The following is a 50,270-nucleotide window of genomic DNA, read 5'->3' on the forward strand; positions in this document are numbered from 1 at the left end:
ATAAAACCAAATCCCAACAAGGTCATTTCATCAATCAGTTTGGCATCTTTATCAAACCCAGCAGCAAGTCCAACCGGGTTTTTGAATTTCAACCCGAAAACTTCTTTCTCCAAGAGAGGTTCATCGAAATCATAAATCCCTTTAACTAGATTTTTGATCAAAGGAAGGTTGAAGGTTCTTTTGATCCAATTGAAAGTAAAGTGGTGGGCATCTTCAGGATTTTTTTGAAAAAGGAGCGGCTTGAGAATGGATTTGTACACTGAGCTTTTGATTAGTCAGTGCAAAAATAGAAGATGCAAGCGAATAGTATAAATTAAAGTACTATTTAAGCAGAATTATTTATGATAGTCAATTAATTCTCGTTGGAAGACTGATAAGAAATTGCTTGGTAAGTCCATTTGTCTCCTTTGTAATTTGGAGCGTAAAGCAACAAAGGAAGGGAGGTCCCCATAATGATAAATCCTGCAGCGGAGACTTGATAGTCCTGCAATTCTTCGACACTGCTATCAAACATTCCTGATGAAACGGCTTTTTCAACTTCAATAACAGTCTGTCCAGCTACAAGTAAAATAGCACCTGCTATTTTTGTACCAATGTAATTTCTACGAACTTGGGTAAGCTCATCAACCCTGAATCTTCTTCCATGTACGGTTACTTCCTCCTTTGAAATTACTTCGAGCTTTCCACTTGATTTGAAGCCTCTATAATTTGTCAAAGTGACTCTCTTGTTTTCTGGAATGAACTTGGTTTTCCCTGTTTGTTGATTGAACATAATTAAACCAGATGACTCAGCTTCCTGAGCAATTGCTGACTGGATAGAAAATAAAAACAATCCAAGAAATAAAAATCCTAATGTTTTCATATCGAAGAAGATTAGATATATAAAACTAAATTTATTCTTCAATAAAAACAATTTTCAAATTCAATTTTTATAAGGTGTTTTAAGGACTAATTGTTAGTGGCCTTCCATACACAAAGATCCATCTTCACTTTGCTATTTGGAAGGGAGTATGGGGAAAAAGAGAAGCTACTCACTTCCTTGGGTGGAATTCATTTAATACCTGTCTCAGGTAGTCCCTGTCCAAATGGGTATATATCTCTGTGGTGGTAATGCTTTCATGGCCTAGCATTTCCTGTACAGCCCTCAGGTCTGCTCCGCCTTCTATCATATGGGTGGCAAAGCTATGCCTGAAAGTGTGAGGGCTTACATTTTTCTTTAAACCAATGGCTTCAACCTGTTTTTTGATGATTAAAAAAATCATCACACGGCTCAGTTTTTTTCCTCTGCGATTCAGAAACACATACTCTTCGTGTCCTTTGACTGCTTTTACATGGGTACGGATTTCTTCCGTGTAATATTTCAGGTATTTCAGTGCATCCCTGCCAATTGGCACCAATCTTTCCTTATTTCCTTTTCCAATCACCCTCAAAAAACCCACATCTGCATAAACATTGGAGATTTTCAACTCAATCAATTCAGTGACGCGTAGCCCAGAGGAATAAAGAATTTCAAGCATGGCCCTGTTTCGGTGACCTTCCGGTTCTCCCAAAGGAATACTTTCCAAAATAGAGGTAATCTCATGAAAACTTAATGTATCTGGGAGCTTTCTGCCCAGCTTGGGAGATTCCAAAAGCTGGGAAGGATCTTCATTGATCAAATCCTCATACATCATAAATCTAAAGAATGCCTTGATACCGGAAATGATCCTTACCTGAGTGTATTCGGAGATTTCCAATTCGGCAAGACCATTGATGAAATAACGCAGATGATCAAGTTTGACTTCCAAAGGACTGGTATTGGGGTGGTTTTTTCCCATATACCTGCTGAGCTTTTCCATGTCCTGTAGGTATGCAGTAATGGAATTTTTACTCAGCGACCTTTCGATTTTGAGGTAGTGTTGGAATTGCCGGACAAGTTGTTCCCAAGATTTTGCCACCGTTTTCAGTCTTTGTAAGGGCTTTGGAATTTTCTTTTAAAAGGATTGACTCTATACATCCCACACATAATTGCCAGATATATTATCCAAAACAAAAAAAAGTATATTGCCGTTTTGCCTAAAGTTGGTTCATTGTCCAACCAAAAATATTGCAGTAGTGCAACAAAAACACCTGCAATTAAGGTCTGGATAAAAAGTGTCCTGAAGGTAATTTGTTTCGGTTTGTTCATTTGAAATAGCCAGATTTATTCTTCTCTTCAATATTCACCATAATTTATGGAATAAAAAAAATGCTTGTTGCAATGTTTTTGGGCAATGTGGCAAATAACTGATACTTTTGAGGCCTCAAACCACTAAACTATTATGCTTTGAAAATCATCATCATCAACGGCCCGAATCTTAATCTCCTTGGAAAGAGAGAGCCTGAAATTTATGGCAGTACTTCTTTCGAAGATTACTTTGCTTTACTCAAAGAGAAATTCCCTGATTTAGACCTTCACTATTTTCAATCCAATGTGGAGGGAGAAATCATCGATAAGATCCATGAGACGGGTTTTGAATTTGATGCCATAATTCTCAATGCCGGCGGCTATACCCATACTTCAGTGGCCATTTCCGATGCGATTGCAGGAGTCAAAACTCCTGTTATGGAAGTGCATATTTCCAATATTTATAAGCGGGAAGAATTCAGGCACAAGAGCATTATCAGCAAAGAGTGTATTGGAATGATATCTGGCCTGGGACTCAAAGGCTATGAATTGGCAGTTGCTTATTTTCTAAATCCAAAAATATGAAATTGACTTTTGCACCCGGACCTTCCAAGGTTTACGATAAACTGCCCGAATATATGCAGGATGCATACCGTGAGGGAATTCTTAGCGCCAATCATCGTTCTGCAGTATTTATGGATCTGTATCAGGAAACAGAAACCCTCTTTAGGGAAAAGTTGCATTTGCCTGAGGACTATAAATTGCTATTCACTTCTTCTGCCACGGAAAATTGGGAAATCATTGCACAGTCTGTAGTGGAGTCAGCTGCTTACCATATTTTTTCCGGTTCATTTGGAAAAAAATGGTATGATTATGCCAAGCATATTGAACCCAAAACCCATGCACATAGAATTGCTCCAGATGAAACCATAGATGTGGCCAGTTTGGAAATAGGACCTGAATTTGATCTGATTTCCATTACTCAAAATGAAACTTCAAACGCAACTCAGGTAAGGGGTAATATCATCGCTGAGATTGCCAACAAATATCCTGATAAAATCATTGCAGTGGATACCACTTCCTCTATGGGGGGGATAGAATTAAATTTTCAAAAGGCAGATATTTGGTATGCGTCTGTTCAGAAATGTTTTGGACTTCCAGCAGGTTTGGGAGTTCTCTTGGTTTCTCCCAGGGCAATAGCTAAAGCTGAGGCTAAGGGTGAAAAAGGGAGGTATAACAGCCTGAACTTTATGTTGGAGAACGCGGTCCAATACCAAACCCATTACACTCCGAATGTTTTTGGGATTTATTTGCTCAAAAGAGTTCTAAAAGACTTAAAGGAGATCCAACACGTAGAAAGCAGGTTGGTGACTAGAATGCGGAAATTGGAAGATGCGATTGCAAAAACCACTAAATTTAGGATGTTGGTACAAAATGCTGAAGCTAGAAGTACCACTGTTTTGGCCGTAGAGGGAAGGGGAGAATTTATTTCCCAAATCAAAAAGGCAGCAGAAAAAGAAGGAATGCAACTAGGAGGTGGGTATGGGCCATTGAAACCTACGAGTTTTAGAATAGCAAACTTTCCGGCCATCACTGATGCTGAAATGGATAATTTGATTCAATTCCTGAAACAGTATTGATATGTTTGATTTGAAGGAGATATTCTCTGTCACGTTGATCTTGTTTTCAGTGATTGACATTTTGGGTTCTATTCCTATTATCATCAACCTGAGAAAAAAAGTAGGTCATATACAGTCTGGGAAAGCTACTATTGCAGCAGGATTCTTGATGATTTTATTTTTGATAATTGGGAAGTCCATACTTGGGTTATTTGGGATTGGGGTAGAGGACTTTGCTATAGCAGGTGCGTTGATCATTTTTGCCCTTGGAGCAGAAATGATTTTAGGCATAGAGCTTTTCAAACCTGACCCTGAAGCTTCCACCACAAGTGCATCTATAGTTCCAATTGCATTTCCTTTGATTGCAGGAGCAGGCACACTTACTACCATACTTACCCTGAAATCCGAATATACCCAGATGAATATAGGGGTTGGTATTGTGATCAATCTCGGGATAGTTTATCTGGTTTTGAAAAGTACCAATTGGCTGGAAACAAAACTTGGTAAAACTGGACTTGATGTTCTCAGGAGGATTTTTGGTATTATCCTACTATCGATAGCTATCAAAATTTTCAAGACAGCACTTACCACTGATGCCTCTTTGTTTTAAAAAGAAAAAAAGCGACACATGATTACTATTTATACCGATGGAGCAGCCAAAGGAAATCCAGGCCCGGGAGGATATGGTGTGGTGATGAAATTCAGGCAGCATAGAAAAGAGCTTTCGGAAGGTTTCAGGCTTACAACCAATAACCGAATGGAGCTTTTGGCAGTAATCAAGGCGCTGGAAGAAATCAAAGTGAATGGTATTCCAGTGTCAATTTATTCTGATAGTAAATATGTGGTTGATGCCATTGAAAAAGGCTGGCTTTGGGGCTGGCAGAAAAAAGGCTTCAAGGATAAAAAAAATCCTGATTTGTGGAGAAGGTATATTCCGCTACACGTAAAATACAAACCAAAGCTACATTGGGTGAAAGGGCATGCGGGCAATCCCGAGAATGAGCGTTGCGATCAGTTGGCAGTAGAAGCTGCGGAAGGAGGTAATTTACCTCCTGACAGTGCTTATGAAAGCTCGATTTCTTAACAAAAATTCAGCTCATCATGTCTAAGCCTCTTTTCCGGTTCAAGCAATTCCAAGTCCATCATGATAAGTGTGCCATGAAAGTAGGGACTGATGCGGTGCTTTTGGGCGCTTTGGCGGGGAATAAAGACGAATATTCTGATATTCTAGAAATTGGTTTAGGCAGTGGGGTGGTTTCATTGATGCTAGCTCAACGGTTTGAAAATGCAAAAATTGAGGGAGTTGAAATTGATCAAGATGCTTTTGATCAGGCAAGTCAAAACGCAATGGATTCACCTTGGGCTCAAAGGTTGAACTTTAAGCTTTCAGATTTCAGGATGTACTACAAAAGTGAAAACAGGAAGTTTGATCTTATAGTAAGTAATCCCCCGTATTTTTCTGACCATCTTAAATCTTCAAATGCAAAAAAGAATACCGCTTTACATACAGATAGTTTGCCATTTCATGATTTACTTGAGGGGGTAGACAAACTACTCAGTAGTGAAGGGGAGTTTTGGCTGATACTCCCTAAATATGAGGCAGATATATTCAGGGGGATTGCCATCAAGAAAGATTTTTTTAATCATAAGTTGATAGAAATAAAAGACAATAAGGATAAAAATGTTTTAAGGAACATTTTAAGTTTTTCAAAATATAAAAAAGAAATTTTATGTAATCAGGTATTGATAAAAGATTTAAGAGGTGATTACACAAATGAGTACAAAAATATTTTAAGAGACTTTTTAATCATTTTTTAATGTTTTGATTAAAAATTTAATGTGATTAGAAGAATAGTTTTTTAAAATTGAATATTACCGTATTTTTAGCATCTTCTTAAAAACAGTTAATTGATGATTCGTAGAGTATTTAGTCCCTTGGCATCTTTGGTGTTAATCTTTTCATTTTTTGCATGTGAAGAACAATTAGATTTAACGCCTTCAATAATTACTGAAAATGCGCTCTTGGTAAGTGGGGAAAGAATGAGGCTTTCGGGAAGAGTAATTACCACCCAGAACATCGCTGCATCCGACCATGGTTTTTACATTTCTGATAATGAGGGCTTTTCTCAGCCTATCATCATTTCTTTGGGAGTAAGAGAAAGTCCGGGAAGATTTATTGGCGAAACTACCGGTCTGGAAATTGAGAAAACTTATTTTGTTAAATCTTTTGCCGAGTTACCTGAAGGGATAGTTTTTGGAAATGTAGTTAATATCGAAACCCTAAGTCCTCGGTTGATTGATTTCTCTCCATCAAATGGACAATCGGGCATTACAGTTACCATCAATGGAGTGAATATAACAGAAGATGTAAGGGTTTTTTTTGGGGATAATGAGGCTGAAGTACTTGGGGTTGATTTTGAATCAATTCTTAGGGTAAGGGTTCCTCCGATCGGAAATAGAAGTACGGTACCTGTAAAGGTTTTCATTCAAAATAAGGAATTGAATTTTACTTCAGATTTTGATTACAGTACAGGTATTTATACTAAAATATTTGAATTTCCTGGAAGTTTGAAATTTGCAGAGTCCATTAGTCTTCAAGAAGGAGGAGTTTTTTATGCTGGAATGGGAACTGATCAAAGTTCAATGTTAAATAACACTTTTTGGAAGTACACTCATGGTCAAAGTGAATGGACACAAGTACCTTTGCCTTCAAGAACATTACGAAGGGCATTTTCATCAAAGAGTTATTATGGAGGTGGTTCAGCTTTGTTTTTTCCATTTGTTCAGGCTGGAGATTTTGTAAGGTTGCAAAATGGAAGCTTTGAAGTATTGCCTGAACTCCCATTTAATTTCATTAATGGAAAGGGTTTTGAACTGAACAGTAAACTATTTCTTGTTGGAGGGGACGAAGGAAGTGGAAGAGATGTATATATGTATGATCCTGAATCTGCAGAGTGGATGGAATTAGGAAATGCACCATATAGGATTTTGAACAGTCATTTTTCTTTTGAATATGAAGGGAGCCAGTATTTCATCAATCCTGAAACCAGAGATGTTACGAGATTCAATCCCGAGGGTCCATCTTGGAGCATTATTTCAAATTACCCAGGTGAGTTGGGGAATAATGGGACAGGATTTGCCGTCTCAATAGGTGATAAAGCATATTTAGGTATAGGAAATAGGTCAAGCCAAGTTTGGGAGTTTAATATGAACAATTTGGAATGGATTCGAAAAAATGATTTTACAGGATCCAGTCTTGCAAGAGTTGTTGGAACGTACGTGTTTAATGAGGATATCTATATTTTGAGAAGTCCAGAATCTCAAGTTGGAGGATCTATTGAATTCTGGAAATTTGAACCGAACTCTTTCTAAAGAACAGAATATGAAAAAACTTTTACCAATAATATTATTCTTTTGTCTTTTATTTTCAGGGAACTTACAGGCGCAGGATAAGCGGACTGTAGTGGGAAGGGATATAGGATCGCTTAAAAATCTGAATATATCAGGAAGAATTATAGATGAAATTACGGGAGATGCCCTTGTGGGAGCTACTGTAACTGTTCGTGAGTTGAATAAGACGGAAGTAACCAACACCAATGGTTCATTTTCTTTTGTATTGGACAGAGCAGAATACATTTTAGAGTTTAGGTATGTGGGCTATGAAACCGTAATTTATCCTATCGTAGCTGTTGGTGATGGCAGGATTAATATCACCATGATACAAGAGGATTTCACACTTGATGATGTTGTGATTTTTGGTAGGGATCCCGAAAAGAATATAAGAAGTACTGAAATGGGGGCAATCAGTATCAGTATGAATCAACTGAAAGAACTACCTCCATTTCTTGGAGAAGTAGATATAATCAGGTCTGTAGCTACATTGCCAGGTGTAAGTCAGGTAGGAGAAGCCTCTTCAGGACTCAATGTGAGAGGTGGAGGTGCTGATCAAAATCTGATCACTTTTGCAGGAGCGCCAGTGTACAATCCATCCCACCTGTTTGGTTTATTTACTGCCTTCAACCCTGATGTCGTGAATGACTTTACACTGTATAAAGCCCAAATACCAACAAAATTTGGAGGTAGAGGATCGTCAATTTTAGACATCACCCCCAAATCAGGAAGTCTTACCAATTGGGGAGGAGATATGATGGTGGGTACGGTGTCCGGTAAGGCCTCTGTAAATGGTCCGATTGTAAAAGATGTTGTCTCGGCTCAATTGAGTTTTAGGGGTTCTTACATCAATTGGCTGTTAAACTCACTCAATAATCCGGAATTGAGAACCAGTCAGGCAAATTTTAATGATATAAACGGGATTCTTTACGGAGAGATCAATGACAATCATAACCTGACTTATAGCTTTTATAGAAGTTATGATGATTTTGCTCTTGCCTCTGATACGACGATATCCTGGACCAATCAAAGTCAGTCCTTGAGGTATTTAGGGCAGTTTGGTGAAAAATTCAGCGTTGATCTTATTGGTTTCCATACCTTATATGATTTCTCAATATTTAATCAATCAGGGATAAATGATTTTGATTTGAAATCCGGAATAATCGATACCGGAGGTAGGTTAAGTTTGACCTATCAGTTAGGGGAAAATAATAGGATAAATTTTGGAGCAGACACGAAAATGATTACCATTCAACCAGGAGAGCTTATTCCTTCAGGGAATGGTGAATCAGGTGTATTACCACAAAAAGTACAAAATGAATACGCCATGGAGTCTGGGCTTTTCTTTCAACATGAGTTTGAATTGGGAGAAAAATTAGGCTTTTCTTACGGAATTAGGTATGATACTTATACTTACTTCGGGCCTAGGACTGTGAGGGAGTATGCTGAAAACTTACCATTGAATGCAGCCAACGTAATCGGAGAGCGGACCTATACAGACAGGGAGACCATTCAGACATACGACGGCTGGGGACCCAGGGCTTCAATTAGGTATTCAATTGACAGTAAGACTTCTATCAAGGCAGGATATAATAAAATGTATCAGTTCATCCACTTGATTTCAAATACAGCCACTATTGCTCCGACTGATGTTTGGAAATTGAGTGATCAATTTTTGAGACCTCAGATAGTAGATCAGTATTCTTTGGGTATTTATAAAAACTTCAAAGGAAACATATTTGAAAGTTCAGTTGAAGTTTACTATAAGGATATACAAAATGTAGTAGAATATAAGGATGGTGCGAGGTTATTGCTTCAAAATAATCTGGAAACAGAAATCATCCCAGGAGAAGGACAGGCTTACGGTGTAGAAGTCTATGTCAAGAAGAATCTAGGAAGAGCCACTGGATGGGCTTCTTACACTTATTCAAGAGCTCTTAGAAGGGTTATTACACCTTTTGAAGAGGAGATTATCAATGATGGGAATTGGTTTCCTGCTAACTTCGATAAACCACATGACCTCACCTTGATTGGGAATTATAAAATCAGCTCATTTACTTCTTTGTCTGCTACATTCTCTTACAGTACTGGTAGACCGGTAACTTTCCCAGAAGCCAAGTTTGACTTTGCAGGCAATTCTCTGGCATTCTTTAGGAACAGGAATCTTCAAAGAATACCAGACTTTCATAGGTTGGATTTGTCTTTGAATTTCAAATTTCAAGGGGAAGGAAAATTTTATGATGGTGATTGGACATTTGCAGTGATGAATGCTTATGGAAGAAAAAATCCCTTTTCTATTTTCTTTGCCGACCAACCTGGCTCACCTCCACAGGCGTTTAGACTTGCTATTTTGGGTGTTCCATTACCAACTTTAAGTTATTCTCTTAAATTTTGATTGAAATGATTAAAAGATTGCTTTATGTATTGTTATTGATTCCTCTTTCCTGTGTAGATCCTTATAATCTACAGTTGGAAGAGGGAGAGCAGCTGCTTACCATTGACGGTTTCATTACGACTGAGCCTGGACCACATCAAATTAGGCTTTCAAGAACTGATACCTATGGTTCTGTTTTTGAGGGTTTGATTCGCCCAGTAAGGCAGGCAAATGTCAATGTAAGGGACAGTGAAGGTTTAGTTACTTTTTTAACTGAAATAGAACCGGGACTATATGAGACACCTGAAGGGTTTCAGGCCAAGCTTGGACTTTCATATACTCTTCAATTAAGGTTGTCAAATGGTAGAGAGTATACCTCTTTTCCGGAAAAAGTAAATCAAGTCGCACCTATCGATGATATTTCCTTTCGAACAGTTCAAATCGACACGGAAGATAGACTGGAAGTAAGATTGGGACTTCAAATATTGGCTCATTTTAAAGATCCAGGTGATCAGGTGAATAATTATTATTGGAGGACGGCACCAGGAGCTTTCGTTTTGATTACCAACCCAGAGCTTTTTACTAATCCTCCCACACACCCCACTGATCCCAGAGGACCAGCTCCAAAAGAATGCTGTGCAGTTTGCTATTTAGTAGAATCAAGGCGTTCCCAGAATTTCGTTATTGCTTCAGATGAAAGCTTCAATGGTCTTGAAACAAGGTTGCCGGTGGCCTTTATTGAAGATAATGGATTAAGATTTAGAGATACGTATAGGGCTGAAATTCAGCAAATGGGCATAAGTCAGGAAGCTTTCAGGTTTTTGAGACTTATAGAGCAACAGCTGAGTATTACAGGGAGTGTGTTTGATCAGCCTCCGGCAAATATCAGGGGAAATATGATCAGCCTCGATGATCCTGATGAGACAGTTTTGGGATATTTTATTGCCGCTGATGTGCAAACGAAAGTGGTATATATCACTAGCAGTGATTTGGATAGAAGAGTAACTCCTGCAATTATCCCAGATGATTGTAGGACTGTTCCAGGAGCTACTTTATCACCACCAAGCAATTGGACTAGAGATTAATCAGACTTAAAGGCTTTCCTTTTCTGTGAATTTAATCCCCTGTTTTTGAAGTTCTGAGAGCAGGGGATTATATATTTCAGGATAAGTTGGCAGTAGCAGACCAGTCTTGTTTATAACTCCTTTCAGAAAAAGATCTACGGCAATTGCCAAAGGCAGTCCAACAGTTTTTGCCATAGCGGTACGGTTTTGGTCTTCCCCGATACAGACTAAGCTCGAAGTCAATCTTTTTTTGATGCCTTTGGATTCAATCTCAAATTGGTGTTGCATGACGATCATATCTTTATCGTCTTTATCCAAACCCCATTTTTTCTCCAAAATCTTTTGCAAAATTGAAGCTGGACTACCCTTGAATTTTGGTAGGGCTATGTTTTCTAATATCCCTAACCACCGAATTTTTTCTAAAATCTCATCATTTATCCAGGGTAAAAGCTCTTTCATCTTTATCTCCACAGTCTTATCGGGGTGATAAGGCAAAAATGAATTGATGAACATCCTGTTTGTGAATTCATTTGGTAAATTCATTTCAAAAGAATCATCTGTCAGTCCCAACTGCACAAATACATCCCAGCTTTGGCAAAATCCAGTTCTCCTCAAAGTCCCTCTAAGGATAGTGGGGATATTATCAAGGCCATACACAGACCTGTAACTCAATGAATCCCTATTTGGATAAGCTTCAAATTCTCCAATCTCATCAAAGTTTATTTTTTCCAATCTTCGGAAGAGCATGTGGTAAGGGATATACTTGTACTTTCCATTTCTAATAAATCTTGAAACACCCTGGCCGGCAAGCACAACATTTCTAGGATTCCAAGTAAATTTATACTTCCAAGGATTATCTTCTGATTCGGGAGCTAGAAGACCTCCTGTAAATGATTTGAAAGAAATGATTTCGTTTCCAAGACCTTTTTCCCGGTTTATAATCTGCATGGCTGACATGTGGTCAATCCCTGGGTCAAGTCCACATTCGTTGAGAAATAGCAAGTTCTTCTTTTCAATTTCGAATTTCATTTCCCTCATTTCATCTGATTCATAAGATGCTGAGAAAAAATGCTTTCCAAAATTCAGACAGTCTTTTGCGATTAAAGGGTGCAGAAAGGCTGGAAGCATAGAAACCACTATGTCTGCTTTTTGGATCAATTCCTCCCTGCTATTTTGTTCACTTGTATCAAAAGAGACAGCCTCGGTATTGGGTAGACCCCGTGTACGCTTGATCGCTTCTTCTTTGGATAAATCAGCTACGATTATCAATCTTTTATTGTTTTGGGAAGTCTTGGCTAAATATTCTATCAAAAATGTGGAGGATTTTCCTGCTCCCAGTATCAAAATTTTCTTCATCAGTTATTTTTGGGTTTAAGTATGGAAATAGTATCCGACTGCTAAAAGTAAAAATACAAACCTTAATTTGAGGCAAAAGAACAATTGCCAATTTAATTTCGTTAATTGTGTTCCTTTTAATTTTTGAAAATGAGTAGAAAAATAAAACTTACTGTATCTCTGGATGTTTTGCCAAAAGAAGAATGGACCAAAGATGAGGATGAGCTAGTAAGGCAAGCAAAAATAGCAGTTGAAAAAGCCTATGCACCTTATTCTAATTTTATGGTTGGGGCTGCTGTGATGTTAGAAAATGGTGAGATTTTTTCAGGCAACAACCAAGAGAATGTATCTTTCCCAGTTGGAATCTGTGCTGAAAGGTCTGTGCTGAGCTTTGCAATGGCAAATTTTCCTGATGTAAGGCCTATAAAAATAGTGATAGTAGCAAAAAGGAGAAATGATAATATTTGGGCGACTGTGACTCCCTGTGGCTTATGTCGTCAGACCATCAATGAGTATGAAATTAAATTCGGTCACGCAATCGAAATCATGATGCTTAGCCCTGAGGAACAGTTATTGAAAGCAAGTGGAATAGATCAGTTGTTACCGTTTAGGTTTAATGATTTGAATGGATAATGAAAAACTCCATTAAATTTAATTTTAAGGCGCACTACAGGACTTCTCACGTTGTCCACAGAGAAGAAACGGAATTGGTTTTCGCGCTTCATGGCTACGGCCAATTAGCAGAGTTTTTTCTTCGAAAATTAAGTCCGTTGTTTAATAAGGAAAGATTAATAGTAGTGCCTGAAGCCACCAATTACTTCTATCAGGAAGGGTTTTCTGGTAGGGTAGGAGCAAATTGGATGACGCGACATGAGAGAGAAACTGCTATCGCGAATAACCATACTTATTTGAATGAGCTGATGTCATCTTTTTTAATGAAATATAAAACAACACCTAAAGTCAAGGTGTTGGGTTTCAGTCAAGGAGCTGCAACAGCTGCCCGCTGGGTAAGTCAGTTAGAGCAAAAAGTAGATACCTTGATTCTTTGGGGAGGAGGTTTTGCGCACGATATGATGATTGACAAGACCAAATCAGCACTTGAACATGCAAATACTTATGTGGTGCTTGGAAGACAGGATGAATTCGTGACACCAGAATCAATGAAAAGACAGGAAGATATTATTTCAACACTTAAATTAAATGTAGAAAAGCGCTTTTATGATGGTGGGCATGATTTAAATTTGCCTTTGCTAATGGAACTTTTGGAAACATGATCGCAATAGGTGATATCCAAATCAAAAAGTTTGATATTTACACAGAGTTAATTAATTTTCTTAAAACTATAGCTTTTAAATAATGCTTACCCTATCTGAAAAAGAAGTAGAAAAAATTGCAGCCTTGCTGCTTAAAGGGATGATTTGTTTTTATCAAATTGACACAAAAAAAATCTATCACATGCCGGACGATGAAGATTACTTTAATTACGATCTTACTCCCGAAGAAGAGGATGTCTTGGATAAAATAGATGACAATCCTGATAATTTTGCTGAGTTCACCAAAATGGAGCCTTATCAAGAACATCAGATCATGGAGATTTTTGCGGAGAGGCAAGTGAAGGAAAGAAGTTTTCAGGACGAATTGTTCAATGCGCTAAGTAAGCCTAAAGCAGCAACAGGCTTTAAGTTTTTAATAGATAATTCTGGGACTTATAATGAAAAATGGAAAGAATATAGGCTTAGTAAGTACCAAGACTGGGTAAAGGAACAGGTAGATAGTTTTAATTATGCAGAAGAATAAAAAACAAAGCGCTTATATTTTTGATTTACCCACTTTTAACCCATTTCCAAAGTGTTTTGTAATTGATTTTAGTCCCATGAACAAGTATGCCTATTCGATAGATTTTTCCTGCTACCCATGTGCTAAATAGAAAACCTATTATAAGCAGAGACATGGAGAGCGCCAAATCAAATAATGGAATACCATAGCTTGCTCTGCCCATCATAGCTATTGGTGAGGTGAATGGGACTATTGATAGCCAAAAAGATACATTGCTGTTTGGGTCATTTAAGACAAAAACAAATAAGCCCATATAGGCGATCAATAATGGAATGGTAATAGGAAGCATGAACTGCTGTGCTTCTGAAGGAGCATCTACCGCAGCACCAATAGCAGCAAAAAATGCTCCGTACAATAAATATCCCCCGAGGAAATAGAAAATAAAGGTTAGTGCTAATTTGACAAAATTTATTTCCTTTATCACTTCCAGTATGCCAGCAATTTCGGGTGTTTCGGTATTAATAGAGGAGGTTAGTTGAGGGTTTGCCATTTCCATAACTTGTTGTTGTGGCATTTGCATACCGAAATAACCTATCACGAAAAAGGATACAGAAGATATCAACACCATCCAAATTAAAAATTGAGTAAGTCCCACTGCACCGATTCCGATGATTTTCCCCATCATCAATTGAAATGGCTTAAGGGAGGATACCAAAATTTCAACAATTCGGCTGGATTTTTCCTCAATAACCCCATGCATAATTTGATTGCCATAGACGAAGATGAAAATATAAATCAAAATACCTGTGGAAAAGCCAATAGCATAATTGACTGTGGCATCTGTAAATTTTTCTTCCCCACTATTGTCAAGTGTGATTGAACGGATATTTACTTTGGTTCTGTATGCAGAGATTACTTCTGGATCTATTCCTGACTCATACAGTCTTTGTTCTTCTATTCGTCTTTTGAGACTTGATTCAAGGTAACTAATGAAATTCATGCTGGGGTTGCTGTCACCATAAAACACAATTCCAGAAGGATTATTCAGGTCTATTTTTGGGATGTAAAGAAAACCGAATCGATCTCCGGACTTTACTAGGTTTTTTCCGTATTCAGTATCGCCATTAGCATATGAAAAAGCATATTGATCTGAGCTTTCGATAAAAAACATGTTGTTTTCATCTACGACTTCTATAATCCTGAGTGCAGAATTATCTGATTCATCCATGGCTATCCATAGGAAAACGCCCATTATCGCAGGGAATATCAATGGTGTAAGCAATGTGGCCAATAAGAATGATTTCTTTTGTACCCTGGAAAGGTATTCTCTTTTAATAACAAGCCAGATTTTATCCATCAGAATTGAGGTTTACTTGTTGGATAAATAACTCTTCCATACTTGGTATTTTTTCAGAAAAGCCAAGAATTTCACCAAATTGCATGAGGTAGCTCAAACTTTCATTTTCAGTTTTGTCTCTGAGTTTTATATTAAAAGTAGCAATTTGATCTTCCCATTTGACTTCCCACTCCTCAGGTAAAATCCTATCTTCATTACGTATAATCACCTCATATTCATTTGGCCTGAAAGTTTGCTTTATTTCGGAAAGCTTTCCGTCGAGTATTTTTTTTGATCTGTTGATCATGGCTACATGATCGCAAAGTAACTCTACAGATTCCATTCGGTGAGTAGAAAGCACCAAAGTGATCCCCTTTTGTTTTAACTCCAATATTTCATTTTTGATAAGGTCAGCATTGACGGGATCAAACCCGGAAAATGGTTCATCTAAAATTAAAAGCTTTGGCTCATGGATAATCGTGGAGATAAACTGCACCTTCTGAGCCATTCCTTTAGAGAGATCGTCTATTCTTTTGTCTTTCCAATTTTTAATATCCATTTTATCAAGCCAAAAGTTGACCCTTTCATTTGCCAAACTAGCGCTGAGACCTTTTAATCTGGCGAAATAAATCAATTGATCCCAGACCTTCATTCTTTTGTAAAGGCCCCTTTCCTCTGGGAGGTAACCAATCTGCCCAATATGGTTTGGATTTAGTATTTGATTCTCGAAATAAATGTCCCCGGAGTCAGCCTCGATGATTTGGTTGATAATTCTGATTAAAGTTGTCTTTCCTGCTCCATTTGGTCCAAGCAGTCCGTAAATTACTCCTTGAGGAATGTCGAGGTCAATATCAGTCAAGGCCTTATTTGGGCCAAAAGCTTTATTTAAATTTTTAATGCTTAAGATTTCCAAGGGATTAAATTTTCTCTAAAAGTAATAAAAAATGTAAATTGGATTTATTTGATATTTACAGACCCTACAGAAACGTCAATGACAAAAGACATTAAATTTTCTGCATCCTCTGTATAAGACTTACTGACATAAGTTTTATTTCCAATATCTTTAAGAAATTTTGGGATTGTAGTCCGGCACATTGCCGTAGACTTTACTTTTATGATGTAGGGTTGTGATTCATCAGGTAGCACGAGATCAACTTTTCCTGCTCCAACAATTGCCGTTATATCACAAGCTTCAGGCATTTTATCAGAAAATGATAAATTTAAAGTTCCATAATTCGCTTCAAACATCATCTTTTTGGCATTTGTAAAATTAAGATGTGATGCCTCGAGGTTTCCCATATTGATTTTCACCATTAGGGTATCCATTTTAACAGAATTAGCCATCTTTTTGCTATAGTTCAAGAAAATGTCGGCGCTCGTTGAATTGACTTTACAGTTAGATATAGGTAGATGGGAAAAATCGAAAGTGGCTTTACCTATTCCGAAATTAAAATTTAGATCATATAGATAATTAGAATTGAGGCCAACTAACCACTTGTGGTCAAAATCATCATTTGAGCTTGAGAACAGTTTGTAAGAAAGACTTTTCCCCAAATTTTCAGACTCTACATTCCTGTGGGTGAGATAGGTATTGAGAACTCCATTTACTGTCTCATGATGAAATACAGGTAGGATATTAACCTTAGAGAGGTCACAGTGAATAAAAACAGGGTCTTCACTTTGTTTTCTTTGAATATCAGAGATTCCCTTATAAACATTAAAGTCTAATTGAACCAGGTTATACCCGTGCCTTTCTTCAACTTTAAATTCCTTAATAATCTGGGAACTACTTTCTAGCCTGGCTCCAAATACTAGGCAAATTATTAAGCATAATTTATTCAACATACGCATAAATTACGGCGGTAAGCCTAAAAGGTTCCTAAAGGTAAAAAAAAAGCCGGATTTTATTTCCGGCTATATTTTTTTAGAAGAATTCCTTCATTTTATCAAAGAAGCTTTTTTCAGAATTACCTGGATCAGGCTTGAAATTTTCTGAACCTCTAAGGCCTTCCAGAAGAGCTCTTTCTTCTTTGTTTAGTTGCTTCGGTGTCCACACATTAACATGAATCAATTGATCACCTCTGATGTAGCCGTTTATGTCCTTTATACCTTTGCCTTTTAGTCTTAGAATTTTACCGCTCTGAGTTCCAGGTTCAAGTTTGATTTTTACTTTACCATCAATGGTAGGCACTTCTATGGAAGCACCTAGTGCAGCATCTATGAAGTTTACATAGAGATCAAATACGACATTGTTTCCATCTCTTTGAAGAGTATTATCTTCAATTTCTTCGATCACGATGAGAAGGTCGCCTGGTATACCACCAGCAGTTTCATTTCCTTTTCCTGACATGCTCAATTGCATACCGTCGGCAACACCGCCCGGAATGTTAATGGAAATTACTTCTTCTTTAATGATTAACCCTCTTGGGTCAGCCTCCGCTGGTTTTTTATCGATAATCTGACCGTTGCCTCCACACGCTGGGCAAGTACTTGCAGAGACCATCTGCCCAAGCATGGTATTCACTATTTTTTTGACTTGTCCAGAACCCTGGCAAGTGCTACATGTTTTGAAAGTTACACCATCTGCTAAAATTTGTCTTTTAACTTTGATTTTTTTCTCAACACCGTTGGCTATTTCCTTTAGATTTAGTTTAAGTTTGACCCTTAGGTTGGTGCCTTTTTTGGTTCTTCTACCACCTCTACCTCCTCCAAAGAAGGATTCGAAGCCACTTCCCCCGAAGATATCTCCGAATTGGGAGAATATGTCATCCATATTCATTCCGCCTCCGCCATATCCACCATTACCGCCAAGTCCTTGATGACCAAACTGATCATAGCGTTGCTTTTTCTCAGGATTACTCAGAACTTCGTAAGCTTCAGCAGCTTCTTTAAATTTATCTTCCGCTTCTGGATTGTCAGGGTTTTTGTCAGGATGATATTTAATAGCAAGCTTTCTGTAGGCCTTTTTGATTTCCTCAGGGCTTGCACTTTTAGATACTCCCAATATTTCGTAATAATCTCTCTTTGCCATGATTTCTTATTATGCTCCTATGACTACCTTAGCGTAACGTACCACTTTGTCACCTAGAGTATAACCATTTTCTACAACATCTATTACCTTACCCTTCAATTCTTCGTTAGGCGCTGGTATTTGGGTAATTGCTTCCTGTGTTTCGGAATCAAAATTATTACCAACTAGGTCAGACATCACCTTTACTCCTTTTCCTTCCAAAACTTTGAGTAGTTTTTGAAATACAAGTTGATTGCCCTCCCTAACTTTATCTGCCTCACTTATTACCTGACTTGCTTTAAAAGATCTTTCAAAATCGTCAATTACAGGAAGTATTTCCTTTATTAAGTCCTCAGAAGCAGTTTTGATCAGGTCCAGTTTTTCTTTTGCGGTTCTTCTCCTATAGTTTTCAAACTCAGAATAGAGCCTCAAATATTTGTCTTTTAATTCCTGCACTTCTTGTTTTAATTTCTCTTCAGGAGATATTTCAATGGTCTCTGAGGATGATTCATTATCTATATTTTCTGAAGGTTGATTAAGATCAGTATCTTGACCTTGCTTCACTTCGCTTGAAGTAGACTGCTCCTCTTTGATAGTTTCTTTTTCCTGCATTTTATTCGGTTTTTTACTCTTTAAATTACTTATCAATTTATTTGCCATAGAAAGTAAACTGACAAACTGGCACTTATTCACTTGTAATTGCCTGCCAAAGCATATCTTTTAACTTTTCTAAGTTATACTGAGTGACGGATGAAATAAATAGAGAAGGTAATTCGGAGGGGATTTCTGCTTGCATTTGTTCCATAAGTTCTTGGTCCAACATGTCGGCTTTTGTAATTGCCAAAAGCCTCTTCTTATCAAGTAGCTCCGGGTTGTATTTTTTTAATTCACCTAATAGAATATTGTACTGGTCTGTTATGCTATCTGCATCTGCGGGTATCATGAACAGTAAAATGGAATTTCGTTCAATGTGCCTTAAAAACCGCAGACCCAATCCCCTACCTTCCGATGCTCCCTCAATAATTCCAGGAATATCAGCCATTACAAAAGACCTGTCGTCTCTATAGGGGATCACTCCTAAATTTGGGACAAGGGTTGTGAATGGGTAATCTCCGATTTCAGGCTTAGCTGCTGAAATACTGGAAAGCAAAGTGGATTTACCTGCATTTGGAAAACCAACCAGCCCGACATCTGCAAGTAATTTCAATTCCAGTATAATCCACTCTTCTATTCCTGGCTCACCAGGTTGGGCATAATGCGGCGCTTGATTGGTGGAAGTCTTGAAATGGTCATTGCCTAACCCACCTCTACCTCCTGAGGTGAGAATTACTTCTTGACCATCCTCGGTAATTTCATGACGAAGTTCCATGGTTTCAGCATCTTTTGCTATCGTACCTAGGGGTACTTCCAGTATGATGTCGTTACCATCTCTTCCTTTTCTTCTACCTCCTTCGCCTCCTTTTCCCTCTTCTGCGATGACATGCTTTTTATACTTAAGGTGGAGTAAGGTCCAGTGCTGAGCATTGCCTCGAAGTATAATGTGACCACCTCTGCCACCATCACCTCCATCAGGGCCGCCTTTTGGTACGTGTTTTTCTCTTCTGAAATGGACTGAACCTGGTCCGCCCGCGCCGGACCTGGAACAGAATTTCACATAATCTATAAAGTTGGAATCCGCCACGTTCTATTTTTTAACTAATAAAAATGGCTAAGCTCTGAAGCTTAGCCAACTGTAATTTTGACAAAGGTAATGATATTTTAAGTATTAGTACTTGTCAATCACATTTGAGATATCTCCAAATATTCCGTCTATGGTTCCAACTCCTTCTACTTTTGTCAATTTTCCCTGTGCTTTATAATATTCAGCTACCGGTAATGTTTCTTCCAAATAAACATCAATCCTTGTTTGTATCTTTATATCATCCTGATCGTCAGCCCTGCCTGAAGTTTTTCCTCTTTCTCTGATTCGCTGCTTAAGTACTTTTTCTTCTACTTCCAAAGCGATCATACCGGAAATTTCCATATTGTGTTCTTCCATCAGGTGATCCAATGCCTGTGCTTGTGCTACAGTTCTGGGGAATCCGTCAAAAATGAACCCTTTGGTATCTGGAGTATTTTTTATTTTATCTCCAACCATTCCAATTACCACCTCATCTGGAACCAGTCTACCTTCGTCCATATACTTTCGGGCAAGTAATCCCAATTCAGTTCCCTCTCCCAGGTGTTTCCTGAAAAGGTCACCGGTAGATAAATGAGTGAGATTATATTTAGTGATTATTTTTTCACTTTGGGTTCCCTTTCCGGCTCCCGGAGGGCCAAATAAAACGATATTGAGCATTTTATAGGTTTTAGTTTTAGTCCGTTTTAAGTTGATAAATTTCTGCCAGATTCCTTCCAAGTCCATCGTAGTCTAAACCATACCCAACTACAAACTTATTTGGGATGCTGAAACCAATGTAGTCTATTTTGATATCCTTTATCAAAGCTTCTGGTTTATGTAGTAATGTGACAATAGTTATATTTTTTGGCTTTTTTTCACTTATAGTCTCCAATAAATAAGACATGCTTAGACCTGTGTCTACAATATCTTCTACTATAATCACTTCTCTTCCTTCAATGTCCTTTTCAAGTCCGAAAAGTTGTTTGACTTTTCCAGTCGAGGATTCACCTTGATAGGAGGAAATCTTTATGAATGAAACCTCTGCAGATACTGAAATTGCTTTTGAAAGGTCAGATAAAAACATGAACGCACCGTTCAATACTCCAATTATAATAGGCTCTTTCCCATTAAAATTTTCCGAAATCTCTTTACCCATTTCCCTTATTCTTTCATCCAGCTGGGAGGAATCAATGAAAGGGATAAACTTTTTATCCTTAATCTCTATCATCTGCAAATAAAAAAACTCCTTAAGGAGCAATCACAAATATATAAAAAATGATTACTGTGACCCTCTTATTTTTGCTAATACTTATAGATGGTGCATCAAATACTTATACATTTCAATCATAGCATTCAAGTCAGCCCAGGAAACTTTCTCATTTGGACTATGTACATTGTCTTCCGGAGCACCTATAAAACACCAATCAATAAAGTAAGGTGAAAATTGGATTTCTCTGCCGTCACTGCTGCCAGAATCTTCTATTTCGAGTTGATATGGAATGTTGCTTTCTGAAGCAAGTTTTATTATTTCATCCAAAAAGGATTTTCTCGGAATGTGCTTATCCCTAACTGAAATCACAACTCCATTATCATGAGTTACCCCATCAGTAACCCAAGTGATATCGGAGATTAGTCCAAAAGAAATTGGTGATTTTTGTTGGATGAAATTTAGTATTGCAGGCATGCTGCCCCCTCCATGTTCTTCATATGTTGTGAACACAATCCAGCCATCTTGAATAGTCTCACACAGTTTGATTGCGTTATATATGCCGAGTCTATTGTCAAGGTAGGCAGCTTGAATGAAGTTTTCATTGATTCTTATTTGCTGTTCGAATGAAAACCTCGTTCCTGGCACCACTTGCCTGGGGAAATTGTGAAAAAGTTGTCCGTTGCTTTCGGAAATTTTGCACCTGATAGGTCCTAATTCATCTTTTCCAATAATAGTTGTACCTTCTTCAATTTCGGGACCGCCAATGGCAACCAGCTGGTTTTGGTACCTTGACATAAAACCTATTGTGTCCATGTGCGCGAATACCGCACCTCTGGGTTCTCCGAATTTAAGTAACAGACAATCATGCACTTGCCTTCCTGAGAATACTTCAGGCTGAACATTCCAAAATTTGCTACGTTGTTGGATTAAATTGAATAAATATGCTCGCATAGGAGACTCATCTCCTGAAGTGCTTTGTATTTCTAAAATATCACTTAAAATATCGGTTAATGGCATAGTTTGTGTGGTATTAAAATTATAGTATTACTACTGGAAATTTGAAAAGATTTTTCAGAAAGTTTAAAGTTTTAAAATATTAATATACATTTGTGATAAGTTAAAAGTTTATAAATTTGCAGTCAAATCAATTAAACACTCAAAATTTGAAAAAATTTTTTATTATGAAAAAATTACTACTATCAACAATTATGGCTGGTGCTTTGGCTTTCGGAGTCAATGCCCAGGACGACGACTTCAACAGATGGTCTGTCGAATTTGGTGGTGGATTCAATAAACCAATGGCTCCGTTAACTCCAGGTTTCTTGTCTCCAACCTTGAATATTGGACATGCTGACCTTGGGGTGAGATATATGTTCAATGAAAAATTTGGTGCGAAACTGGATTTCGGTTTCGGTTCATTCAGTGAAGCAAGTGGCAACAGTCCTTCCTTCTCAACAAACTACCACAGGGTAAACCTTCAAGGTGTAGCCAATTTGGGTAGAATCATGAATTGGGAAACTTTCTCAAGAAACGTAAGTTTACTTGGTCACTTAGGAGCTGGTTTTGGTCAAGTAAGACCACAGGAAAATGCGTTCAATGATTTCGATGATAATGTTTACAACATTATTGCGGGTCTAACTGGTCAAGTGAAGCTTTCTGAAAGAGTTGCATTGGTAGGTGATATCAGTACAATTTTGAATGGTCGTCAAACCATTACATTTGACGGTGCTTCTGCTATACTTCCTAGCACAATGCCTCCAAGCGCTAGCAACCCTAATGTTCCTGCTGCAACCAACAATGGTTTCTTCGGAGCTAACGCTACTTGGTGGACAGGTACTATTGGATTGAATATTTACTTAGGCAGCAAAGGTCAGCATGCTGATTGGTATATAGCTGCAGATAAGTATGCTACCAAAGAAGAGCTTGCTCAGCAAGTTGGCGAAATTAAAGATATGTTGAAGGATTCTGATGGAGATGGTATTCCAGATTATCTTGATAAGGAGCCAAATACTCCAGCTGGTGCAAGAGTAGATTCTTTTGGTAGAACTCTTGATTCTGACGGAGACGGTATTCCTGATCACTTGGACAAGTGTCCATTCGCTCCAGGTCCTGCGTCTAACGACGGATGTCCAATCGAAGAAGTAGAAGAAGTTGATTTCTTCAAGAAAGCAATTAACGAAGGTTATGTAAATGTTTACTTTGCATTCGATAGCTCTAAGCCACTTGGATACTCTTCATCATCTGTTAATTATGTTGCTAACTTCCTTAAAAGAAATCCAGGTGTAAACCTTGAAATCAAAGGATATGCTGACGAAATTGGTCCAGAAGATTACAACATGAAGTTATCTGAAAGAAGAGCGAAAGCTGTTTACGATCTTCTTGTTGCTGCAGGTATTGAAGGTGGAAGACTTTCTTACAAAGGATTCGGTGAGGATACTAGTGTAGATAAGAGATCTGCAGATGCTAGACAACTTGCTAGAAGAACAAGTTTTGAAGTGAAATAATATTCATTGATATAAATATTAAGCCTAACCATTTTGGTTAGGCTTTTTTTATGCAATTTTATTTCTCCAAGTAGGTGATACCTTAGCCGAACAGAATGAACATACCTATAAAATCAATGAAATATGTTTGTATTAAGTGATCACGATAACATTGTTCTTCAATACCTTACAGAGTTAAGGGATATAGAGATTCAAAAAGACAGATCAAGATTTAGGAATAATCTTGAAAGGATTGGAACGATCCTAGCATACGAATTGTCTAAGGACCTTTCCTATCAATCTATAGGTATACAGACTCCCATTGAAAAGACCACGGGGAAAATATTACAAGAGCAACCCTTACTTATTTGTGTCATGAGGGCTGCAATGCCATTTTTTCAGGGCTTTTTGAATGTTTTTGATAGAGCGGACTGTGGTTTTGTAGGGGCTTACAGGAAAGAAGCAGGAAAAAATATTTCTATAGATTTTTTATATCAAGCTACCCCTGATTTAACCGATAGAGAAGTCATTTTGATTGATCCAATGTTGGCTACAGGGAAGTCAATCATAAGTACTGTCGAAAACTTATTGAAGATTGGGAAGCCGAAAATGCTTCATGTTGTTGGTGCTATAGCAGCTCCAGAAGGTATTGATCATATTTCCAAAAATCTTGGTCTTGATCATAAATTCTGGATCGGAGCCATTGACAGGGCGCTGAATGAAAAGTCATACATAGTTCCTGGATTAGGAGATGCCGGTGATCTAGCTTTTGGCCCCAAGCTATAATTAGATGGTTTACTTTCTTTTGTTTTTAGGGCTGTTAATACTGTTGGCAGGAGGCAAATTCCTTGTAGATGGGGCTTCTGATCTTGCTTCATTTTTTGGACTTAGCCAAGGACTCATTGGTTTGACTATAGTAGCTTTTGGAACATCAGCACCAGAATTACTGGTGAGTGTAAATGCAGCCTTAAAAGGGAATAGCGATATAGCCTTAGGGAATGTAATAGGATCCAATATTTCCAATATTTCACTAGTTCTAGGCATCAGTGCTATATTGTATCCTATAGCCATTCACAAATCTATTTTAAAACTAGATTACCTATTCACCCTACTTACGTCTCTTCTTTTTTTTATTTTTGCATTCAATGGAATGTTATCCAGATTTGAAGGTGGGATCTTTATATTTCTTCTATTCGTGCTTAATTATTATTTTTTTAGAAAAATAGCAAGAGTAGATACTGATTTGGGAGAAAGTGGTGTTTTGAAAAAAACACAGATAATAAAATCCGTATTTTTTCTAATTGTAGGGATTGTAGGTCTTTATTTTGGATCTGATTTGTTTGTAGATAGTGCGGTGGTTATCTCAGAAAAATTCGGAATCAGTCAGAGGGTAATAGGCATTACTGTGATTGCGATAGGGACAAGTCTTCCTGAGCTTGCTACCTCATTGATAGCTGCATGGAATAAAAAAACTGATATCGCAATAGGCAATATTCTTGGAAGTAATATCATGAATGTTTTAGCCATTATTGGCATTACATCAGTAATTAGCCCCATAGTAGTGAGTGAAGCATTTATTAAAGTAGATTTTATATGGATGATTGGATTTACATTACTGTTGTTTCCATTACTTAGGACAAAGAGAAGGATAAGTAGGTGGGAAGGCCTTGTTTTATTGATTGTTTACTTAGTCTATATATACACCCTAGTTTAATGGAATATTTATTTAAATTTTTTGCAATTTTCTTCACCTGCCTATTCAAGTTTGTAGCTGGACCGATACTTGGTGCAGCTGCCGGTTTTGGATTGTTTGAAATCGTTTTTGTAACGCTGAGTGGTATGATGGTATCAGTTCTATTTGTAACGTACTTAGGGAATTGGTTTAAGTCACATTGGACCCTTAGTGTCAATAAAAAAAGGTTCACAAAACAGAAACGCAGAATTGTAAAAATTTGGCAAAAATTTGGAGTGATAGGAATTGCTATAGCCACCCCTATATTTTTGACACCAATTGGTGGGACCATTATCATGGTAGCATTTAATGTCAAAAGAAATCGGATTCTTACTTATATGTTTGTCAGTGGCTTGGTTTGGGCAATCATTATGGGTTCTTCCATAAATTGGATAATGGCTATACCTTTATTCCAAGAGTTATTCGGGTAAATCCTCATCAGGAAGGATTTCTATATCTTGAATCAAAACTCTTTTTGAGATTTCTTGTCCTGTTATTGTAGCTGCAAGTCCACCTAAGGCAGTTTCTTTGTATTTTGTCTCCATATTGGCACCGATCTCACCCATCGCATCTACACACTCATCAACTGGAATTACAGCACTGACGTTGGCCAAAGCAATTTGAGCCGAACTGTTTGCTATGGCTGCAGCACTTGCATTTCTGACAACGCAAGGAATTTCTACCAAACCTGCCACTGGATCACAAACCAAACCTAACATACATTGTATGGTTATGGCAACGGCATTAAATATCTGTTCAATATTCCCTTCCAGGCAGTATACAATTGCACCTGCTGCCATTGCCGCTGCAGAACCTGTTTCTGCTTGGCAACCACCAACAGCACCTGCTAAACTTGCTTTTTGTTCAATAATCAAGGCGATTCCTGCACCTATCAACAAGCCTTCTAATATTTTTTTATCTGAAAGGTTGTGGATTTCCTGAAGTGTGTATAGTGTTCCTGGTAGAATTCCAGATGCTCCTGCCGTAGGTGCTGCTACTACGCGGCCCATGCATGAGTTCACTTCTTTGGCAGCCAGTGCCCTTGAGATGAGTTTTTGAAACTCCGGAGATAATACGGTAATATTATGATTGTAAACCTTTTTTGCCCCATTGTTGATCATCCCACTTCGAGAGGTCATGTCCTCCTTGAGGCCAGTTTCTACCGCCTCCTTCATTACTGAATAGGCTTTTTGAAGATTGGCCCATATACTTTCCTCTGTTTTTCCCTTTTGAGTAATTTCGTACTCAATTACAGATTCGTATAATTTGATATTTTTTTCTTGGCAATATGAACGCCAACCAACAAAACTTTCAAAAAGGTAACTCATGTTTATTTGGGTTTATTCACATCAAAATTGGCTAAAAGAAAGGGATAAACCAAAACAAGAAACAAAGACAAAAGAAAAGGGCCTCACCTTATCTCTATTACTTTAGCCTGAAATATTAGGGGTTCAAAAGGTCTCACAGTTTGGCTTAGCCTTCCGCTTTGGATCAAGTCCCTCCTAATTTCAAAAGGAAAAACCTGCGTAGTAGCTCCAAAAGCTAAGTAAGATGGCACTATTGCCCTTAATTCGGCATCCTTTGAAAGGTCTTTCAAAACTTCTTCAATGAATGGGACATTGGTATCGCTACCTATTGTAACCTGAAAAGCATTTGATTCGGAATTAACTTGTGCGACTGGTTGTGCTTCATCTAAGTGACTAATACTGTATGTAATTCTAACAATATTTCCTTCCTCAGCTTTTTGCCCATTAGTTTCGCCTTCTCTGATTTTTCTTAGATATAGCCCTGAATCTGATTTTTCAAATCCTTGAAGATTATTCGATGCTATATAGTCAAGAATGTTTTGATCTTCAATTTCCTGTATTTCCAATTCATTGAATATTTTTTTGAATTTGATCTGTATTTTCAAATTGTCTTCAGGCTGTATCAGTTGCTGAAAGTTATAATCGCCATACCCCAAATAAGATGGGGCGTAAAGTATGAGCGTCTCTCCTTCTTTTGCGAATGATGAGACAAAGTTGATTGCTCTAGGAATGGTACCACCTTCTCCATGATAAAATAATCGTGGCGATCTGCTTTCATCCAGATAGCTATCAATCAACCGGCCTTCTAGCGTACTTATTTCATAATATATCCCTAAAATATCACCAGACACAATTTGATTCCCGAGATCATTAGATTCTATTTTTTCATAAAAAATACCTAACGAGGTCTCATTTGGATTTATGCTGTTTTGAGCAAAGAATTCCTGAAGGTTACGGTCATCTCTTTGCATATCTTCATTGAGAATTTCATTATCTTCTTGTGAACAAGAAATTGATATTGTCAAAAGCAGAATTATAAAATATTTATTCATGGGGATTATTTTTTATCCTTGAGTTGGAAGTTCATCCTAAGATTGAGCCCGCCGATTGAAAATTGTTGATTGATAAAAGTCTGGTTTCCTAGCGAGAGCTTGTAGAAGGGTTCTATGGATAGAAATGTTCCGTTACTTAGGTTTTGTTCATAACCAAAGCTAAGGTTGAGCAGCTGTCCTATACCGACATTGCTTGAATTACTTTGGGATTCAGGTGTAAATGTTTCAGAAAGGGTAGTCAGTGCTGCTGTTGATCCCGCAAATCCTGAACTTGCCAAGCTTACAGCATTATAGGTGACCGTATTTCTTTGATTCAGGTAGAACATGTTGGATACACCTGATATCAGATAAATATCTGATTTTTCGTTTTCAAAAACCTTGTATTTCAGGTTGAATGGTACTTCAAGCTGTCCGAAGCTGAGTTCATTGGTAGCGGTAATGAAATTGCTTGACATCATGGCAGATCTATCGGTCATAGACAAAGATTGTGCTACCATAACATTGGAGTTAATATTTGTGCCCGGGACAATATTTTGTTGGGCATAGGCGAGTCCTAGATCAATTTTGAATTTTTTTGACACAGGCAGTTCCGTTATGATTCCTGCTCCCAAGCTTATCGCCTGAGTAGAACTTGTTGTGGATTGTGGCATCAGATAAACGCCAAGTTTAAGGGGTTCCATTTTTTCTTCTACCTCAACTTCTGTCTTTTTTTCTGCACCATCAGATAACCATTTTTCGATTGTCGCTAATGCTTTATTTTCTTCCTCTTCTTTGAGTGAGGAGGCTATTGTTTTATCCATGGGAGAGGTGGATTTTTCTTCCTCCATGGATTTCACCTCTGACTTTTCAGTTTCGTTGGTATTTGCAATCACTTTATCTTTTTCGAAGGTTTGACGAACATCTGTTTGTTTGATTGTTTCGGGTGATTTCATCAAAGCTTGAGTTGGTTCTTGTATTTCTGATTGAACTTTAGATGGAGTCTTTCCTTGACTTTGTTCAAAGGTCAAGCTGTTGTCTTCGTCAAAAGATTTTTGAGTGGTGTCAAAAGGTTTTTGAGTGGTTTTGTCAAGTACTTCGGATTCACTCATCGAAGTAGAATCTTCGTAAATTTTTTCAACTTTATTATCACCTAAATATTCGGTTCTTTCATCGTTTGGATTAAGTAAAAAGAAAGTTGCTATCAAAGCTATTGCAGTGATGGACGCAGCCCAATAGACCCAAGAAGGCATAACTGTTCCTTTCGGCTTTGCAAAATATGCCTTAGCCAGCTTATTCCACTCGTTGGGGTCATAAGCCTCTTGGTGATTATCAAAGGAGGCTTTTACCTTATCCGCTAGTTTTTTATCGAACTGCTCCTTCATTTCTGATTTGATTTATTGCTGTAACCTTCTCTCTTAATTTTTGCTTAGCCCTAGCTAAATATGTTCTGGAAGTACTTGCAGGGATTCCACATTGTTCAGCAATTTCATTGTGTGAATAACCTTCTATTTCATACATATTGAAAACAATCCTTAGCATTTCAGGAAGCGATCTTAGTATGGTGAGGATATCTTCTTTTGATAATTGACTGATGATTTCGGGTTCATAGCTCTCTGTATCTACCTTTTCTATGTCCATGGCAGAAAAGTGTTTGACATTTTTTCTATAATAGTCTATAGAAGTATTGACAAGTATTCTTCTAAACCATCCTTTAAACGAGTTGGCTTCACTGTATTGAGGCAGCTTGTCAAAAACCTTCATAAAACTGTCATTCACTATTTCGCAGGCTTCGTCTCTTCCATTGGAATAGCGCAAGGCTACGCTCATGGCATAGCCATAGAAATGCTTATAGAGCATTTCCAGAGACTTTTGGTCTCCTTTTTTTGCTTCCTTTATCAGGTGTTGTTCCAAAGATGAGGACTTACTTTTTACAATTTATTGAATACTAGACGTAAGACTCCTTGAATATGCTACAAAATCTATGAAATAATTTCAGTTTAAAAATTAAAGGTAATTGTTTGTTTGATTGCTGGATCAAGACTCAGGGCAACAGGACAAGTCAATGCAGCATTTTTTAACTTTTGAAGTGTATTTTTATCTTTTGATGGATTTTCCCAATGGAAGGTTATTATTATTTCGCTGATTTTCCTGGGGTTGGATTGCATTATTTTGGTGATTTCCCAGGATAAACCTTCGAGTTTTTCTCCATCTCTATTTCCTACTATACCCATTATGGTAACCATACAGCTTCCTAATGCAGCTGCAACGAGGTCTGTTGGGGAAAAGGCTTCTCCTTTCCCATTATTATCAAGAGGAGCGTCCGTGATCACATTTCTTCCGGATTGGATGTGGGTCATTTCAGTCCGTAGATTTCCAGAATAGGAACTTTTGATAGTTGCCATAAACTCTTATTTTTATTTTTGGTTCTATAACTTACAAACGAAATTAGCGTTAATTTCCCAAGCGACATATTATGAAGGGTATTAAATATACAGCAGTCTTATTTTTTTTCCTGGTTTCCGGAGTAGTTCTAGGACAAAGGTCAGATTCAGGAGACTATGAATATGACACTGAAATTCTGGTAGGTGTCAATAAGAACACCAATGGTGGTTTGATCGGTGGTTTTTCATTTAAATATGGGATGAGAATAGATGAAATGAACTTCCAGTTTTTTGGTTTGGACTTGGCTAATGTCAAAAACCCAAAAGAAGTAAGGTATAATACCGTACTAGGGAATTCTTACATTTTTGGTAAGTCAAACTACCTTTATTCCATAAGACCATATTATGGCAGAGAGCTTATATTGTTTAAAAAAGCACCCCAACAAGGTGTTCAGGTTTCTGTCTTGGGAGCAGTTGGCCCAACTTTAGGTATCATTGCCCCATATTTCATAGAATATTCGGTCAGCCGCGTTGAAACAGTCAGGGAGCAGTTCAATCCTGCAGTTCACCAAAGTCCTTTAAGTATCCTGGGGCCAGGCCGTATATTTGAAGGGATTAGTAGATCTGAGGTTGCTGCTGGAGCAAATGCTAAAGCTGCAGTAAACTTTGAATTCGGTGCATTCAAATCAAATGTAACAGGATTGGAACTAGGATATCAATTGGAAGGTTTTACAAGGGAAATTCCTCTGATGCCTACAGTTGAGAACAGACAGATTTTTCAATCTGTTTATTTTACTTTCTTCTATGGCTTCAGGAAATGAGCTTCCAATTGGGTAAAATCAATCTTTGGGAGTAGTTTTGCAAAGTAAAATCACAAATAGAATGATCGAACTTCCAGTAATATCTGAAGAGGCAACGAAAAGAAAGAAACCTAATTGGTTGAGGGTGAAGTTGCCTGTAGGAAAAGAGTATGCAAAAGTCAGAAAGTTAGTTGATGAACATAAACTCCATACCATCTGTGAAAGTGGTAATTGTCCCAATATGGGAGAATGCTGGGGAGCAGGAACAGCAACTTTTATGATATTGGGAAATGTATGCACTAGATCTTGCTCATTTTGTGCTGTAGCTACTGGGAGACCCCCAGAGTATGATACGGATGAGCCTCGAAGAGTAGCAGAAGCCATCAAATTAATGGGAGTTAAACATGCTGTACTTACTTCGGTGAATAGGGATGAACTCAAAGATCGGGGTGCAGAAATATGGTATCAGACAGTAATTGAAACCAAAAAATTATCTCCCGAAACTACCATAGAAACTTTGATTCCTGATGTTAAGTCAAACTGGGACGCCTTATATAAAATGATCAGTGGCGGTCAGGAAGTTGTTTCCCATAATATGGAGACAGTTGAGTCTCTTTATAGAAGAGTAAGGCCTCAGGCCAAATACAACAGATCCCTAGAACAAATCAAGTTGACTAAAGAATATGGGAAAAGAACCAAAACAGGTATAATGCTTGGTTTGGGTGAGAAAAAAGAGGAGGTTTATAAGGCAATGGATGATTTAGTCGTTCATGGCTGTGATATACTGACACTTGGACAGTACCTTCAGCCTACCAAAATGCATATTGAAGTGGCTGAATTTATTCACCCGGAGATATTTGATCATTATAGAGAGGAAGGATTAAAAAGAGGTTTGAAATATGTGGAATCAGGGCCTTTGGTCAGGTCTTCCTATCATGCCGAAAGACATGTAAATGTATAATTGGAAAAAAACACACTTTAGAAATCATAAAAAAAGGCTGGGAGGTAAACCCGGCCTTTTTTATTTAAGCGTAAATCATTACTTTATTTTAAATAAGCAGAAAGCATCCAGACTGTTTTCTCTTTTGCTGTAATGTATTCGCTCATCAATGAAACAGTACCCTCGTCTCCGTGTTCGTCTGCTATTTCGAGAGCAGTCCTTTCAAGTTTCAGAAGGGTATTGAGATTGTCGCGTATGATTTCCACCATTTTTTTGCCGTCAGTCACCTCTTTGGCTTCTTTGATTTCGGCATGTTGGATATATTCATCAAAAGAAGAGAATGGTCTTGCGCCAAGGGTCAATATCCTTTCGGCAGTTTCGTCAATACCTAAATTAGCTGTATTATACAGCTCTTCAAATTTAGCATGAAGTTCAAAGAAGTTCGGTCCGGTTACATTCCAATGGAAATTCCTCAAGTTTTGATAATAAATCTCATAATTGGCCAGAAGGCTATTGAGTTTTTCTACCAATAATTTGCTGTCTTTTATTTTTAAACCTATGTCGTTTGTGCTCATAATATTTATATTTTTGATTTCAACTCATCTACACAAATATGAGACCGCAACGTTTTATAAGGTAATATTGTCAGATTGATAATATCTATCGATAAATTGAGTTGTCTATAATAGTATTTTCCCAACACCCCTTTGATGAAGAACAGACTTCAGGATATCGCAACTTTAGATTTATACACCAATAAGAACAAAATCAAGTGGCTCATTTTCATTTGCTCCATAATTATCAGTTTTGGGTCTATTTATTATACCAATATCTTGGTGGAAGAATTGAAAAATCGTGAAAAAAGACAAATTGAGCTTTTAGCAAGAGCACTTGAGTATGCCTCTTTGAATGCGGATAACCTTACATTTATCAATCAAGAGATCATTCAACAAAACACTTCAATTCCTGTGATTGTGGTGGATTCAGATGAAAATGTAGTTGATTATAGAAACATAAATATCAAGAGGAGGTCTTCGGAAGAAGATAAACAAAAAACGCTGCAGAAAGAGTTAGAGAAAATGAAAGCAGAGTATGAGCCGATTGTTACTGAAGATGCATTGGTTTTTTATAGAAATTCAGAGCTTTTGACCTCTCTTAAATATTATCCATATATCCAGCTTTCGGTAATTTTGGTTTTTGGGGTGCTTGCCTACGCAGTGTTTAACCAATCAAAAGTAGCTGAGCAAAACCGAGTTTGGGCAGGACTTACCAAAGAAACTGCCCACCAGCTAGGGACGCCTATTGCTTCCTTGATGGCTTGGATTGATTACTTACGAAACTCCCCTGTATGGGAAGAGAATAAAGAGGTCATTCAGGAAATGGATAAAGATGTTGTCAAATTAAGGATGGTCACTGAGCGGTTCAGTTCCATTGGCAGCACACCTTCTATTCAACCTGAAAATGTTTTCTCTGTCGTAGACGAGGCTATCAATTATTTGAGACCAAGAATCTCTTCCAAAGTAGAGATGAAAGTTAATGGTTACTCCAATGATATCGAGGCAATGTTGAATAAGCCACTCTTTGAATGGGTCGTAGAAAATATTTGTAAAAATGCTGTTGACGCGATGAAAGGTCAGGGTGTGATTTCAATAGACATCATTAAGGAAAGTGAGAAATTTGTATTTGTCGACATTACCGATACTGGTAAAGGAATGGAGAGAAGTTTCTATAAAAGGGTGTTTAATCCTGGTTTCACCACAAGACGGCGCGGTTGGGGCCTAGGTCTTACTTTAGCCAAAAGAATTATAGAAGGTTATCATAAAGGTAAAATTTACGTCAAAAGCTCAGAACCAGGAATTGGCACCACATTTAGAATTGTACTTCATGGGAGTAAGGAAGGCATCTCAGGCTTTAAAAGAGAAGATTTTTTGATACAGTAGGAATCATAGATTCCATCTTTGCTTGTTATACAATTTAAATTCGCCGTCCTTCCAACCTTTAAATTAATGGATTACCTTTGCAGACTGAAAATCGACTGATAAAGGAAAGACATGAGTTTGACCAAAGAAATACAAAAAAGAAGAACTTTCGCCATCATTGCCCACCCGGATGCCGGAAAAACCACGTTGACTGAAAAACTACTGCTTTTTGGTGGAGCTATTCAAACCGCAGGTGCTGTAAAGTCAAATAAGATTGATACCGCAACCAAGTCTGACTGGATGGAAATAGAAAAGCAAAGAGGCATTTCTGTTGCTACTTCTGTCATGGGTTTTGAATATCAGGGAATAAAAATCAATCTTTTAGATACTCCTGGTCACCAAGATTTTGCTGAAGACACCTATAGAACGCTTACTGCGGTTGATTCAGTAATCATGGTGATAGACTGTGTGAAGGGTGTGGAGATTCAGACAGAAAAACTAATGGAAGTCTGCCGCATGCGGAATACACCTGTGATCTGCTTTATTAACAAGCTAGATAGGGAAGGAAGAGATCCATATGAACTTCTGGATGAGGTAGAAGAAAAACTTAATATTCAAGTACGTCCGCTCTCTTGGCCAATTGGTATGGGCAAAAGCTTCAAAGGAGTATATAATTTGTATGATAAGAAACTCAATTTATTTTCTCCGAGCCAAAGGAAACTAAGCGATGCACGTGAACAGTTTGAAAACCTAGATGACAATAGGCTTGATGAAATTATTGGGAACAGTTATGCGAATCAGCTCAGGGAAGATGTGGAATTGATAGAAGGGGTGTATACTGATTTTGACACCAAAGAATATTTGGAGGGTAAGGTTGCTCCGGTGTTTTTCGGTTCTGCTGTGAATAATTTCGGAGTGAATGAAATGCTTGATACGTTTATAAGAATAGCACCTACTCCAAAAAGCCGTCAGACCGAAGATAGAGAAGTGAAGCCAGAGGAGTCCAAGTTTTCAGGTTTTATTTTTAAAATCCATGCAAATATGGATCCTAATCATAGGAATAGAATTGCTTTTTTGAGGATTTGCAGTGGTAAATTCCAGAGAAATAAGCCATATAATCATGTAAGAGGGCCAAAGCCCCTTCGATTTTCTAACGTTACGCAATTTATGGCGCAGGATAGGGAAATGGTGGATGAAGCATTTCCTGGAGATATAGTGGGACTTTTTGACACGGGTAATCTCAAGATAGGAGACACCTTGACAGAAGGGGAGGACATGACCTTTAAGGGGATTCCTTCTTTTTCTCCGGAAATCTTCAAAGAAGTTATCAACAAGGACGCTATGAAGACCAAGCAATTGGAAAAAGGCCTCAAACAACTTATGGAAGAGGGAGTAGCCCAATATTTTACCTATGAAATGGGGGCAAGAAAAGTTGTGGGAACTGTAGGTCAATTGCAATTTGAAGTAATCCAATTTAGGTTGAAAAATGAATACAATGCCTCCGTGGAATTTGCTCCGATGAATTTATATAAAGCTTGCTGGATCAGCAGCAAAGATAAAAAGCAACTTGATGAGTTTGTCCGTTCTAAAAGTAGGCACATTGCACAGGATAAAGATGGTAAGTTGGTATTTATGGCTGAATCAAAGTCTTGGTTGCAAATGGTCCAGGACAACTATCCTGAAATAGACTTTCACTTCACTTCAGAATTTTAATTTTCACTCAATTTCATCCTCTTCTGTGTTATACGAGTATAGAGAAGCGATTGCTTTTGGCTTTATCTCATGTCCCCGCTGGAGGGCATAGGCTTTTGTGATTTCTCCACATAGAAAAAGAATTAAGGAACTGTAGAAAATCCAAAGCAACAAGATAACCAATGAACCAGCTGCTGAATAATAATTATTAAGGTCAAGGTTTGAAATAATTAAGTTAATCACCCTTGATCCGACCATAAAAAGTAAGGTGGTTATAATTCCACCTGCAAAAGCATCCTGCCATTGGATAATGACATCTGGTAAGGTTTTGTGAACAATGGTGAAAAAAAACATCACCACAGTGAAATTAAATGACATCTTAATAAGGCTAAATAAAACCGTCTCGACTGTTTCAGGCAGTATCCCTGAAGCCACATTTGAAATATAAGACTGAAGCAAGTCAATAAACAAGGTCAAAACCAGCAATAAGCCGATCCCGATGACGAATAGTAAGGGTATAGAACGGTATTTGGCGATTTTCCAAAAACTAACTCCTTTTTTGATTTTTACTTTCCAGATAGAGTTCAGCGCTTTTTGAAGGATGCCAAAAATCATGGTCGCACTTTTGAAAATAACCAATACAGCAATGATGATGTAAAGAGTTGAGTCTGGTAAGTTCATTACATTGTCTAATACTTCTGCCACCTGATCAGCTGCCTCTGTACCAACATTTTCTTCTATTTGGCTGATGATTTCATCCTTGATTTCCGTCTTTTCAAAAAATATGGTGCCAATAGAAACTATAACTACCAAAATTGCAGGGAGGGAAAATAAGGTGAAAAATGCTATGGCTGCACTATAAACTATAGGTTGATCTTGTCCCACAAAGCCAATTGTCTTCTTGAGAATTCCAACGGTATCCCGATATGTCTTTTTTAGATTCATTAAAATATATTGCTTAAGAATTGGAAAATCTATAGGCTGAATTTAAGGCCTTGGCTTAATTTAACATAAAAATCAAATAAGACCCCGAGGTCTGTAATTAATAAAATATCTTTGTATCAAAATAAGGAATTGAAATGAAAGCAAAAGCATTTTCCGTTGTCTATGAAGACAATCATTTATTAGTTGTAAATAAGGCAGCGGGTGTCCTTGTACAGGGAGACAAAACAGGGGATAAGACCCTTACAGATTATTGCAGGGAATACATAGCACATAAATATAATAAGCCCGGGGCGGTTTTTTTACATCCTGTTCACAGATTGGATAGACCGGTAAGTGGTCTGGTGGTTTTTGCCAGAACCTCCAAAGGCCTTGAAAGGATGATGGAGTTGTTCCGGAAAAGGGAAATTCATAAAGTCTATTGGGCAGTAGTAAAGAAAAGACCTAAGGATGAGATGGGGAAACTTACGCATTGGCTGGTAAAAGATGAGAAAAAAAATATTGTTACGGCCTATGAAAAAGAAGTTCCTGATTCGCAAAAAGCGGAATTGAATTACAAAAGGCTGGATAAACTTAACGATCATTGGCTCTTGGAAGTAAGGCCAATTTCAGGCCGTCCACATCAGATAAGAGTTCAATTGGCATCGATGGGATGTCCTATTCGAGGGGACCTTAAATATGGGTTTCATAAGCCGAATGCAGATGCGAGTATCAACTTGCATGCTTTTCATCTGGTTTTTGTCCATCCAATTAAAAAGGAAAAACTTTACTTGAGAGCTGCCTTACCGGAAGAGTCTTTCTGGGAACAGTTTCTGGAGCTTGAACCTGTGAGAGCTAAAGATCAACACCTGGACAATACATTTTCAGGTTGATAGATATGGCTGTAATGATGTATTTGAGCAGGCCTTTTATTGGTGATGGCCACCGACAGCGGTTGGCTGGGAAGCGCTTTCGATATTTATCGAAACATGAAACATTTAAAATTTATTAATATTACTATTAATGGCGAGGTTTACGGTCTGCCTGATAGTGTAATAAAACAAAAAACGCATCTGAGGATGCGTTTTTTGTTTTTAAGCTACTTGCAATTTTTTGAATTTTGACTTTTCAAATTGCTCTTTTGCATATTTTTGATCAATGACCAATTCAGTAATGGAATCATCTGACGGGAGCTCGTACATCGCATCTGTGATAATTGCTTCACAAATTGACCTTAAGCCTCTAGCTCCTAGATTGTACTCCATTGCTTTTTCAACGATATAATCGATACCGCTTTCTTCAAAAGTCAGTTTGACATTTTCCATGTCCAATAACTTCTTGTATTGTTTGGTCAAAGCATTCTTAGGCTCGGTCAAGATGCTTTTCAAAGCAGCAGCATCCAACGGATCTAAGTGGGTTACCACCGGAAGTCTACCTATTAATTCCGGTATTAGTCCAAAAGATTTGAGATCCTGTGCGGTGACATATTGTAAAAGGTTGGCACGATCGATTTGCTGATTTTCAGATTTCTTACTAAAACCTAATGGCTGCGTATTGAGTCTGTTTGCAATGTGTCTGCCAATACCATCAAAAGCACCTCCGCAGATGAAAAGGATATTTTCAGTATTCACTGCAATCATTTTTTGGTCAGGATGCTTTCTTCCACCTTGTGGAGGAACATTAACCACGGTGCCTTCCAAAAGCTTAAGTAAAGCCTGCTGTACACCTTCTCCACTTACATCTCTTGTGATGGAAGGGTTGTCTGATTTTCTTGCAATTTTATCAATCTCATCGATATAGACAATTCCTCTTTCAGCAGCTTCTACGTTGTAATCTGCAGCTTGCAGTAACCTGGTAAGGATACTTTCCACATCTTCACCTACATACCCTGCCTCGGTAAGTACAGTAGCATCGGCTATACAAAAAGGAACTTCCAGTATTCTTGCGAGCGTTTTTGCAAGGTAAGTTTTTCCTGTTCCAGTATCTCCTACCATGATGATATTGGACTTTTCAATCCGTATATCATCCTGTTCTGAGGATTTTTGAGAAAGTCTTTTGTAATGATTGTAAACAGCTACATTAAGTACCTTTTTTGCATCATATTGACCAATTACATATTCACTGAGGTATTCAGTAAGCTCTTTTGGTTTTTTAAGATTAAACTTTAGGTTCTTGGAAGGTTTTTTGTTTTTTTCTTCCTCCCCCAAAATCTGATAGGCTTGGTCAATGCAGAAATTACAGATATGGGCTGAAATGCCCGATACCATAAGGTCGACATCTTTTTTATTTCTCCCGCAAAATGAACAGGTAATTTGTGCCATGTTTTTTTATTTTCTTACTAATACTTCATCAATGAGACCGTATTCTTTGGCCTCAGGAGCTTTCATCCAGTAATCTCTATCTGAATCTCGCTCAATTTCTTCATATGTTCTACCGGAGTGTTCAGCTAATATTTGATACAATTCCTGCTTCATAGACAAGATCAATTTCAAAGAAATTTCCATGTCTTTGGATTGGCCTTGCATCCCTCCAGATGGTTGATGGATCATCACCCTTGAATGTTTCAGTGCAGATCTTTTGTCCTTTGCACCACCTGCAAGCAATACTGCGCCCATGGAAGCAGCAATTCCTGTACAGATCGTGGCTACTTCAGGCTGAATGTACTGCATGGTGTCGTATATTCCCAGTCCGGCGGTAACTGAACCTCCTGGGCTATTGACATATAATAAAACATCTTTTTTGGGATCTGTGGACTCCAGAAATAAAAGCTGTGCGGTGATGATGTTGGCAATGAAGTCATCTACCTGTGTTCCCAGAAAAATAATCCTATCCATTATCAACCTGGAAAACACATCAATTTCTCTGAAATTAGTCGGTCTTTCCTCGATCACTGACCTTGTCATATTTTCTACAAACGTATTGTATTGGTCAAATGCATTTCCGCTTATACCTCTATTGTGTACAGCGAATTTTCTGAATTCGTCTCTGTTGATCATAATTGCGTTTTTAGTAATGTACAAAAATAAAAAAAGCCCTTACTAAAAGAAGGACTTTTTGTTAACAGTTTTGAACCAGGATTAGTTTTCCACCAATTCCTTGAATTTATCAGCGCTGATACTTTCTTCTTTCACATTTGCTTTTTCTTTTACAAATCCCAAAACTTTATCGTTTTGAACTGAAGTCATCATTTGCATGTAATTCTGACCTTCATTCCCTTGTAAGTAGTTGTCCACAAACATATCCATGCTGTCTTCCATCTGTGCACCCATGCCAGAAGAAGCAAACTGTTCCCTGATCATTTCTTTGGTTTTTTCAATCACATCCTCGTGTTCAGGTTTGATCTCATTGTCTTGTGCAACTTTATTGGAAATCAATGTCCATTTCAATTGCTTGGCGTAAATAGGGTATTCTTTTTCTACCTGCTCGGCAGTTACTTTACCTTCATTTGCTTTTAGCAACCATTCTTTAAGGAATTCTTCAGGTAGATCAATTTCTGCGGAATCTATAAGCTTATCTTTCAATTGCTCATCACTGTAAACAATCGCTTCCTTGTTGTAATTTTCAGATATGATTTCTCTTACCTTCTCTCTCATAGCCTCTTCGGACTCAACTTGGTTTGGACCGAAGAGTTTGTCGAAAAATTCCTGATCAAAGTCAGCAAGTTCTGTTCTGTTTATGTTTTGTACAGTGAAAGTGAATTTTCCTGATAATTTTTCAATTTCATCTTCCTCTACACCCACTGTTTCAGCCAATTCTTCTTTGATGACTTTAGATGGATCCAACTCGATAACATCTCCTTTTTTCACACCAACAAACTTTTTCAGAGACTTTTTCTCTACTTTAGAAAGCGGAAGACTGAATGTCTTTTCAAATTCTCCATCCTCAGATTTTAAGTCGCCATAAAGAAAATCATTTTCCTCGCTTACTTCTGGATTGGTCATTTTGCCATATTGACTTCTCAGGTTGGTAATGGCTTCTTCCACTTCACTGTCACTCATTTCTATTTTATAAGAAGTTGCATTGAGTGACTCATCAAGTTTGAATTCAATATTTTCAACAAAACCAATTTTATATTGGAATTCAAATTCCTTTTGGTTCTTCCAATCAATAGCATCGGCATCTTCAATCATTGGAAGTGGGTCTCCAAGAATTTTGAAAGTCTGTTCTTTCAAGTAAGTGTTTAAAGATGAAGAAAGTAGCTCATTGATTTCATCTACCAAAACAGATGTGCCGTACATTTTCTTTATCATGGAAACAGGAGCCTTGCCTGGTCTGAAACCTTTGATATTTGCTTTTCTGGCATAATCTTTAAGTTTCGCCTCAACCTTTGGTTGGTAATCTGCTTCATTTAATTTAATTTTAACTGAAGCTTGATTTGCTGATTGTTTGTCTAAAGAGATTTCCAAGGGAATTTGATTTTGGTTATGTGTTAATTAAAAACCCTCAATCTCTTTTCCCAGATATTTCCGCATAAGCCGGATTCAAATCGGAATTGTGATTGAGGGTTAAGATGTGTGCGGATAGAGGGACTCGAACCCCCATGCCTTACGGCGCTAGATCCTAAGTCTAGTGCGTCTACCAATTTCGCCACATCCGCATTATTGTGGGGCAAAGGTAATAATCAATTTCAAACTTGCAAAAGGTGAATAAAAAAAACATTAAGAAGTTGAAAAAAAAATTGAATTAAGCTTCTAATTTTGATTGAAGGTTTGCAATACTACTCCATTATATGATTCAGGTTGATTTAGAAGAAGAAAGAAAAGAAATTCTCAAGAGATATAGGAGATTGCTGCGAATGGCAAAACCAATGCTCAAGGAGGGAGATGCGAAAATCATCAAAAAAGCTTTCAATGTGGCTAATGAGGCACATTCAGAAATGCGTAGGAAGTCTGGAGAACCATATATTTATCATCCACTGGAAGTGGCTTTGGTTTGTGTGGAAGAAATAGGTCTGGGTACAACCAGTATTGTCTCGGCATTATTACATGATGTGGTGGAGGATACTGACTGGGAGCTTGAGGATATTGATAGAGACTTTGGACCCAAGGTTGCACAGATCATTGATGGGCTTACCAAAATTTCGGGAGTTTTTGATTATGGTTCTTCTCAACAGGCTGAGAATTTCAGAAAAATGCTGCTCACACTCTCTGATGATGTCAGGGTAATATTGATCAAGTTGGCTGATAGGCTTAACAATATGAGGACATTGGAAAGTATGCCGAGGCACAAGCAACTCAAAATTGCCTCTGAAACCATGTACCTCTATGCTCCACTTGCACACAGGTTGGGTCTATATGCAATAAAATCTGAACTTGAAGATCTCTACCTGAAATACACCGATTCGGACACTTATGCTTATATCGTCGAAAAAATCAATGAGACCCGGATATCCAGAAATAAATTCATTAAAGCTTTCATTGCCCCTATAGAAGAAGAGTTACATGCTCAGGGTTTCGAATTCATTGTGAAGGGAAGGCCCAAGTCTGTTTTTTCTATTTACAATAAAATGAAAAAGCAGAATATTCCCTTTGAAGAAGTGTATGATCTTTTTGCAGTCAGGATTATCATTGACAGTGAGTTGGAGGACGAAAAAGCAGACTCTTGGCAAGTCTATTCTATTGTGACAGATTTTTACCGACCAAATCCGGATAGATTAAGAGATTGGATCAGTACACCTAGGGCTAATGGATACGAATCTTTACATACCACTGTAATGAGTAATACCGGGCAATGGGTAGAGGTTCAGATAAGAACTCTAAGAATGGATGATATTGCTGAAAGAGGTTATGCAGCCCATTGGAAATACAAGGAAATTGAAGCAGCTCAAGCAAAAAGCAGTTCAGGCCTGGATAAGTGGATCATGCAGGTCAGATCTCTTTTGGAATCCAATGATGGTTCAGCAATAGAATTTATGGATGACTTCAGGGGTAACTTATTCCATGATGAGGTTTTTGTATTTACCCCCAAAGGAGAACTCAAAGTACTGCCTTTTGGGGCCACAGCTTTGGACTTTGCCTTTGAAATTCATACAGAAGTAGGAGCAAAATGTATTGGTGCTAAGGTCAATCAAAAACTTGTTCCCATTAACCATAAACTCAAAAATGGAGATCAAGTAGAAATCCTTACCTCCAACAAACAAAAGCCCACCGAAGACTGGCTCAACTCTGTGGTTACTTCCAGAGCGAAGGCTAAAATCAAAGATGCGCTCAAAGAGGACAAAAAGTCCACCATGCTTGATGGAAAGGAGATTGTCCAAAGGAAATTACGTCAGATGAAAATGGATTTCAACTCTGAAGTTGTAGAGCAGCTTAGGGCGTATTTTGAAACTAAAACCCCCAATGAGTTTTATTATAAAGTAGGGAAAGGAGTAATAGATGCAACCTCCATCAAAAGCTTCAAAGAATTTAAAGAACAGAAGAAGGAAAGAAGTAAGCCAACTTTAGAAAAGGTGAAAGATGAATCTTCTTTTACCAAAGAGATCAAAAACTTAAAAGGCCCTGATCATGATCAGCTCTTGATAGGGGAGGATATGGATGTAGTGGATTATATCCTGGCTAAGTGCTGTAATCCTATTCCGGGTGATGATGTTTTTGGCTTTGTTACAGTCAATGAAGGAATCAAGATCCATAGGACTTCGTGTCCAAATGCTTTGGAGTTGCTTTCCAACCATGGTAATAGGGTAATTAAAGCCAGATGGACCAGTCAGCAGGAAATAGCATTTCTGGCTGGGCTTAGGATTATCGGGACAGATAGAGTAGGGCTTATCAACGATGTGACCAAGGTGATTTCCAATGAGCTAAAAGTTAATATGCGTTCTATTACGGTAGACTCTGACAGCGGGATTTTTGAAGGTACTATCAAACTTTACGTACACAGCACACAGCACTTGGAAAAATTGGTGGAGAACCTCTCCAAAGTTGAGGGGATCATTAAAGTGACCCGATTTGATTAGCCTTTGCTTATTCCTTCTTATTTGAATCTTTTCTAAATAAGAACAGTTATATTTGAAAAAAAAGCATTACATGGCCTTAAATGAAAGCGTTTTTGAGGAAGTAAAAAAGATATTTACTGCTTACCTGGAAAATAAAAAGCTACGCAAAACACCTGAAAGATATGCCATTTTGGAAGAAATATATGGCAGAACCGGACATTTCGATGTTGAGTCTCTTTACATCAGCATGAAAAATAAAAATTACCGTGTCAGTAGAGCCACGGTATATAATACCTTGGATCTTTTGGTGGAGTGTGACTTGGTGACCAAACATCAGTTTGGACAAAACCTTGCTCAGTTTGAAAAATCCTATGGGTATAAGCAACACGATCATTTAATCTGTACCGATTGCAATAAAGTCTTGGAATTTTGTGACCCTAGGGTACAGAATATACAGAACACCGTTGGAGAAATACTTAATTTTCAGGTATTACACCACTCGCTGATCTTGTATGGTAATTGTAAAAAAGAAGAATGCGAAAATAGACCTACTGTATGAAATTAACCTACCAATTACACAAAGAAGAAAAAGCCTATTTTTTACATATTCAAGGCGACCTTATCGGAGATGAAGTGGGACCAAAGTTGGTGGAGATGGTGTCGGATGCTGTTAATGATGGCATCAAAAATTTCGTGGTAGACCTGAGTCAGGTTCGCTATATCAGTTCGAGCGGGATTGGCTTACTGATCACCATGCTTACCAAGATGAGAAATGTAGACGGAGAGGTCTATCTTACCTCCCCTTCGGAACACGTAAAAAAACTATTGATCATCACCAAGTTGAATAATATTTTCACTGTGTTTGATTCAGTAGAGGAGGTTAAGGAAAAAGTAAGCTGAGTTGAAGAATTTAGGACTTCAATATCTTTTCATAATTATTTTAGGATTATTTCACATTTCCTGTTCTGAAGAAAAAGAATCTTCGGGGCAGGAAATTTTTATTGAAGTAAGTTCCAAAATCAAAGCCTATTATGCAGATACAAATCTCAGCCCGGAATACCCTTTCCCAAAATTTACCTGGATTTCCTCTGACGAGTTTATTGGTCACAATATGGTGAGGAAATCGTTAGACACTCTTTTTTTTGATGGAGATACTTTAAGAATTAAAGAAGGGCCGTATTTTGAAAATGATGGACCTAGGAAAGTTGAGAACTTCAATAATTTGGTATCCACTTCTGAGGGACTGGTATTTTTCAATTCGAAAAACATCATGATCGATAGAGATGGGGTTTCAGATATAAAAAATTTTAGATTGATTGAAGATGATGTTTTTGATAATTCAGTTTTTTTTAATCTAAATGGAGGAGTCAGTTACTATTTAGATGAACTCTATAAAGGTTACGATAAGAAAAGAGAACAGCTTTATTTTTTTGCTTTACAATTTCAGACCAAAGAATTTAAGTTATTGGCTTTTGACCTTGGAGAAAAGAAATTCAAGGAATTACCTATGTGGGCAAATATAAACCTGATTCAAGCAAATGAGGTCAGTTTCAAAGGTATATCAAAGAATCACATGCCATTTATTTTTGTTGATGGAGATAGACTGATTTTATCATACAATTACAGCAATGATCTTGTTATCGTTGATTTAGGTACTGGACATCAGATTGAAAAAAACTTTCCATCAAACCTTTTTCCTCTTTATAAAAAAGCTCCAAAAGAGATTAACCCAAATTATGACCTTTCGAATCTTGAACATTTCAAAATGGTAAATGAATTGCTAAATGAATGGGACAGAGATGTTGCTTTTGGGAATTTCGAAAAGTTGCCCAAAAATAGGGGTTTTTGTAGGCTTGTAAAATCACCTCAAAAGGAGAACACAAGTCCACAACAAATAAGTCTTGAAGTTTTTGACATTGAATTCGAAAAGGTGGGGGAAGTGAATCTCTCAGAAATTGAAGTCGACCTCAGTACTTTTTATTTTGTTAAAAATGAAAAGTTGTTTTTCAAGGCTAAAAACCAAGAAGACGAAAATTATCTCAGCTATTATTTCGTAGAAGTAGATTATTAAGTGCCTTTCAAAACTGAAATCTGGGAAGTTGTAATAAATAAGCTGTTTTCCTTGCAATTATTTAACCTTATTCCAAATTTCACGGCTTAAAAGAAATCAATACTACATTTTAAATATCAACCAATGAAAATGGATGTGCTTTTGGGCCTGCAATGGGGCGACGAAGGAAAAGGGAAAGTTGTGGATGTATTAGCACCACAATATGATGTAGTCGCCAGATTTCAGGGAGGACCAAATGCCGGTCATACTTTGGAGTTTGACGGGATCAAGCATGTGCTCCACCAGATTCCTTCAGGGATTTTTAGGGAAAATATCACCAATATCATAGGAAATGGGGTGGTTTTGGATCCCGTGGTTTTGAAAAAAGAAATTGATGGCTTGCAAAAGTTTAATATTGCTTTCAAAAAGAACCTCTTTATTTCTAAAAAAGCCACGATTATCATCCCTACTCACAAGCTTCTTGATGCTGCTTATGAAAAATCCAAAGGAGATAAGAAAATTGGGTCTACTTTAAAAGGCATTGGGCCTACATATCAGGACAAGATTGGAAGGGTAGCTCTTCGCGTAGGGGATATACTTGCTTCAGATTTTGACGAAAAATATCAAGCACTGGTAGAAAAGCACAAAACCATCCTTTCTTTTTATGAGTTTGATCTGGGTCAATTACCAGAGTTGGAAAAAGTCTTTTTTGATGCAGTTGAGTTTTTCAGAGGATTAAATCTTGTGGATAGCGAATATGAAGTCAATGGGTTTTTAGCAGAAGGTAAAAAGGTCTTGGCAGAAGGTGCGCAAGGCTCTCTGCTTGATATAGATTTTGGAAGTTATCCTTTTGTAACTTCTAGTACGACGATGGCTGCCGGTGCTTGTACAGGTTTGGGTGTGCCTCCATCTAAGATTGGAGAGGTATATGGGATTTTTAAAGCCTATTGTACTCGAGTAGGGAGTGGTCCATTTCCGACAGAACTTTTCGATGAAGATGGAGAAGCTATGAGAAAAGAAGGAAATGAGTTTGGTTCTACCACAGGGAGGCCAAGACGGTGCGGCTGGATTGATTTGCCAGCACTGAGATATTCTATCATGATCAATGGAGTCACTCAATTATTCATGATGAAAGGAGATGTTTTGAATATTTTCAAAGAAATAAAGGTCTGTACACATTATCAAATGCCAGATGGGAGTACAGTTGATCGGCTGACTTACGAACTGGACTCTTCGGATATCAAACCGGTTTACAAAACAGTACCCGGTTGGCATCAATCCTTGGAAGCAGTGGAAAGTTATGATGGGTTCCCTAACGAGTTGAAAGATTATGTAACCCTGCTTGAAAAAGAGCTTGGGGTTCCAATCAAGCTTGTTTCAGTAGGACCAGACAGAAAACAGACAATTTTAAGGTAAATATAAAAAGGCTCGATTATCGGGCCTTTTTTCTTTTAATCTGTATTTTGCATTTCTAAAATTTTAATTTCAAGCAATCAGTCAGGAGGGGAGTAAAAGTTTGGTTCGCGAATACTTATATAGATATAGAAGTTTTATTTTACCGCTGATATTTTTTTCAGTTTCCCTTCAATCCGTCTTGGCACAGGTAGGTTTTCCATATTGCGAGAGCTTTCAGGGAGGTAGTGCACAGAGTGCCACAGTTGTTGGAGGAAGTGCTCAGGTTTCAGAAGGAGTATTGAGGTTGACAGATGCGGCTGAAGATCAAAGTGGCTATATATATGTAGACATACCTTTTCCTTCTGCTTTTGGGATTAAGGCATCTTTTGACTATTACATGTATGGAGGTTCTGGAGCTGATGGGATTACGGTTTTTCTTTTTGATGCCAATATTGACAATTTTTCCCCGGGAGGTTTTGGAGGCTCCCTAGGGTATTCACCAAGAAATAACGAGCCGGGGCTTACAGGGGGATATTTGGGTCTCGGTTTTGATGCTTTTGGTAATTTTGGAAATACTACTGAAGGTAGGATTGGAGGCTTTGGAGGTAATAGCAACAACTTATTTCCAGATGCAATAGTATTGAGAGGCCCAGCTCAAGGGGGATATGCCTTTGTTACCGGAATACAGACCAATGACCCTGGTCCTTTCTCACTTCCCCCCAATCAAAATTTTCCTGTTTCTTCGGGAGAAGGGATTAATGTCAGGGTAACAGATCCGAACCAGGTCGGTTACAGGAAAGTGTTTGTAGATATGGAGCCCAACCCTGGAGGTGAGGGTTATTTGGTTTCAGTAGATATGATTGTGACTACAGAGCAGGGAAATCCAAGGGACGTAAGTATTTTCAGCAGGGTGTTATTTGAATTTCCGGCTCCTGAAAACCTCAAGATAGGTTTTGCAGCTTCAACCGGTGGCTTGACTAATATTCATGAAATAGCAAACCTTCAGGTAGAGGTTTCTGATCAGGAGGGCTTACAAAATCCCGTTGGAGTTGATATTGACGACAAAGCTTCTTGTGCTGGTCAAGACAATACTTATGAAATCACAAGTGAAGATATAAGCTTACTTAATGAGGGTTCAGTAATCCGTTGTCTACAATTATACGGGTCTTTGGAAGAAATTGAAGAGGAAGCAGATGATGTTTGTGCTCAGGGAAGGTGCCGACCTGAAAATAGAGAAATGGTTTTACCACAAGGCACTTTTAGGGCAGCAGATGAAGGGGGTAGTTTTACTTTTTTTCCAAATGAAGACTTCATAGATGAAACAGTTGAGATTTATTATACAGTAACGGATAATTTCGGCAAGACTTCAGAGGGTAATTTCATTAGGCTTTTGATTCAGGAATCTCCGGAACCTGTAAGGCTTTCGGCTGAAGGCGTGGAAGCTGAAACGGTGGAACTAAGGCAATGTGAAGGGGATGGTATTTTGCTTACTGCGACAGGAGATGAAGACTATTTTGCCTTTGAGTGGTATCTGGAAGGGGAAAAGATACCGGGTGCAGATCAGGAAAGTTTTTTTGCGATTGAATCAGGACAATACCAAGTTATTGCACTGAATGAGAAAAGTTGTCCTGCTGAATCAAATATCTTTGAGCTGATCAACCCTGAATTACCAGCTTTAGAGGTTGACCAGCTCATTGTGGGTTGTAGCCCAGGTATGTCCAAGGATATCAGAGAATTTATTGAAGGGTACGATTTAGATAATTTCGATTATCTGCTTGAGGATGAATTTGGGAATTTTTGGAAGAATGATGAGATGAATTCTATTTCTCAATCAGGGAAGTACCAATTAAGTTATAAGTTTAAAGATTTGGAATGTTATTCTGGGCCAATAGAAATTGAATTGATAATTGTCGAGGAAGGGCTGATAGCTGGTTTTGATTATGAAGTAGATGGTACTGGAATAAAAACTGAGGAAGACGGGGGGATTTTCATTGATGATCCTATTCGTTTTATAGATTTATCTAGTGAGGATGCGATTTCTTGGGAATGGGATTTTGGGGATGGTGCTGCCAGCGATTTACAATCCCCCGTTCACGTGTTCGGTCAAAGGGGTAATTTTAAAGTCAAGTTGACGGTTACCAACGAACTTGGATGTCAAAGTGAGAAAATCATTGAAGTTCCGCTTACTTTATCTTACAGAGTAATGATACCGAGTGGTTTTACTCCCAATCAAATGGAGAACAGGTTTTTTAGACCAAAAGTTAAGGGTATTGTGAAAATGGAATTATTGATTTTCAATCTTTGGGGAAATACAGTATTCCAAAGCAATGATCTGGAAACGGATGGTTGGGACGGTAGGGTCAATGGGGAACTAGCTCCAAGTGGGAATTATGTGTACAGGGTGAAGATGGAATCCGTAGATGGGGAGCTTATTGAAGAAAGTGGGAGATTTACTTTGATCAGGTAAAATGAAGAAAATAGGGTTATTCGCATTATTATTCTTGAATACATTGGCCTTGTTTGGCCAGGATATTCAATACTCACAATTTTATGCAGCCCCACTTTATCTCAATCCTGCTTTTGCAGGTAGTGCAGAGATGACGCGTGTAGGAGTAAATTTTCGGAACCAATGGCCTTCTTTAGATAGGAGTTTTATAGCTTACAGCGCATACATTGACCATTTCATTGACGATAAGAATTCTGGAGTAGGGCTTGTTTTTAACAGTAGCCAAGAAACCCTTACCAATTTACAAAATCATGAAATTGGACTTTTATATTCTTACCGACTAAGAGTCGGAGAAAGTGGTTATTTACATTTTGGAGTTCAGGGTAGTTACGGGTTAAGGGCTGCGTCATTTGATGATGTAGTTTTGGGGACGCAATTGGATATCGACAGGGGTGTGGTGCTTCCTTCTCCGGGAAATGGGTTGACAGATGATAGGCAGATGGATTTCTTTGATCTGCACTCAGGAGTTTTATTTTATAATGATAGGGTTTGGTTTGGAGTGTCCACGCATCATCTCACTCAGCCAAACATGAGCTACATCATGGATGAGACAGATGTGCTGTCAAGGAGGTATTCTGCTCATGGAGGAATCAAGTTTCCTTTGCGTCCAGGCTTTATCAATGACTATTTAAATAATACGCTTCAGGAAAGAACCATTTCATTTGCATTTAATTACAAAAGCCAAGGAATCTTTGATCAGTTAGATATAGGAACAGAGCTTTTTTTCGATCCCCTTGTTTTAGGTTTGTGGTATAGAGGTTTGCCTTCTTTTAATGGACTTCCGAATAATGACGCATTAATTGGCCTTGTAGGTTTTTCTTTAAATAATGGGATGGACATAGGGTATAGTTATGATTTTACGCTTTCCAGACTTGCATGGAGGAATTCTGGAGGTGCGCATGAGATATCTTTGAGGTATTCTTTCATCGATCAACTTTGGAGAAAGGACTCCAGGAAATCACCTACTTTTCGTTATTAAAATTTTTCTACTTGATTATCAGTACTCTTTCATATTAACGGTGATTATTTTATTAAACTGTTTTGCAAAAGGGAAAAAGAGTTGCACCTTTGCAAACCCAAAACGATGGGAGTAGCAGAAAATAACCGCATAAAATTGAAATACGTAAAGGTGAGTACAATAAAAAAAGATGATAATTTTATTTTTTTTTAATTGAAAAAATAAAATTTTGTTTTACCTTTGCAATCCTGTTAGACGAAAGCGGGGAAAAGATAGCGGGCCGAAAGGGTTTGCCGATTGCCTG

At 37.9% G+C, this 50,270-nt stretch carries 49 protein-coding genes, 1 tRNA gene and 1 pseudogene; 27 read left to right on the plus strand and 24 right to left on the minus strand.

Features of this window, described 5'->3' with window-relative positions; translation table 11 throughout:
- The 3 genes and pseudogenes from EA341_RS08445 to xerD form a co-directional block, all read right to left on the minus strand.
- Nucleotides 1–260: pseudogene (locus EA341_RS08445) on the minus strand (dihydroorotate dehydrogenase (quinone)); the annotation flags it as partial.
- Between the two features lie 92 nt (nt 261–352).
- A complete protein-coding gene (locus EA341_RS08450) occupies nt 353–862 on the minus strand; it encodes a hypothetical protein (protein WP_293012947.1) in 510 nt (169 codons plus the stop codon).
- 169 nt (nt 863–1,031) lie between these two features.
- The gene (gene xerD, locus EA341_RS08455; protein WP_293012949.1) at nt 1,032–1,937 is read right to left on the minus strand and encodes a site-specific tyrosine recombinase XerD; all 906 of its coding nucleotides are present in this window, start codon (nt 1,935–1,937) and stop codon (nt 1,032–1,034) included.
- Nucleotides 1,938–2,305: 368 nt separating this feature from the next.
- Here xerD and aroQ point away from each other — a divergent pair, with 368 nt between their 5' ends.
- From aroQ to EA341_RS08495, 8 genes are all read left to right on the plus strand, one after another.
- On the plus strand, nt 2,306–2,731 hold the full coding sequence (aroQ, locus tag EA341_RS08460) for a type II 3-dehydroquinate dehydratase (RefSeq protein WP_293012950.1): 426 nt from the start codon (nt 2,306–2,308) through the stop codon (nt 2,729–2,731).
- Nucleotides 2,728–3,786, plus strand: coding sequence for an aminotransferase class V-fold PLP-dependent enzyme (locus EA341_RS08465; RefSeq protein ID WP_293012951.1), 1,059 nt, complete (start codon nt 2,728–2,730; stop codon nt 3,784–3,786). Before aroQ ends, EA341_RS08465 begins: the two co-directional genes overlap by 4 nt.
- Nucleotide 3,787: 1 nt before the next feature.
- Entirely contained in the window at nt 3,788–4,375 is a 588-nt protein-coding gene (locus tag EA341_RS08470) for a MarC family protein (protein ID WP_293012952.1), read from the plus strand.
- 18 nt (nt 4,376–4,393) lie between these two features.
- Nucleotides 4,394–4,849 carry a ribonuclease HI gene (gene rnhA / locus EA341_RS08475; protein ID WP_293012953.1) on the plus strand — a complete coding sequence of 152 codons (456 nt, stop codon included), beginning with the start codon at nt 4,394–4,396 and terminating at the stop codon, nt 4,847–4,849.
- Nucleotides 4,850–4,866: 17 nt separating this feature from the next.
- Nucleotides 4,867–5,583 carry a methyltransferase gene (locus EA341_RS08480; protein ID WP_293012954.1) on the plus strand — a complete coding sequence of 239 codons (717 nt, stop codon included), beginning with the start codon at nt 4,867–4,869 and terminating at the stop codon, nt 5,581–5,583.
- Nucleotides 5,584–5,676: 93 nt separating this feature from the next.
- Nucleotides 5,677–7,137, plus strand: a complete 1,461-nt coding sequence (locus EA341_RS08485; protein WP_293012955.1) for an IPT/TIG domain-containing protein — start codon at nt 5,677–5,679, stop codon at nt 7,135–7,137.
- 10 nt (nt 7,138–7,147) lie between these two features.
- Entirely contained in the window at nt 7,148–9,550 is a 2,403-nt protein-coding gene (locus tag EA341_RS08490; protein WP_293012956.1) for a TonB-dependent receptor, read from the plus strand.
- Between the two features lie 5 nt (nt 9,551–9,555).
- Entirely contained in the window at nt 9,556–10,614 is a 1,059-nt protein-coding gene (locus EA341_RS08495) for a DUF4249 domain-containing protein (RefSeq protein WP_293012957.1), read from the plus strand.
- 6 nt (nt 10,615–10,620) lie between these two features.
- Here the strand turns inward: EA341_RS08495 and EA341_RS08500 are convergent, their stop codons facing one another.
- A complete protein-coding gene (locus EA341_RS08500; RefSeq protein ID WP_293012958.1) occupies nt 10,621–11,949 on the minus strand; it encodes a saccharopine dehydrogenase C-terminal domain-containing protein in 1,329 nt (442 codons plus the stop codon).
- 129 nt (nt 11,950–12,078) lie between these two features.
- On the opposite strand from EA341_RS08500, the gene cdd reads away from it, so the two are divergent.
- The 3 genes from cdd (at nt 12,079) to EA341_RS08515 (ending at nt 13,725) form a co-directional block, all read left to right on the plus strand.
- Nucleotides 12,079–12,561: a cytidine deaminase gene (gene cdd, locus EA341_RS08505; RefSeq protein ID WP_293012960.1), complete on the plus strand. Its 483-nt coding sequence runs from the start codon at nt 12,079–12,081 to the stop codon at nt 12,559–12,561.
- A complete protein-coding gene (locus tag EA341_RS08510; protein WP_293012961.1) occupies nt 12,561–13,202 on the plus strand; it encodes an alpha/beta hydrolase in 642 nt (213 codons plus the stop codon). Before cdd ends, EA341_RS08510 begins: the two co-directional genes overlap by 1 nt.
- 82 nt (nt 13,203–13,284) lie before the next feature.
- Nucleotides 13,285–13,725, plus strand: a complete 441-nt coding sequence (locus tag EA341_RS08515; RefSeq protein WP_293012963.1) for a UPF0158 family protein — start codon at nt 13,285–13,287, stop codon at nt 13,723–13,725.
- A gap of 25 nt (nt 13,726–13,750) precedes the next feature.
- On the opposite strand, the gene EA341_RS08520 is transcribed toward EA341_RS08515, so the two are convergent.
- From EA341_RS08520 to EA341_RS08560, 9 genes are all read right to left on the minus strand, one after another.
- The gene (locus EA341_RS08520) at nt 13,751–15,061 is read right to left on the minus strand and encodes an ABC transporter permease (protein ID WP_293012965.1); all 1,311 of its coding nucleotides are present in this window, start codon (nt 15,059–15,061) and stop codon (nt 13,751–13,753) included.
- Complete coding sequence (locus tag EA341_RS08525) at nt 15,054–15,953, minus strand: ABC transporter ATP-binding protein (protein WP_293012967.1); 900 nt, start codon at nt 15,951–15,953, stop codon at nt 15,054–15,056. Before EA341_RS08525 ends, EA341_RS08520 begins: the two co-directional genes overlap by 8 nt.
- 44 nt (nt 15,954–15,997) lie before the next feature.
- Complete coding sequence (locus tag EA341_RS08530; protein WP_293012968.1) at nt 15,998–16,885, minus strand: hypothetical protein; 888 nt, start codon at nt 16,883–16,885, stop codon at nt 15,998–16,000.
- 79 nt (nt 16,886–16,964) lie between these two features.
- Nucleotides 16,965–18,071: a molecular chaperone DnaJ gene (gene dnaJ, locus EA341_RS08535; protein ID WP_293012969.1), complete on the minus strand. Its 1,107-nt coding sequence runs from the start codon at nt 18,069–18,071 to the stop codon at nt 16,965–16,967.
- A gap of 9 nt (nt 18,072–18,080) precedes the next feature.
- Entirely contained in the window at nt 18,081–18,662 is a 582-nt protein-coding gene (locus tag EA341_RS08540) for a nucleotide exchange factor GrpE (protein WP_293012970.1), read from the minus strand.
- A gap of 73 nt (nt 18,663–18,735) precedes the next feature.
- Nucleotides 18,736–19,731, minus strand: a complete 996-nt coding sequence (obgE, locus tag EA341_RS08545; protein ID WP_293012971.1) for a GTPase ObgE — start codon at nt 19,729–19,731, stop codon at nt 18,736–18,738.
- An 84-nt stretch (nt 19,732–19,815) separates the two neighbouring features.
- Nucleotides 19,816–20,388, minus strand: a complete 573-nt coding sequence (locus tag EA341_RS08550) for an adenylate kinase (RefSeq protein WP_293012972.1) — start codon at nt 20,386–20,388, stop codon at nt 19,816–19,818.
- Nucleotides 20,389–20,404: 16 nt separating this feature from the next.
- Nucleotides 20,405–20,938 (minus strand): hypoxanthine phosphoribosyltransferase, encoded by a 534-nt coding sequence (hpt, locus tag EA341_RS08555; RefSeq protein WP_293012973.1) that lies wholly within the window; start codon nt 20,936–20,938, stop codon nt 20,405–20,407.
- 81 nt (nt 20,939–21,019) lie between these two features.
- Nucleotides 21,020–21,937, minus strand: coding sequence for a M20/M25/M40 family metallo-hydrolase (locus EA341_RS08560; RefSeq protein WP_293012974.1), 918 nt, complete (start codon nt 21,935–21,937; stop codon nt 21,020–21,022).
- 164 nt (nt 21,938–22,101) lie between these two features.
- On the opposite strand from EA341_RS08560, the gene EA341_RS08565 reads away from it, so the two are divergent.
- The 4 genes from EA341_RS08565 to EA341_RS08580 all read left to right on the plus strand — a co-directional run bounded on the left by EA341_RS08565 (nt 22,102) and on the right by EA341_RS08580 (nt 25,566).
- On the plus strand, nt 22,102–23,424 hold the full coding sequence (locus tag EA341_RS08565) for an OmpA family protein (protein WP_293012976.1): 1,323 nt from the start codon (nt 22,102–22,104) through the stop codon (nt 23,422–23,424).
- Nucleotides 23,425–23,547: 123 nt separating this feature from the next.
- Nucleotides 23,548–24,189 carry a uracil phosphoribosyltransferase gene (gene upp, locus EA341_RS08570; protein WP_293012977.1) on the plus strand — a complete coding sequence of 214 codons (642 nt, stop codon included), beginning with the start codon at nt 23,548–23,550 and terminating at the stop codon, nt 24,187–24,189.
- Nucleotides 24,190–24,193: 4 nt separating this feature from the next.
- The gene (locus tag EA341_RS08575) at nt 24,194–25,117 is read left to right on the plus strand and encodes a calcium/sodium antiporter (RefSeq protein WP_293012978.1); all 924 of its coding nucleotides are present in this window, start codon (nt 24,194–24,196) and stop codon (nt 25,115–25,117) included.
- Nucleotides 25,117–25,566, plus strand: coding sequence for a hypothetical protein (locus tag EA341_RS08580; protein WP_293012980.1), 450 nt, complete (start codon nt 25,117–25,119; stop codon nt 25,564–25,566). The genes EA341_RS08575 and EA341_RS08580 overlap by 1 nt, the downstream gene beginning before the upstream one ends.
- On the opposite strand, the gene sdaAA is transcribed toward EA341_RS08580, so the two are convergent.
- The 5 genes from sdaAA to EA341_RS08605 form a co-directional block, all read right to left on the minus strand.
- The gene (gene sdaAA, locus EA341_RS08585) at nt 25,555–26,463 is read right to left on the minus strand and encodes an L-serine ammonia-lyase, iron-sulfur-dependent, subunit alpha (protein WP_293012981.1); all 909 of its coding nucleotides are present in this window, start codon (nt 26,461–26,463) and stop codon (nt 25,555–25,557) included. The genes EA341_RS08580 and sdaAA overlap by 12 nt on opposite strands.
- An 83-nt stretch (nt 26,464–26,546) precedes the next feature.
- Nucleotides 26,547–27,494, minus strand: coding sequence for an FKBP-type peptidyl-prolyl cis-trans isomerase (locus tag EA341_RS08590; RefSeq protein WP_293012982.1), 948 nt, complete (start codon nt 27,492–27,494; stop codon nt 26,547–26,549).
- A gap of 5 nt (nt 27,495–27,499) precedes the next feature.
- Entirely contained in the window at nt 27,500–28,855 is a 1,356-nt protein-coding gene (locus tag EA341_RS08595; protein WP_293012983.1) for a hypothetical protein, read from the minus strand.
- Complete coding sequence (locus EA341_RS08600; RefSeq protein ID WP_293012984.1) at nt 28,836–29,384, minus strand: sigma-70 family RNA polymerase sigma factor; 549 nt, start codon at nt 29,382–29,384, stop codon at nt 28,836–28,838. Before EA341_RS08600 ends, EA341_RS08595 begins: the two co-directional genes overlap by 20 nt.
- An 86-nt stretch (nt 29,385–29,470) precedes the next feature.
- Complete coding sequence (locus tag EA341_RS08605) at nt 29,471–29,875, minus strand: OsmC family protein (protein ID WP_293012986.1); 405 nt, start codon at nt 29,873–29,875, stop codon at nt 29,471–29,473.
- Nucleotides 29,876–29,946: 71 nt separating this feature from the next.
- Here EA341_RS08605 and EA341_RS08610 point away from each other — a divergent pair, with 71 nt between their 5' ends.
- Together EA341_RS08610 and lipA are read left to right on the plus strand one after the other, a co-directional pair.
- The gene (locus EA341_RS08610; protein WP_293012988.1) at nt 29,947–30,675 is read left to right on the plus strand and encodes a hypothetical protein; all 729 of its coding nucleotides are present in this window, start codon (nt 29,947–29,949) and stop codon (nt 30,673–30,675) included.
- A gap of 61 nt (nt 30,676–30,736) precedes the next feature.
- Entirely contained in the window at nt 30,737–31,615 is an 879-nt protein-coding gene (lipA, locus tag EA341_RS08615) for a lipoyl synthase (protein ID WP_293012990.1), read from the plus strand.
- Between the two features lie 83 nt (nt 31,616–31,698).
- Here lipA and EA341_RS08620 read toward each other — a convergent pair whose 3' ends face one another.
- The gene (locus EA341_RS08620) at nt 31,699–32,169 is read right to left on the minus strand and encodes a DNA starvation/stationary phase protection protein (protein WP_293012992.1); all 471 of its coding nucleotides are present in this window, start codon (nt 32,167–32,169) and stop codon (nt 31,699–31,701) included.
- Between the two features lie 135 nt (nt 32,170–32,304).
- Between EA341_RS08620 and EA341_RS08625 the strand changes: the two genes are divergently transcribed.
- Complete coding sequence (locus EA341_RS08625) at nt 32,305–33,534, plus strand: ATP-binding protein (RefSeq protein ID WP_293012994.1); 1,230 nt, start codon at nt 32,305–32,307, stop codon at nt 33,532–33,534.
- A gap of 111 nt (nt 33,535–33,645) precedes the next feature.
- The gene (locus tag EA341_RS08630; RefSeq protein WP_293012996.1) at nt 33,646–35,226 is read left to right on the plus strand and encodes a peptide chain release factor 3; all 1,581 of its coding nucleotides are present in this window, start codon (nt 33,646–33,648) and stop codon (nt 35,224–35,226) included.
- A gap of 3 nt (nt 35,227–35,229) precedes the next feature.
- Here EA341_RS08630 and EA341_RS08635 read toward each other — a convergent pair whose 3' ends face one another.
- A complete protein-coding gene (locus EA341_RS08635) occupies nt 35,230–36,150 on the minus strand; it encodes a YihY/virulence factor BrkB family protein (RefSeq protein ID WP_293012997.1) in 921 nt (306 codons plus the stop codon).
- A 134-nt stretch (nt 36,151–36,284) separates the two neighbouring features.
- On the opposite strand from EA341_RS08635, the gene EA341_RS08640 reads away from it, so the two are divergent.
- A complete protein-coding gene (locus EA341_RS08640; protein WP_293012998.1) occupies nt 36,285–37,019 on the plus strand; it encodes an RluA family pseudouridine synthase in 735 nt (244 codons plus the stop codon).
- Nucleotides 37,020–37,220: 201 nt separating this feature from the next.
- Here the strand turns inward: EA341_RS08640 and clpX are convergent, their stop codons facing one another.
- From clpX to EA341_RS08660, 4 genes are all read right to left on the minus strand, one after another.
- A complete protein-coding gene (gene clpX / locus EA341_RS08645) occupies nt 37,221–38,447 on the minus strand; it encodes an ATP-dependent Clp protease ATP-binding subunit ClpX (protein WP_293012999.1) in 1,227 nt (408 codons plus the stop codon).
- Nucleotides 38,448–38,453: 6 nt separating this feature from the next.
- Complete coding sequence (locus tag EA341_RS08650; protein ID WP_293013000.1) at nt 38,454–39,122, minus strand: ClpP family protease; 669 nt, start codon at nt 39,120–39,122, stop codon at nt 38,454–38,456.
- An 81-nt stretch (nt 39,123–39,203) separates the two neighbouring features.
- Nucleotides 39,204–40,532: a trigger factor gene (tig, locus tag EA341_RS08655; protein ID WP_293013001.1), complete on the minus strand. Its 1,329-nt coding sequence runs from the start codon at nt 40,530–40,532 to the stop codon at nt 39,204–39,206.
- A gap of 109 nt (nt 40,533–40,641) precedes the next feature.
- Nucleotides 40,642–40,723 (minus strand) — tRNA-Leu (locus EA341_RS08660).
- A gap of 132 nt (nt 40,724–40,855) precedes the next feature.
- On the opposite strand from EA341_RS08660, the gene EA341_RS08665 reads away from it, so the two are divergent.
- The 7 genes from EA341_RS08665 (at nt 40,856) to EA341_RS08695 (ending at nt 49,987) form a co-directional block, all read left to right on the plus strand.
- Nucleotides 40,856–43,078: a bifunctional (p)ppGpp synthetase/guanosine-3',5'-bis(diphosphate) 3'-pyrophosphohydrolase gene (locus tag EA341_RS08665; protein WP_293013003.1), complete on the plus strand. Its 2,223-nt coding sequence runs from the start codon at nt 40,856–40,858 to the stop codon at nt 43,076–43,078.
- Nucleotides 43,079–43,148: 70 nt separating this feature from the next.
- Nucleotides 43,149–43,616 (plus strand): Fur family transcriptional regulator, encoded by a 468-nt coding sequence (locus tag EA341_RS08670; RefSeq protein WP_293013004.1) that lies wholly within the window; start codon nt 43,149–43,151, stop codon nt 43,614–43,616.
- Nucleotides 43,613–43,957, plus strand: coding sequence for an STAS domain-containing protein (locus tag EA341_RS08675; protein ID WP_293013005.1), 345 nt, complete (start codon nt 43,613–43,615; stop codon nt 43,955–43,957). The genes EA341_RS08670 and EA341_RS08675 overlap by 4 nt, the downstream gene beginning before the upstream one ends.
- 1 nt (nt 43,958) lies before the next feature.
- Entirely contained in the window at nt 43,959–45,128 is a 1,170-nt protein-coding gene (locus tag EA341_RS08680; protein WP_293013006.1) for a hypothetical protein, read from the plus strand.
- A gap of 123 nt (nt 45,129–45,251) precedes the next feature.
- A complete protein-coding gene (locus EA341_RS08685; protein WP_293013008.1) occupies nt 45,252–46,523 on the plus strand; it encodes an adenylosuccinate synthase in 1,272 nt (423 codons plus the stop codon).
- 178 nt (nt 46,524–46,701) lie between these two features.
- A complete protein-coding gene (locus EA341_RS08690) occupies nt 46,702–48,969 on the plus strand; it encodes a PKD domain-containing protein (RefSeq protein ID WP_293013010.1) in 2,268 nt (755 codons plus the stop codon).
- 1 nt (nt 48,970) lies between these two features.
- Nucleotides 48,971–49,987: a type IX secretion system membrane protein PorP/SprF gene (locus EA341_RS08695; RefSeq protein WP_293013012.1), complete on the plus strand. Its 1,017-nt coding sequence runs from the start codon at nt 48,971–48,973 to the stop codon at nt 49,985–49,987.
- The last annotated feature ends 283 nt before the right edge of the window (nt 49,988–50,270 follow it).

The sequence above is a fragment of the Mongoliibacter sp. genome, from assembly GCF_007692705.1.
Lineage (GTDB): Bacteria > Bacteroidota > Bacteroidia > Cytophagales > Cyclobacteriaceae > Mongoliibacter.

What these genes read in the sequence shown, in the direction of transcription:
- EA341_RS08450 (WP_293012947.1), bottom strand. Translation starts at nt 862, where the DNA reads ATGAAAACATTAGGATTTTTATTTCTTGGATTGTTTTTATTTTCTATC.
- EA341_RS08465 (WP_293012951.1), top strand. Translation starts at nt 2,728, where the DNA reads ATGAAATTGACTTTTGCACCCGGACCTTCCAAGGTTTACGATAAACTG.
- EA341_RS08470 (WP_293012952.1), top strand. Translation starts at nt 3,788, where the DNA reads ATGTTTGATTTGAAGGAGATATTCTCTGTCACGTTGATCTTGTTTTCA.
- rnhA (WP_293012953.1), top strand. Translation starts at nt 4,394, where the DNA reads ATGATTACTATTTATACCGATGGAGCAGCCAAAGGAAATCCAGGCCCG.
- EA341_RS08480 (WP_293012954.1), top strand. Translation starts at nt 4,867, where the DNA reads ATGTCTAAGCCTCTTTTCCGGTTCAAGCAATTCCAAGTCCATCATGAT.
- EA341_RS08485 (WP_293012955.1), top strand. Translation starts at nt 5,677, where the DNA reads ATGATTCGTAGAGTATTTAGTCCCTTGGCATCTTTGGTGTTAATCTTT.
- EA341_RS08490 (WP_293012956.1), top strand. Translation starts at nt 7,148, where the DNA reads ATGAAAAAACTTTTACCAATAATATTATTCTTTTGTCTTTTATTTTCA.
- EA341_RS08495 (WP_293012957.1), top strand. Translation starts at nt 9,556, where the DNA reads ATGATTAAAAGATTGCTTTATGTATTGTTATTGATTCCTCTTTCCTGT.
- EA341_RS08500 (WP_293012958.1), bottom strand. Translation starts at nt 11,949, where the DNA reads ATGAAGAAAATTTTGATACTGGGAGCAGGAAAATCCTCCACATTTTTG.
- cdd (WP_293012960.1), top strand. Translation starts at nt 12,079, where the DNA reads ATGAGTAGAAAAATAAAACTTACTGTATCTCTGGATGTTTTGCCAAAA.
- EA341_RS08510 (WP_293012961.1), top strand. Translation starts at nt 12,561, where the DNA reads ATGAAAAACTCCATTAAATTTAATTTTAAGGCGCACTACAGGACTTCT.
- EA341_RS08515 (WP_293012963.1), top strand. Translation starts at nt 13,285, where the DNA reads ATGCTTACCCTATCTGAAAAAGAAGTAGAAAAAATTGCAGCCTTGCTG.
- EA341_RS08520 (WP_293012965.1), bottom strand. Translation starts at nt 15,061, where the DNA reads ATGGATAAAATCTGGCTTGTTATTAAAAGAGAATACCTTTCCAGGGTA.
- EA341_RS08530 (WP_293012968.1), bottom strand. Translation starts at nt 16,885, where the DNA reads ATGTTGAATAAATTATGCTTAATAATTTGCCTAGTATTTGGAGCCAGG.
- dnaJ (WP_293012969.1), bottom strand. Translation starts at nt 18,071, where the DNA reads ATGGCAAAGAGAGATTATTACGAAATATTGGGAGTATCTAAAAGTGCA.
- EA341_RS08540 (WP_293012970.1), bottom strand. Translation starts at nt 18,662, where the DNA reads ATGCAGGAAAAAGAAACTATCAAAGAGGAGCAGTCTACTTCAAGCGAA.
- EA341_RS08550 (WP_293012972.1), bottom strand. Translation starts at nt 20,388, where the DNA reads ATGCTCAATATCGTTTTATTTGGCCCTCCGGGAGCCGGAAAGGGAACC.
- hpt (WP_293012973.1), bottom strand. Translation starts at nt 20,938, where the DNA reads ATGATAGAGATTAAGGATAAAAAGTTTATCCCTTTCATTGATTCCTCC.
- EA341_RS08560 (WP_293012974.1), bottom strand. Translation starts at nt 21,937, where the DNA reads ATGCCATTAACCGATATTTTAAGTGATATTTTAGAAATACAAAGCACT.
- EA341_RS08565 (WP_293012976.1), top strand. Translation starts at nt 22,102, where the DNA reads ATGAAAAAATTACTACTATCAACAATTATGGCTGGTGCTTTGGCTTTC.
- upp (WP_293012977.1), top strand. Translation starts at nt 23,548, where the DNA reads ATGTTTGTATTAAGTGATCACGATAACATTGTTCTTCAATACCTTACA.
- EA341_RS08575 (WP_293012978.1), top strand. Translation starts at nt 24,194, where the DNA reads ATGGTTTACTTTCTTTTGTTTTTAGGGCTGTTAATACTGTTGGCAGGA.
- EA341_RS08580 (WP_293012980.1), top strand. Translation starts at nt 25,117, where the DNA reads ATGGAATATTTATTTAAATTTTTTGCAATTTTCTTCACCTGCCTATTC.
- sdaAA (WP_293012981.1), bottom strand. Translation starts at nt 26,463, where the DNA reads ATGAGTTACCTTTTTGAAAGTTTTGTTGGTTGGCGTTCATATTGCCAA.
- EA341_RS08590 (WP_293012982.1), bottom strand. Translation starts at nt 27,494, where the DNA reads ATGAATAAATATTTTATAATTCTGCTTTTGACAATATCAATTTCTTGT.
- EA341_RS08595 (WP_293012983.1), bottom strand. Translation starts at nt 28,855, where the DNA reads ATGAAGGAGCAGTTCGATAAAAAACTAGCGGATAAGGTAAAAGCCTCC.
- EA341_RS08605 (WP_293012986.1), bottom strand. Translation starts at nt 29,875, where the DNA reads ATGGCAACTATCAAAAGTTCCTATTCTGGAAATCTACGGACTGAAATG.
- EA341_RS08610 (WP_293012988.1), top strand. Translation starts at nt 29,947, where the DNA reads ATGAAGGGTATTAAATATACAGCAGTCTTATTTTTTTTCCTGGTTTCC.
- lipA (WP_293012990.1), top strand. Translation starts at nt 30,737, where the DNA reads ATGATCGAACTTCCAGTAATATCTGAAGAGGCAACGAAAAGAAAGAAA.
- EA341_RS08620 (WP_293012992.1), bottom strand. Translation starts at nt 32,169, where the DNA reads ATGAGCACAAACGACATAGGTTTAAAAATAAAAGACAGCAAATTATTG.
- EA341_RS08625 (WP_293012994.1), top strand. Translation starts at nt 32,305, where the DNA reads ATGAAGAACAGACTTCAGGATATCGCAACTTTAGATTTATACACCAAT.
- EA341_RS08630 (WP_293012996.1), top strand. Translation starts at nt 33,646, where the DNA reads ATGAGTTTGACCAAAGAAATACAAAAAAGAAGAACTTTCGCCATCATT.
- EA341_RS08635 (WP_293012997.1), bottom strand. Translation starts at nt 36,150, where the DNA reads ATGAATCTAAAAAAGACATATCGGGATACCGTTGGAATTCTCAAGAAG.
- EA341_RS08640 (WP_293012998.1), top strand. Translation starts at nt 36,285, where the DNA reads ATGAAAGCAAAAGCATTTTCCGTTGTCTATGAAGACAATCATTTATTA.
- clpX (WP_293012999.1), bottom strand. Translation starts at nt 38,447, where the DNA reads ATGGCACAAATTACCTGTTCATTTTGCGGGAGAAATAAAAAAGATGTC.
- EA341_RS08650 (WP_293013000.1), bottom strand. Translation starts at nt 39,122, where the DNA reads ATGATCAACAGAGACGAATTCAGAAAATTCGCTGTACACAATAGAGGT.
- EA341_RS08665 (WP_293013003.1), top strand. Translation starts at nt 40,856, where the DNA reads ATGATTCAGGTTGATTTAGAAGAAGAAAGAAAAGAAATTCTCAAGAGA.
- EA341_RS08670 (WP_293013004.1), top strand. Translation starts at nt 43,149, where the DNA reads ATGGCCTTAAATGAAAGCGTTTTTGAGGAAGTAAAAAAGATATTTACT.
- EA341_RS08675 (WP_293013005.1), top strand. Translation starts at nt 43,613, where the DNA reads ATGAAATTAACCTACCAATTACACAAAGAAGAAAAAGCCTATTTTTTA.
- EA341_RS08685 (WP_293013008.1), top strand. Translation starts at nt 45,252, where the DNA reads ATGAAAATGGATGTGCTTTTGGGCCTGCAATGGGGCGACGAAGGAAAA.
- EA341_RS08695 (WP_293013012.1), top strand. Translation starts at nt 48,971, where the DNA reads ATGAAGAAAATAGGGTTATTCGCATTATTATTCTTGAATACATTGGCC.